Annotated in this window: 68 protein-coding genes, 2 riboswitches and 1 other annotated feature (1 of these 71 cut by a window edge); of the genes, 45 read left to right on the top strand and 23 right to left on the bottom strand. The window is 38.3% G+C overall.

Annotated features, from left to right (window positions below; genetic code table 11):
* The 4 genes in view from recD2 to B1R93_RS03600 are tightly spaced (at most 50 nt apart) and all read left to right on the top strand, a layout consistent with a single transcriptional unit that may run on beyond the window.
* Positions 1-1,450, top strand: the 3' portion of a protein-coding gene (gene recD2, locus B1R93_RS03615) for an SF1B family DNA helicase RecD2 (protein WP_088102599.1). Its footprint begins 854 nt before the window's first position; only the last 1,450 of its 2,304 coding nucleotides appear in the window; its start codon lies off the left edge, out of view; it ends in the stop codon at positions 1,448-1,450.
* A 50-nt stretch (positions 1,451-1,500) separates the two neighbouring features.
* Positions 1,501-1,977 carry a PRC-barrel domain-containing protein gene (locus B1R93_RS03610; RefSeq protein WP_088102598.1) on the top strand — a complete coding sequence of 159 codons (477 nt, stop codon included), beginning with the start codon at positions 1,501-1,503 and terminating at the stop codon, positions 1,975-1,977.
* Between the two features lie 14 nt (positions 1,978-1,991).
* Positions 1,992-2,180, top strand: a complete 189-nt coding sequence (locus B1R93_RS03605) for a hypothetical protein (protein WP_207634112.1) — start codon at positions 1,992-1,994, stop codon at positions 2,178-2,180.
* 28 nt (positions 2,181-2,208) lie between these two features.
* On the top strand, positions 2,209-2,397 hold the full coding sequence (locus B1R93_RS03600; protein ID WP_088102596.1) for a DUF3918 family protein: 189 nt from the start codon (positions 2,209-2,211) through the stop codon (positions 2,395-2,397).
* 59 nt (positions 2,398-2,456) lie between these two features.
* On the opposite strand, the gene B1R93_RS03595 is transcribed toward B1R93_RS03600, so the two are convergent.
* Entirely contained in the window at positions 2,457-3,260 is an 804-nt protein-coding gene (locus tag B1R93_RS03595; protein ID WP_088102595.1) for a DUF2935 domain-containing protein, read from the bottom strand.
* A gap of 279 nt (positions 3,261-3,539) precedes the next feature.
* Between B1R93_RS03595 and B1R93_RS03590 the strand changes: the two genes are divergently transcribed.
* The 11 genes from B1R93_RS03590 to greA all read left to right on the top strand — a co-directional run bounded on the left by B1R93_RS03590 (position 3,540) and on the right by greA (position 14,264).
* Positions 3,540-4,604, top strand: a complete 1,065-nt coding sequence (locus tag B1R93_RS03590; RefSeq protein WP_088102594.1) for an AI-2E family transporter — start codon at positions 3,540-3,542, stop codon at positions 4,602-4,604.
* A gap of 46 nt (positions 4,605-4,650) precedes the next feature.
* Positions 4,651-4,854, top strand: a binding site (T-box leader).
* A gap of 202 nt (positions 4,855-5,056) precedes the next feature.
* Entirely contained in the window at positions 5,057-7,696 is a 2,640-nt protein-coding gene (gene alaS / locus B1R93_RS03585; protein WP_088102593.1) for an alanine--tRNA ligase, read from the top strand.
* Positions 7,697-7,767: 71 nt separating this feature from the next.
* Positions 7,768-8,037: an IreB family regulatory phosphoprotein gene (locus B1R93_RS03580; protein ID WP_088102592.1), complete on the top strand. Its 270-nt coding sequence runs from the start codon at positions 7,768-7,770 to the stop codon at positions 8,035-8,037.
* Positions 8,038-8,457, top strand: coding sequence for a Holliday junction resolvase RuvX (gene ruvX, locus B1R93_RS03575; protein WP_088102591.1), 420 nt, complete (start codon positions 8,038-8,040; stop codon positions 8,455-8,457).
* 18 nt (positions 8,458-8,475) lie between these two features.
* The gene (locus B1R93_RS03570; protein ID WP_088102590.1) at positions 8,476-8,766 is read left to right on the top strand and encodes a DUF1292 domain-containing protein; all 291 of its coding nucleotides are present in this window, start codon (positions 8,476-8,478) and stop codon (positions 8,764-8,766) included.
* 204 nt (positions 8,767-8,970) lie between these two features.
* Positions 8,971-10,113: an endolytic transglycosylase MltG gene (gene mltG / locus B1R93_RS03565; RefSeq protein WP_088102589.1), complete on the top strand. Its 1,143-nt coding sequence runs from the start codon at positions 8,971-8,973 to the stop codon at positions 10,111-10,113.
* A 65-nt stretch (positions 10,114-10,178) separates the two neighbouring features.
* Positions 10,179-10,820, top strand: coding sequence for an O-methyltransferase (locus B1R93_RS03560; RefSeq protein WP_088102588.1), 642 nt, complete (start codon positions 10,179-10,181; stop codon positions 10,818-10,820).
* Between the two features lie 16 nt (positions 10,821-10,836).
* Positions 10,837-11,766 (top strand): peptidase U32 family protein, encoded by a 930-nt coding sequence (locus tag B1R93_RS03555; RefSeq protein ID WP_088102587.1) that lies wholly within the window; start codon positions 10,837-10,839, stop codon positions 11,764-11,766.
* 15 nt (positions 11,767-11,781) lie between these two features.
* Complete coding sequence (locus B1R93_RS03550) at positions 11,782-13,044, top strand: peptidase U32 family protein (RefSeq protein WP_133058597.1); 1,263 nt, start codon at positions 11,782-11,784, stop codon at positions 13,042-13,044.
* The gene (udk, locus tag B1R93_RS03545) at positions 13,044-13,679 is read left to right on the top strand and encodes a uridine kinase (protein ID WP_088102585.1); all 636 of its coding nucleotides are present in this window, start codon (positions 13,044-13,046) and stop codon (positions 13,677-13,679) included. Before B1R93_RS03550 ends, udk begins: the two co-directional genes overlap by 1 nt.
* 108 nt (positions 13,680-13,787) lie before the next feature.
* Positions 13,788-14,264, top strand: a complete 477-nt coding sequence (greA, locus tag B1R93_RS03540; protein WP_088102584.1) for a transcription elongation factor GreA — start codon at positions 13,788-13,790, stop codon at positions 14,262-14,264.
* Positions 14,265-14,340: 76 nt separating this feature from the next.
* Here greA and B1R93_RS03535 read toward each other — a convergent pair whose 3' ends face one another.
* A complete protein-coding gene (locus tag B1R93_RS03535; protein ID WP_088102583.1) occupies positions 14,341-14,544 on the bottom strand; it encodes a zinc ribbon domain-containing protein in 204 nt (67 codons plus the stop codon).
* A gap of 182 nt (positions 14,545-14,726) precedes the next feature.
* Here B1R93_RS03535 and B1R93_RS03530 point away from each other — a divergent pair, with 182 nt between their 5' ends.
* Positions 14,727-15,320: a YrrS family protein gene (locus tag B1R93_RS03530; protein ID WP_088102582.1), complete on the top strand. Its 594-nt coding sequence runs from the start codon at positions 14,727-14,729 to the stop codon at positions 15,318-15,320.
* Positions 15,321-15,346: 26 nt separating this feature from the next.
* Here the strand turns inward: B1R93_RS03530 and B1R93_RS03525 are convergent, their stop codons facing one another.
* Positions 15,347-15,559 (bottom strand): DUF2536 family protein, encoded by a 213-nt coding sequence (locus B1R93_RS03525; protein ID WP_088102581.1) that lies wholly within the window; start codon positions 15,557-15,559, stop codon positions 15,347-15,349.
* Between the two features lie 145 nt (positions 15,560-15,704).
* Here B1R93_RS03525 and mtnN point away from each other — a divergent pair, with 145 nt between their 5' ends.
* The 3 genes from mtnN to B1R93_RS03510 all read left to right on the top strand — a co-directional run bounded on the left by mtnN (position 15,705) and on the right by B1R93_RS03510 (position 18,373).
* Positions 15,705-16,397 (top strand): 5'-methylthioadenosine/S-adenosylhomocysteine nucleosidase, encoded by a 693-nt coding sequence (gene mtnN, locus B1R93_RS03520; protein WP_088102580.1) that lies wholly within the window; start codon positions 15,705-15,707, stop codon positions 16,395-16,397.
* A 90-nt stretch (positions 16,398-16,487) separates the two neighbouring features.
* The gene (locus tag B1R93_RS03515) at positions 16,488-16,733 is read left to right on the top strand and encodes a YrhC family protein (protein ID WP_088102579.1); all 246 of its coding nucleotides are present in this window, start codon (positions 16,488-16,490) and stop codon (positions 16,731-16,733) included.
* Positions 16,734-16,873: 140 nt separating this feature from the next.
* A complete protein-coding gene (locus tag B1R93_RS03510; RefSeq protein ID WP_280949453.1) occupies positions 16,874-18,373 on the top strand; it encodes an MDR family MFS transporter in 1,500 nt (499 codons plus the stop codon).
* Between the two features lie 3 nt (positions 18,374-18,376).
* Here the strand turns inward: B1R93_RS03510 and B1R93_RS03505 are convergent, their stop codons facing one another.
* Complete coding sequence (locus B1R93_RS03505) at positions 18,377-18,991, bottom strand: NUDIX hydrolase (RefSeq protein ID WP_088102578.1); 615 nt, start codon at positions 18,989-18,991, stop codon at positions 18,377-18,379.
* Between the two features lie 76 nt (positions 18,992-19,067).
* Here B1R93_RS03505 and B1R93_RS03500 point away from each other — a divergent pair, with 76 nt between their 5' ends.
* From B1R93_RS03500 to B1R93_RS03465, 8 genes are all read left to right on the top strand, one after another.
* Positions 19,068-19,388: a hypothetical protein gene (locus tag B1R93_RS03500; protein ID WP_088102577.1), complete on the top strand. Its 321-nt coding sequence runs from the start codon at positions 19,068-19,070 to the stop codon at positions 19,386-19,388.
* Positions 19,389-19,709: 321 nt separating this feature from the next.
* Positions 19,710-20,426, top strand: coding sequence for a DUF4397 domain-containing protein (locus B1R93_RS03495; protein ID WP_088102576.1), 717 nt, complete (start codon positions 19,710-19,712; stop codon positions 20,424-20,426).
* A gap of 34 nt (positions 20,427-20,460) precedes the next feature.
* Positions 20,461-20,988 (top strand): class F sortase, encoded by a 528-nt coding sequence (locus tag B1R93_RS03490; protein ID WP_165763713.1) that lies wholly within the window; start codon positions 20,461-20,463, stop codon positions 20,986-20,988.
* 154 nt (positions 20,989-21,142) lie between these two features.
* Entirely contained in the window at positions 21,143-22,300 is a 1,158-nt protein-coding gene (locus B1R93_RS03485) for a M20 family metallopeptidase (RefSeq protein WP_088102574.1), read from the top strand.
* 157 nt (positions 22,301-22,457) lie between these two features.
* The gene (locus tag B1R93_RS03480) at positions 22,458-23,021 is read left to right on the top strand and encodes a polysaccharide deacetylase family protein (protein ID WP_088102573.1); all 564 of its coding nucleotides are present in this window, start codon (positions 22,458-22,460) and stop codon (positions 23,019-23,021) included.
* Between the two features lie 132 nt (positions 23,022-23,153).
* Positions 23,154-23,861 (top strand): RNA polymerase sporulation sigma factor SigK, encoded by a 708-nt coding sequence (sigK, locus tag B1R93_RS03475; protein ID WP_088102572.1) that lies wholly within the window; start codon positions 23,154-23,156, stop codon positions 23,859-23,861.
* Positions 23,862-23,984: 123 nt separating this feature from the next.
* Positions 23,985-24,131, top strand: a riboswitch (cyclic di-AMP (ydaO/yuaA leader).
* An 88-nt stretch (positions 24,132-24,219) separates the two neighbouring features.
* Positions 24,220-24,885 carry a potassium channel family protein gene (locus B1R93_RS03470; RefSeq protein WP_088102571.1) on the top strand — a complete coding sequence of 222 codons (666 nt, stop codon included), beginning with the start codon at positions 24,220-24,222 and terminating at the stop codon, positions 24,883-24,885.
* Between the two features lie 2 nt (positions 24,886-24,887).
* A complete protein-coding gene (locus B1R93_RS03465) occupies positions 24,888-26,231 on the top strand; it encodes a TrkH family potassium uptake protein (protein WP_088102570.1) in 1,344 nt (447 codons plus the stop codon).
* A gap of 217 nt (positions 26,232-26,448) precedes the next feature.
* Here the strand turns inward: B1R93_RS03465 and B1R93_RS22890 are convergent, their stop codons facing one another.
* Positions 26,449-26,595 carry a hypothetical protein gene (locus B1R93_RS22890; RefSeq protein ID WP_165763712.1) on the bottom strand — a complete coding sequence of 49 codons (147 nt, stop codon included), beginning with the start codon at positions 26,593-26,595 and terminating at the stop codon, positions 26,449-26,451.
* A 157-nt stretch (positions 26,596-26,752) separates the two neighbouring features.
* Here B1R93_RS22890 and B1R93_RS03460 point away from each other — a divergent pair, with 157 nt between their 5' ends.
* Positions 26,753-27,700, top strand: a complete 948-nt coding sequence (locus tag B1R93_RS03460) for a 2-hydroxyacid dehydrogenase (protein WP_088102569.1) — start codon at positions 26,753-26,755, stop codon at positions 27,698-27,700.
* 50 nt (positions 27,701-27,750) lie between these two features.
* On the opposite strand, the gene B1R93_RS03455 is transcribed toward B1R93_RS03460, so the two are convergent.
* The 7 genes from B1R93_RS03455 to pssA form a co-directional block, all read right to left on the bottom strand.
* The gene (locus tag B1R93_RS03455; protein ID WP_088102568.1) at positions 27,751-28,761 is read right to left on the bottom strand and encodes an ABC transporter substrate-binding protein; all 1,011 of its coding nucleotides are present in this window, start codon (positions 28,759-28,761) and stop codon (positions 27,751-27,753) included.
* Positions 28,758-29,510, bottom strand: coding sequence for an ABC transporter permease (locus tag B1R93_RS03450; protein WP_088102567.1), 753 nt, complete (start codon positions 29,508-29,510; stop codon positions 28,758-28,760). The genes B1R93_RS03455 and B1R93_RS03450 overlap by 4 nt, the downstream gene beginning before the upstream one ends.
* Entirely contained in the window at positions 29,507-30,259 is a 753-nt protein-coding gene (locus tag B1R93_RS03445; protein WP_088102566.1) for an ABC transporter ATP-binding protein, read from the bottom strand. The genes B1R93_RS03450 and B1R93_RS03445 overlap by 4 nt, the downstream gene beginning before the upstream one ends.
* Positions 30,252-30,926, bottom strand: coding sequence for a thiaminase II (gene tenA / locus B1R93_RS03440; RefSeq protein ID WP_088102565.1), 675 nt, complete (start codon positions 30,924-30,926; stop codon positions 30,252-30,254). Before tenA ends, B1R93_RS03445 begins: the two co-directional genes overlap by 8 nt.
* A 1-nt stretch (position 30,927) precedes the next feature.
* Positions 30,928-32,202: an acetylornithine deacetylase gene (locus B1R93_RS03435; RefSeq protein ID WP_088102564.1), complete on the bottom strand. Its 1,275-nt coding sequence runs from the start codon at positions 32,200-32,202 to the stop codon at positions 30,928-30,930.
* A gap of 106 nt (positions 32,203-32,308) precedes the next feature.
* Positions 32,309-32,412: riboswitch (TPP riboswitch) on the bottom strand.
* A gap of 156 nt (positions 32,413-32,568) precedes the next feature.
* Positions 32,569-32,841: an HU family DNA-binding protein gene (locus tag B1R93_RS03430; RefSeq protein ID WP_088102563.1), complete on the bottom strand. Its 273-nt coding sequence runs from the start codon at positions 32,839-32,841 to the stop codon at positions 32,569-32,571.
* 291 nt (positions 32,842-33,132) lie between these two features.
* A complete protein-coding gene (pssA, locus tag B1R93_RS03425; protein WP_088102562.1) occupies positions 33,133-33,672 on the bottom strand; it encodes a CDP-diacylglycerol--serine O-phosphatidyltransferase in 540 nt (179 codons plus the stop codon).
* Between the two features lie 121 nt (positions 33,673-33,793).
* Here pssA and B1R93_RS03420 point away from each other — a divergent pair, with 121 nt between their 5' ends.
* The gene (locus B1R93_RS03420) at positions 33,794-34,573 is read left to right on the top strand and encodes a phosphatidylserine decarboxylase (protein WP_088103391.1); all 780 of its coding nucleotides are present in this window, start codon (positions 33,794-33,796) and stop codon (positions 34,571-34,573) included.
* Positions 34,574-34,625: 52 nt separating this feature from the next.
* On the opposite strand, the gene mnhG is transcribed toward B1R93_RS03420, so the two are convergent.
* Genes mnhG through B1R93_RS03385 form a run of 7 tightly spaced genes read right to left on the bottom strand, consistent with a single transcriptional unit; the run spans position 34,626 to position 40,392 of the window.
* Positions 34,626-34,997 carry a monovalent cation/H(+) antiporter subunit G gene (gene mnhG, locus B1R93_RS03415; RefSeq protein WP_088102561.1) on the bottom strand — a complete coding sequence of 124 codons (372 nt, stop codon included), beginning with the start codon at positions 34,995-34,997 and terminating at the stop codon, positions 34,626-34,628.
* Positions 34,975-35,274, bottom strand: a complete 300-nt coding sequence (locus B1R93_RS03410) for a Na(+)/H(+) antiporter subunit F1 (protein WP_088102560.1) — start codon at positions 35,272-35,274, stop codon at positions 34,975-34,977. The genes mnhG and B1R93_RS03410 overlap by 23 nt, the downstream gene beginning before the upstream one ends.
* Positions 35,274-35,750, bottom strand: a complete 477-nt coding sequence (locus tag B1R93_RS03405) for a Na+/H+ antiporter subunit E (RefSeq protein ID WP_088102559.1) — start codon at positions 35,748-35,750, stop codon at positions 35,274-35,276. Before B1R93_RS03405 ends, B1R93_RS03410 begins: the two co-directional genes overlap by 1 nt.
* 5 nt (positions 35,751-35,755) lie before the next feature.
* On the bottom strand, positions 35,756-37,240 hold the full coding sequence (locus B1R93_RS03400) for a Na+/H+ antiporter subunit D (RefSeq protein WP_088102558.1): 1,485 nt from the start codon (positions 37,238-37,240) through the stop codon (positions 35,756-35,758).
* Positions 37,233-37,571 (bottom strand): Na(+)/H(+) antiporter subunit C, encoded by a 339-nt coding sequence (locus B1R93_RS03395; protein ID WP_088102557.1) that lies wholly within the window; start codon positions 37,569-37,571, stop codon positions 37,233-37,235. The genes B1R93_RS03400 and B1R93_RS03395 overlap by 8 nt, the downstream gene beginning before the upstream one ends.
* Entirely contained in the window at positions 37,571-37,993 is a 423-nt protein-coding gene (locus B1R93_RS03390; protein WP_088102556.1) for a Na(+)/H(+) antiporter subunit B, read from the bottom strand. Before B1R93_RS03390 ends, B1R93_RS03395 begins: the two co-directional genes overlap by 1 nt.
* On the bottom strand, positions 37,993-40,392 hold the full coding sequence (locus B1R93_RS03385; protein WP_088102555.1) for a Na+/H+ antiporter subunit A: 2,400 nt from the start codon (positions 40,390-40,392) through the stop codon (positions 37,993-37,995). Before B1R93_RS03385 ends, B1R93_RS03390 begins: the two co-directional genes overlap by 1 nt.
* Positions 40,393-40,722: 330 nt before the next feature.
* Between B1R93_RS03385 and B1R93_RS03380 the strand changes: the two genes are divergently transcribed.
* Positions 40,723-40,950, top strand: coding sequence for a hypothetical protein (locus B1R93_RS03380; RefSeq protein ID WP_088102554.1), 228 nt, complete (start codon positions 40,723-40,725; stop codon positions 40,948-40,950).
* A 52-nt stretch (positions 40,951-41,002) separates the two neighbouring features.
* On the opposite strand, the gene sda is transcribed toward B1R93_RS03380, so the two are convergent.
* Entirely contained in the window at positions 41,003-41,143 is a 141-nt protein-coding gene (sda, locus tag B1R93_RS03375) for a sporulation histidine kinase inhibitor Sda (RefSeq protein ID WP_088102553.1), read from the bottom strand.
* Between the two features lie 424 nt (positions 41,144-41,567).
* Here sda and B1R93_RS03370 point away from each other — a divergent pair, with 424 nt between their 5' ends.
* The 9 genes from B1R93_RS03370 to B1R93_RS03330 are packed head-to-tail and all read left to right on the top strand — an operon-like array spanning position 41,568 to position 47,449.
* On the top strand, positions 41,568-42,083 hold the full coding sequence (locus tag B1R93_RS03370; RefSeq protein ID WP_088102552.1) for a YqeG family HAD IIIA-type phosphatase: 516 nt from the start codon (positions 41,568-41,570) through the stop codon (positions 42,081-42,083).
* Positions 42,084-42,088: 5 nt separating this feature from the next.
* Entirely contained in the window at positions 42,089-43,198 is a 1,110-nt protein-coding gene (gene yqeH, locus B1R93_RS03365) for a ribosome biogenesis GTPase YqeH (RefSeq protein WP_088102551.1), read from the top strand.
* Between the two features lie 16 nt (positions 43,199-43,214).
* On the top strand, positions 43,215-44,048 hold the full coding sequence (gene aroE / locus B1R93_RS03360; RefSeq protein WP_088102550.1) for a shikimate dehydrogenase: 834 nt from the start codon (positions 43,215-43,217) through the stop codon (positions 44,046-44,048).
* Positions 44,042-44,332, top strand: coding sequence for a ribosome assembly RNA-binding protein YhbY (yhbY, locus tag B1R93_RS03355; protein ID WP_088102549.1), 291 nt, complete (start codon positions 44,042-44,044; stop codon positions 44,330-44,332). The genes aroE and yhbY overlap by 7 nt, the downstream gene beginning before the upstream one ends.
* A 17-nt stretch (positions 44,333-44,349) precedes the next feature.
* Complete coding sequence (locus B1R93_RS03350; protein WP_088102548.1) at positions 44,350-44,946, top strand: nicotinate-nucleotide adenylyltransferase; 597 nt, start codon at positions 44,350-44,352, stop codon at positions 44,944-44,946.
* Positions 44,915-45,487, top strand: a complete 573-nt coding sequence (gene yqeK, locus B1R93_RS03345; protein ID WP_088102547.1) for a bis(5'-nucleosyl)-tetraphosphatase (symmetrical) YqeK — start codon at positions 44,915-44,917, stop codon at positions 45,485-45,487. The genes B1R93_RS03350 and yqeK overlap by 32 nt, the downstream gene beginning before the upstream one ends.
* A gap of 5 nt (positions 45,488-45,492) precedes the next feature.
* The gene (gene rsfS, locus B1R93_RS03340; RefSeq protein WP_088102546.1) at positions 45,493-45,843 is read left to right on the top strand and encodes a ribosome silencing factor; all 351 of its coding nucleotides are present in this window, start codon (positions 45,493-45,495) and stop codon (positions 45,841-45,843) included.
* Positions 45,843-46,697, top strand: a complete 855-nt coding sequence (locus tag B1R93_RS03335) for a CvfB family protein (protein WP_088102545.1) — start codon at positions 45,843-45,845, stop codon at positions 46,695-46,697. Before rsfS ends, B1R93_RS03335 begins: the two co-directional genes overlap by 1 nt.
* Before the next feature lie 2 nt (positions 46,698-46,699).
* Positions 46,700-47,449 carry a class I SAM-dependent DNA methyltransferase gene (locus B1R93_RS03330; RefSeq protein WP_088102544.1) on the top strand — a complete coding sequence of 250 codons (750 nt, stop codon included), beginning with the start codon at positions 46,700-46,702 and terminating at the stop codon, positions 47,447-47,449.
* 200 nt (positions 47,450-47,649) lie between these two features.
* Here B1R93_RS03330 and comER read toward each other — a convergent pair whose 3' ends face one another.
* A complete protein-coding gene (gene comER, locus B1R93_RS03325; protein ID WP_088103390.1) occupies positions 47,650-48,477 on the bottom strand; it encodes a late competence protein ComER in 828 nt (275 codons plus the stop codon).
* Between the two features lie 98 nt (positions 48,478-48,575).
* Positions 48,576-48,827 carry a DUF2533 family protein gene (locus tag B1R93_RS03320; protein ID WP_088102543.1) on the bottom strand — a complete coding sequence of 84 codons (252 nt, stop codon included), beginning with the start codon at positions 48,825-48,827 and terminating at the stop codon, positions 48,576-48,578.
* 45 nt (positions 48,828-48,872) lie between these two features.
* Here B1R93_RS03320 and B1R93_RS03315 point away from each other — a divergent pair, with 45 nt between their 5' ends.
* The 4 genes from B1R93_RS03315 (at position 48,873) to B1R93_RS03300 (ending at position 53,881) form a co-directional block, all read left to right on the top strand.
* Complete coding sequence (locus B1R93_RS03315; RefSeq protein ID WP_088102542.1) at positions 48,873-49,541, top strand: helix-hairpin-helix domain-containing protein; 669 nt, start codon at positions 48,873-48,875, stop codon at positions 49,539-49,541.
* Between the two features lie 83 nt (positions 49,542-49,624).
* On the top strand, positions 49,625-50,911 hold the full coding sequence (locus tag B1R93_RS03310; RefSeq protein WP_088102541.1) for a homocysteine synthase: 1,287 nt from the start codon (positions 49,625-49,627) through the stop codon (positions 50,909-50,911).
* A 98-nt stretch (positions 50,912-51,009) separates the two neighbouring features.
* Positions 51,010-51,594: a ComE operon protein 2 gene (locus B1R93_RS03305; protein WP_088102540.1), complete on the top strand. Its 585-nt coding sequence runs from the start codon at positions 51,010-51,012 to the stop codon at positions 51,592-51,594.
* Entirely contained in the window at positions 51,554-53,881 is a 2,328-nt protein-coding gene (locus tag B1R93_RS03300) for a DNA internalization-related competence protein ComEC/Rec2 (RefSeq protein ID WP_342587496.1), read from the top strand. Before B1R93_RS03305 ends, B1R93_RS03300 begins: the two co-directional genes overlap by 41 nt.
* A 63-nt stretch (positions 53,882-53,944) precedes the next feature.
* Here B1R93_RS03300 and B1R93_RS03295 read toward each other — a convergent pair whose 3' ends face one another.
* The gene (locus B1R93_RS03295) at positions 53,945-54,082 is read right to left on the bottom strand and encodes a YqzM family protein (protein ID WP_088102538.1); all 138 of its coding nucleotides are present in this window, start codon (positions 54,080-54,082) and stop codon (positions 53,945-53,947) included.
* 377 nt (positions 54,083-54,459) lie between these two features.
* Between B1R93_RS03295 and holA the strand changes: the two genes are divergently transcribed.
* Positions 54,460-55,479: a DNA polymerase III subunit delta gene (holA, locus tag B1R93_RS03290; RefSeq protein ID WP_088102537.1), complete on the top strand. Its 1,020-nt coding sequence runs from the start codon at positions 54,460-54,462 to the stop codon at positions 55,477-55,479.
* Between the two features lie 342 nt (positions 55,480-55,821).
* A partial coding sequence (locus B1R93_RS23295; protein ID WP_245308178.1) for a transposase occupies positions 55,822-56,291 on the top strand: 470 nt, incomplete at its 3' end.

Here is a 56,291-nt window from a genome sequence, read left to right as displayed (position 1 = left end):
TGAAGAGGGCACAATCGTCATCGAGGATCAGCGTATTTATATAAAATCATTATATTATGCAGAAAAAGGGATTGTAACAAGCGTTCGACGCTTAATGAGTGAGGAAGTGAAAGAAGAGTTTCCTGAAGCAGAGTTCTTAAAAACGATCGGAGAGCTTGAGGAAACATTTAACATTGAATACGCTACTTCTCAAAAAGAGGCTATCCAAACGGCTTTATCGTCACCATTCATGATTTTAACCGGGGGACCCGGGACAGGGAAAACAACTGTCATTAAAGGAATCGTCGAGGTTTATGCGCGACTTCACGGATTGTCGCTCGATCCAAGAGCTTATACACGAAGTAATCCTTTTCCAATCTTGCTAGTCGCACCGACAGGAAGGGCCGCGAAAAGGATGAGTGAGGCAACAGAGCTTCCCGCGACAACGATACACCGTTTACTTGGGTGGAAGGGTGGAAGTGGTGGATTCGAAAAAAGTGAATATGAGCCATTACAAGGTGAATTACTAATTGTTGATGAAGTATCGATGGTTGATATTTGGTTAGCGAATCAACTATTAAAATCAGTGCCAAAGGGAATGCAGGTCGTTTTTGTAGGGGACCAGCACCAGCTTCCTTCAGTTGGACCAGGCCAAGTGCTCAGAGATTTATTGGACTCTCGTATCATACCGACGGTTCCACTCACAGATATTTATCGACAGGCTGAAGGTTCATCCATTATAGAGCTAGCTCATGAGATGAAGGAAGGAAAGCTCCCAGCTAACTTAACAGAAGCACAAGCAGATAGACGTTTTTTTCCTTGTCAGACAGAACATGTCCAAGAAGTTGTTCGGCAAGTGTGTGAAAATGCGATTAAAAAGGGCTATACGGCAAAAGAGATTCAGGTTTTAGCACCTATGTATAAAGGGAGTGCAGGAATAACTGAACTTAATACGATGCTTCAACAATTGTTTAATCCGAAAAGTGAACAACGACGTGAGTTAACTTTTGGAGACATTACTTATCGAACAGGCGATATTGTATTACAGCTTATGAATAACGCCGAGGAACACGTATATAACGGAGACCGTGGTGAAATTGTTGCGATTTTTTATGCAAAGGAAAACGAGGAACGCCAAGATCAGGTGGTGATTTCCTTTGATGGAACAGAGGTAGTTTATAATAAAAAAGACCTTAATCAAATTACATTAGCCTATTGCTGTTCGATTCACAAATCTCAAGGAAGTGAATTTCCAATAGTAGTTATGCCAGTCGTTCGAAATTATGCAAGGATGTTAAGAAGAAATTTAATTTATACTGGTATAACTAGGGCTAAGCAATTTTTAATTTTATGTGGTGAATTAAAAGCCATTCATACAGCGATTGCAAAGGAAGAAGAGGTTATTCGACATTCCATGCTTTGTGAGAAACTCAAACAACTTGATGAGAATGGAAATGGTCAACTAACATAAAGAGCGAGCTTTTTCACAACCTATAAATGTTCGGAAAGGTGGCGATCACTTTGCGGACATTTTCAACCATTGAAGGTCTTCCTGTTATCGATTTATCATCTGGAAATGAATGTGGGCATGTATTAGACTTACTGTTTTCCGGTCAGGAAGTAATAGGGTTTGTAATTGATCAGAAGGGTTGGTTTAATCATCATCTTTTCCTCCCAATTTCAGCAGTGTCAAGTTTTGGCAATGATGGGGTAATGGTTGAAGAACGTAAGGTATTACACCCATATAAAAAAGAGTATAAGGAAGAAGCCTTTCCTTTAAAGCTCGGAAAACGTAAATTTCAAGGGAAGCCATTATTAACTACTGAAGGAGAAAAAATTGGCTTGGTAGAAGATGTATATTTCTCCGAAGAAGTGGGCACGATTATAGGGTATGAAGTGACGGATGGGTTGCTGGCCGATATCGTTGAAGGACGGAAAGTAGTTAAAAGTAAAGGTCAATTAACGATTGGAGAGGATAGAGCAATCCTGTCGATTTAAAGGAGGCCCTCATCGTGCGTTGTCCAAATTGCCAAAATAAAGACATAGGAAAAATTGGTACAAATCAGTACTACTGTTGGAATTGTTTTGTGGAAATGAGTTTAGTTAAAGGGAAGCTTTCATTACACCAAGTGGAGGAAGATGGTTCACTTAGTTCTCTAGATGATTTATTTGAGGAACAGGACCTACATGTTGAGATGTAAACCCAAATCTATCAGGTGGTGACATCAAATGGGAAGAACAATGACTTCACTATTGGCAATCGGCATTGGTGCGGCTGCTTATTCAATGAGTAATCGTCGTACAAAGCAAAAAATGAACCAAATGATAGAACCGATAATGAAGATGGATTTAAATAAATGGATGAATACGCGTGCGTGGAAAAAAATGCAACGTAACATTACACGCGCTTTTTCTTAATAACTCTAGAGTGTACAAAGGTCTCCAATCCCTTTGTACACTCTTTTTTTGAAGCTTCTTTATTCTGGCCTAGGACTTAATGGATTACATTCTGGTGCATCCATTTCTGACGATTCAGCAAGCTTCATTAAGTAATAGCATTCTTCACGGGCCATATGGTCAGCCATTAATTCGGATAATGTTCCTAACAGTTTATTCGTCATTTCTAATTCTTCTAGCTCATCTAAAAAGGCTTTAAATAAGATAATTTCAAGTTTAACATCCTCGTTAAATCTTGAGAGAGCGGGGAACTGCTCCACATTGGAACGAAGATATCCAGCCATTTCAACTGCTTTTATATAAAATTGCTCAAAGGTTTCAGTAAAATATTCACTTTTTAGATTAAGTTTTTTCTCAACTAAATCTAAGGAGTCACTAATACCCCCAGCATGACCAGCAGCATCTAATAGCCATACTAAATGGTGGTGCAAAGGATGACAGCGAGGTGGGACTGACTGTTCAATTAAATAAGGAAGAATTCGAATATACTCCTCTACTTCATTAACCATGTGATTTATAAAGGTTGGAGACAACTCAATTTTAATATCCCCTACAAGATGATCTTTCACAATATTAAGTTTGTATTCCTTAATGCTGTTGGCTTGCTCATATGAAATTCGGTTTAGTCTATCAAGCTCAGTTCCTGTTGGATTGGAACGTGCCGAAGTAAGAAGTTGGTCAAATATTTCAATAAATTCACTTGCCCGATTAACATAATCCTGTTCATCTGGAGCTAAAGCGTCATGAATCATTCGTGCATGGTCACCAAGCACTTGTAACCAAAATTGGTGTTCAAACCAAGCTGTTTCTTGATAAGATTTCATTTCATTTTCCTCCTTCTTCAATACATAACTTTATGAGGTGAACACCTAATTGGTGCAAATGTATTCTGAAATTTTTAGGGAATTGAAGGAGAATTAAATAAAACCTAAAAAAAACACACAACCTAACTAAATGGATAGCACTGAAATAAGTAAACCTAACCTTTTAAGGACTTTGAGGAGTAGGAGATGGCTAGGCAACCTTGCTTATGTGCATTGTAGGCTACTGAAAAAGCTAAACCGAACTTTTCAGTGTTCCCTAACTATATGGAGGTGGGTGTGTTGGAGAAAAAAGTAGAGCATAAATGGCTAATACGTCTTATTTTGATATTACTTTTATTGCTTAATGTTTTTGTTCTTCTGAAGCTCACACCAATTTTTGTACCTATTTATGAGGTTTTTAAAGCACTTCTTATACCATTAAGTATTGCAGCGTTATTTACATATTTACTACATCCGCTTGTTGAGGACCTGCATAGTCGGGGGCTCTCTCGACCACTCGCGGTAATTTTAGTGTTTATCGGAATTATCTCGTTTTTTTGCTTTGCAGCAATCGTCGGGATTCCAGCATTAATTCAACAAATTCAGCGAGCTTTACTGGAATTACCAGTACAAATTAGAGGAATAGAGGCGTTGCTCGTTCAAGCACAGGAGCAAGTTAAGACGATGCCTTATCCGATTCAAGAACATTTCCAAGGCTGGACGGAGCAAATCGAGGTGTATAGTAAAAAGGCTTTGGATCAAATCGAGTATGTTATGCTCGTATTACTTCAATCAATGGTTGCGTTTATTGTCATCCCGTTTCTAATCTTTTTTATTTTGAAGGATTATGACCAAATAGAAAAAGTAGCTTGGTATTTGACACCACGTAAATGGCGAGAACCTTTAAAGGTTTTTATTAAAGATGTAGATGTCACGTTTGGACGTTATATTCGAGGTCAATTATTAGTAGCATTTTCTGTGGGAATTATTTCGATAACAGGATTATGGTTTCTTGGTGTACCCTATCCCATTGTTTTAGGGTTATTTATAGCTGCAACGGACCTAATTCCTTATTTTGGTGCCTTTTTAGGTGCGGTTCCAGCGGTTATTGTGGCGTTTCTTGAATCATGGCAGCTTGGATTACTAACGGTCTTGCTAATCTTTGTTATTCAGCAGATTGAAGGGAATATACTATCCCCTATTATCGTTGGAAAAACGCTACACCTTCATCCGTTACTTATCATTCTTGCTTTACTCGCTGGTGTTGAAATCGGAGGAATTGTTGGGCTTTTACTTGCGGTACCAACTTTAGCGATAATTAAAGTTATTCTCGTACATGTTCGATATCATGTGATGAAACATTGACAATTGATCTGAGGTTTTTTTATAATAGTAAAGGCAGTTTTAGAAATGAAAAACGAAGACGGAAAGAGTATGTAACAGCCCACTGTTCAGAGAAGTGCTCCCTTGGCTGAAAGGAGCCTAGTGAAGTGTTACAGAAAGCTACTCCTGAGTGCAGGTAAACCCTGCCGTAAGCCGCGTTAAGGCTCCGAAGTGATGGACAACCAGTCCATAATTAGGGTGGTACCGCGTGATTATAGCTCTCGTCCCTTTATTGGGATGGGGGTTTTTTTGTATAGGCGACACGAATGTGGCGCCGGCAGCCGACGTAAGGCGGCTCAAGGTTTAAAAGGCGACACGAACGTGGCGTCGGCAGCCGACGTAAGGCGGCTCAAGGTTTAAAAGGCGACACGAACGCGGCGCCTGTTAGATTAATTACTTTAATAATAATTACTAAGATAAAGGAGAAATGTATCATGAAAAAGCTGACATCAGCTCAAGTGAGACAAATGTATTTAGACTTTTTTAAGGAAAAAGGGCATGATATCGAACCAAGTGCATCGCTTGTTCCGCATGAGGACCCATCACTACTTTGGATAAATAGTGGGGTTGCAACATTAAAAAAATACTTTGATGGTCGTGTAATACCGGAAAATCCAAGAATCACCAATGCACAAAAATCAATTCGAACAAATGATATTGAAAATGTTGGGAAAACAGCACGTCATCATACATTTTTTGAAATGTTAGGGAACTTTTCAATTGGCGACTACTTTAAAGAAGAAGCAATTGAATGGGCGTGGGAATTTTTAACGAGTGAAAAGTGGATTGGCTTTGAAGCGAATAAATTATCAGTTACTGTTCATCCAGAAGATAGTGAAGCGTACGACTATTGGCATCAGAAAATTGGTATTCCTGAAGAACGTATTATTCGTCTTGAAGGGAACTTCTGGGATATTGGGGAAGGCCCAAGTGGACCGAATACCGAAATATTTTATGATCGTGGAGTGGAGTATGGCAATGACCCAAATGACCCTGAGCTTTATCCAGGTGGAGAAAATGAACGCTATTTAGAAGTGTGGAACCTAGTATTTTCACAGTTTAATCATAATCCTGATGGAACGTATACACCGCTTCCAAAGAAGAACATTGATACAGGAATGGGACTAGAGCGAATGGTTTCCGTAATTCAAGATGTCCCAACTAACTTTGAAACAGATTTATTTTTACCAATTATTCAAGCTACAGAAAAGTTAAGCTCTGTAAAGTACGGAGAAGATCCAGAGAAGGACGTAGCGTATAAAGTGATTGCTGATCATGTTCGTACCGTAACATTTGCGGTAACCGATGGTGCACTTCCTTCTAATGAGGGGCGCGGATACGTATTACGACGCCTACTGAGAAGAGCTGTCCGTTACGCGAAACTTATTAATATAGATCGTCCATTTATGTATGAGCTCGTCCCAGTGGTTGGTGAAATTATGGTTGATTTCTACCCAGAGGTTAAAGAAAAAACCGAGTTTGTACAAAAAGTAATGAAAAATGAAGAAGAACGTTTTCATGAAACACTCCATGAGGGGTTAACGATCCTTGGGAAAATATTAGACGATGCAAAAACGAACAATAAGCAGGTTATTGATGGGGCAGATGTGTTCCGTTTGTATGATACGTATGGCTTTCCAGTTGATTTAACAGAAGAGTATGTGGAGGAACAAGGTTTAACAATTGATCGTGAAGGCTTTGAACGTGAAATGGATCGTCAACGTGAGCGTGCTCGTTCAGCTCGACAAGAATCCGGCTCTATGCAGGTTCAAGATGAGTTACTAGGTACATTAACAGTTGAGAGCTCCTTTGTAGGTTATAATCAGCTATCAGCTGAGGGGACGGTTGAAGTCATTATTCGAGATAAACAGCAAGTAGAAGAAGCTCAAGCTGGAGATGAGATTCAAGTTATTTTAAGTGAAACACCGTTTTATGCCGAAAGTGGTGGACAAGTAGCGGACAGAGGAATCATTCGTGGTGAGGGTGTTGTTGTTGAAGTAACAAATGTGAAGAACGCTCCAAATGGACAAAACCTTCATACAGCGATTGTAAAGGAAGGTACGTTTAGAAGTGGAATGATTGTCTCGTCTATTGTTGAGGAGACGGGACGTATCGGAATTGTAAAAAATCATACAGCGACTCACCTTCTCCATCAAGCACTTAAGGATGTACTAGGGGAACATGTAAATCAAGCTGGTTCTCTTGTTTCAGGGGAGCGCCTTCGTTTTGACTTCTCGCATTTTGGTCAAGTAACACAAGAAGAGTTAGCAAAAGTTGAAGCGATTGTGAATGAAAAGGTTTGGAATGCTTTAGCTGTAGATATTTCCTTGAAAAAGCTTGATGAAGCAAAAGCAATGGGTGCAATGGCATTATTCGGTGAAAAATATGGCGAAACCGTACGTGTTGTTAAAGTAGGTGAGTATAGTCTAGAGCTATGCGGTGGTTGCCACGTTAATAATACAGCGGAAATCGGGCTATTTAAGATCGTATCCGAGTCAGGTATTGGGGCAGGTATTCGACGAATTGAAGCTGTAACTGGAAAAGGTGCATATGAATATATGAACAGTCAGCTTGAGCTTCTTAAGGACACTGCAACAATGGTAAAAGCCAAAAATGTAAAGGATGTTCCTGCCCGTATTGAAGGATTACAGCAACAAATTCGAGAACTTCAACGAGAAAATGAATCTTTAGCTGCAAAAATGGGTAACATGGAAGCTGGAAATCTAATTGATGAAGCCGTTGAATTAAATGGTGTATCTGTATTATCTAAACAAGTACATGCAAATGATATGGATGCATTACGAGCGATAGTTGATAAGCTTAAATTAGAATTAGATTCAGGTATCATCGTACTTGGAGCCGTTTCTGGAGAGAAAGTGAACTTAGTAGCTGGTGTTACAAAGGATTTAGTTGGTCAAGGCTATCATGCCGGGAAATTAGTGAAAGAAGTAGCAACCCGTTGCGGTGGTGGTGGCGGTGGTCGCCCTGATATGGCTCAAGCTGGTGGTAAAAATCCAGATCAACTAGAAGAAGCTTTGGCCTATGTGAAGGAATATGTAAATACAATTTCCTAATCATAGGTTTATGTTGTACAATGGAAGTAGACAAGCCCATTGTTAAAAGATGTAAGAAAGAGGTGTTCGTGATGAGCTCTATGGACAAAACGATGCAATTTAATTTTCACGATGACTCGGTTGATATTGATGTCCATGAGGTATTACTTTCGGTGTATGAGGCTCTTGAAGAGAAAGGCTACAATCCGATTAACCAAATTGTTGGCTATTTATTATCGGGAGACCCTGCGTACATTCCACGTCATAAGGATGCACGTACTTTAATACGAAAGCTGGAGCGCGATGAACTGATTGAACAATTAGTCAAATCATATTTGTCACAGCACCGTAAGGGAGAATAGATGAGGGCATTAGGATTAGATGTAGGTACAAAAACAGTCGGTATCGCCTTAAGTGATGAGTTAGGTTGGACGGCACAAGGGTTAGAGACTTTAAAGAGAAATGAAGATGATCCTTTAAAAGATTATGAATTCATTGCAAAAATCGTCGCTGAGTACGGAGTTGAGACTATAGTCGTTGGACTACCAAAAAATATGAACGGAACAATTGGTCCAAGCGGTGAAAGTTGTCAGGCATTTGCGGATAAACTAAAAGAGTATGTCCCATGTGAAATTAAAATGTGGGATGAACGGTTAACAACAGTTGCAGCAGAGAAAATGCTAATAACAGCTGATGTTAGTCGGAAGAAACGGAAAAAAGTCATTGATAAAATGGCTGCCGTGATGATTCTCCAAGGATATCTTGACCACAAAGGAAACTAAGAAAGAGGTGCAAAACCAATGGCACAAGAAGAAAAAGAACGGATCGTAATCCCTGATGAAAACGGGGATGAACATTTATTTGATGAATTGTTTAAATTTACGGTTGATGAAACTGGAAAGTCCTACATTCTCGTGACACCAGTTGGTGAACAAGAGGGAGAGGACGAGGAAGACGTAGAAGTATTTGCCTTCCGTTATGAAGATCGTGATGATGAAGAAAACGATATTGCACTTTTCCCAGTTGAAACTGATGAAGAATGGGAAATGGTCGAAGAAATGTTAAATACATTCTCTGAAGAAGAAGAATAAACTTTATGCACCAGCTTATTGAAAGCTGGTGTATTTTTTTTATCCAATAAAGAATGAGGCTAAAGATAGTCACTATTTCCATGTAATATATAGGTGGAAACGATGGTAGGACGAATTTCTTTCCATGCAATTTAAATAATTGATAAATTTCCTCTAATAATCTCGTAAAATGTAGTATAATGGTACGGGGTAAGGAGGAGAAAAATGTCTGATTCCAATGAAAAATCACGAAATCAATTACTAGAAGAGCGAGTTTCACAGGCAAAGGTGGTTAGAAAAATCGTCTTTTTTTGTGTAATTGCGATTATTATAATAGGTACAATTGTTTTATTAAGTGGGTATTCCTATATTAAAAAGGCGCTTGGCCCAATCGATGAAGAAAGTACGGAAATGATTGAGGTAACGATCCCGATTGGTTCATCTTCTACTCAAATTGGACGAATTCTTGAAGAGTCAGGGTTAATCAAAAATGGTACACTGTTTCGTTACTACGTACGCTATAAAAATGAATCCGGATTTCAAGCCGGTGATTATGCTTTGTCTCCATCAATGACAATGGATGAAATGATTAGTGAATTAAAGGAAGGAAAGGTCCTGCAGGAAGCTAAATTGATTTTCACCGTTCCAGAAGGAAGATGGCTTGAAGATGTTGTTTCTGTTATTGCCAAAGAAACGAGCCATACCGAAGAACAGATTATGGATGTGCTAACTAATCGCGAATATATCGAAGGTTTAATTGAACAGTTTCCAATGCTGACAGAAGCGATCCTCAATGTACATATTCGCTATCCGTTAGAGGGGTATTTATTCCCTTCGCGTTATGATTTTGTTAATGAAAATCCTTCTATCGAGGAAATCATTGAAGTTATGCTAGAACGTACTCAACTTGTTGTTGATGAATTAGCGCTGGAAATTGAAGAGAGTGGTTATACCGTTCATGAGATTATCACACTTGCTTCTATTATTGAGAGAGAGGCACAAACATCAGAAGATCGCTATTTAATCAGTGGTGTTCTCCATAATCGTTTAGATAGAGGAATGAAGCTTCAAGTCGATCCAACGGTAGCATATGCGATTGGTGAACACCGTTATATGACAACGTATAAGGACTTAGAGTTTGATTCTCCTTATAATACGTATCGTTATGAAGGTATACCAATTGGTCCAATTGCCAATCCTGGAAAAGATTCTGTACAAGCTGCTGTAAAACCTGAAAGAACAAATTATCTCTATTTTTACGCAAGATATAATGGAGAAGTCATTTATAATGAATCGTATGAAGAGCATAATCGAGCTCATCAAATGTACCGTGATGAATGGATTGAAGCAGAACAAAAACAAGAGTAAAAGAGGAGGGGATGTGACGTAGGCACATTCCCTCTCTTTATCGAAAAATATTGGAGGAAACAACCATGCTAGATTCTCACGTAGAAGACTATTTGAAAACACTTGTTCCTGCAAGAGGTGAGCGGATAGAAGAAATGGAACGGTACGCAAAAGAACATGAAGTACCAATCATGGACCTAGTTGGAATGGAAAGCTTACTTCAGCAATTAAGAATAGTTCAACCAAAACGTATTTTAGAAATTGGTGCAGCAATTGGCTATTCAGCCATTCGAATGGCTGTAGCTCTTCCGAATGCAACCGTCGTGACGATTGAGCGTGATGAAGAGCGTTACAAGCTTGCCTTAGAAAATATTAAATTAAATGGATTGCAAGGTCGAATTCACGTGTTATTTGGAGATGCGCTTGAATTAGCTGAAAAACTTGAAGAAGAACCCCCTTTTGATGTATTATTTATTGATGCTGCAAAAGGTCAATACCAGCGATTTTTTGATTTATATAGCAATCGTGTCAACATAGGTGGTATTATTATTTCGGATAATGTGTTATTTCGAGGGCTTGTGGCAGAACAAGAAATTGAGAATAAACGATTGCGGAGCCTTTCTAAAAAGCTTCGAACATATAATAAATGGCTTATGGACCATTCCGATTATGAAACGAGAATTTTACCTGTCGGTGATGGACTAGCAGTTAGTATTAAGAAACGGTAAGGGGGAGGGTGACGAAATGAAAAAACCTGAGCTATTAGTCACACCAAAAGATATTGAAGCAGTAAAGAGATTAAGTGATGCTGGAGCGGATGCGTTTGTTATTGGAGAAGAACGCTATGGGTTACGCTTAGCAGGGGAATTTAATCGTTCTGCACTTCGGGAAGCAGTGGAAATAGCGCATCAACGCGGAAAAAAAGTGTATGTCGCCATGAATGCACTTTTTCATAATCATAAGGTTAACGAGTTAGCAGATTATGTTAGCTTTTTAAGTAGCATTGAGGTTGATGGAATTATGTTTGGGGACCCCGCTGTATTAATGACTGTTCGGGAAGTAGCTCCACAAATGAAGCTGCATTGGAATACAGAAATGACAGCAACAAATTGGTTTACGGCGAATTATTGGGGACGTAAAGGGGCAAAGCGTGCTGTTTTAGCAAGAGAAATTAATATGGATGCAATCGTTGAAATAAAGGAGAATGCTGACGTCGAAGTGGAAGTTCAAGTCCATGGGATGACAAATATGTTCCAATCGAAACGAATGCTAATTGGGAATTATATGCAGTTTCAAGGTAAAAACTTAGAGGTAGAACGGACAAGCCAAGATCGACAGCTCTTTTTATTTGATGCTGAAAGAAATGCAAAGTATCCGATTTTTGAAGATGAAAACGGTACTCACATTATGAGTCCAAATGACATTTGCATTATTGATGAGTTAGAGGATATGGTAGATGCAGGAGTGGATTCATTTAAAATTGAAGGTATTTTAAAAACAACAGAGTATATGGAAAAGGTTGTTGCACTTTACCGTGATGCAATAGATTTATGTGTAGAAGACCGGGATACCTATGAGGAAAATAAAGATAGCTATGTTCGGCAAATAGAAGAGATTCAACCAATCAACCGGAAACTTGATACAGGCTTTTTCTTTAAAGAAACGGTTTACTAAGGGAGGGAAATAACAATGCAATTGATTGCTGAGCGTAATGCTGAGGGAAAACGTGTGATAACGAAGAAGCCTGAACTTCTAGCGCCTGCTGGAAGCCTTGAGAAGCTTAAAGTAGCTGTTCATTATGGGGCGGATGCTGTTTTTATTGGTGGGCGAGAATTTGGTTTACGTTCAAGTGCAGATAACTTCTCCATTGAACAAATGAGAGAAGGTGTAGAATTTGCCACAAAATATGGTGCGAAAATCTATGTTACGACGAATATTTATGCACATAATGAAAACATGGACGGGTTAGAAGAATATTTACAGGCTATTGAGGAAGTTGGCGTAACGGGGATAATTGTTGCAGATCCTCTTATTATTGAAACCTGTAAAAAGGCCGCACCAAAGCTTGAAATCCACTTAAGTACACAACAGTCATTAAGTAACTGGTTAGCGGTAAAGTTTTGGAAAGAAGAAGGACTTCATCGTGTTGTACTAGCTCGTGAGGTTGGGCTTGAAGAAATGCTTGAAATTAAAAAACATGTCGATATTGAAATTGAAGCGTTTATACATGGTGCAATGTGTATCTCTTATTCAGGACGATGCGTATTAAGTAATCACATGACGGCCCGCGATTCTAACCGAGGTGGCTGCTGTCAGTCCTGTCGATGGGAGTATGACCTATTCGAAACAAATGGTGAAGGAGAAAAGGCATTATTTTCTCAAGATGATGCACCTTATACGATGAGTCCTAAGGATTTAAACTTAGTTCAAGGGATTCCAAAGATGATTGAGGCTGGCATTGACAGTTTGAAGGTAGAAGGTAGAATGAAATCGATTCACTATGTTGCAACTGTGACTAGTGTATACCGCAAAGTCATTGATGCCTATTGTGCAGATCCTGATAATTTCCAAATTGATAAAGCGTGGTTAGACGAATTAGAAAAATGTGCAAATCGTGACTTTGCAGCACAGTTCTTTGAAGGAACACCAACCTATGAAGAACAGATGTATGGAAATCACCCAAAACGTACAAAATATGACTTTGCAGGTCTTGTTCTTGATTATGATGAAGAAACAGGGATCGTTACGCTTCAGCAACGTAATCATTTTAAACCAGGTGATGAGGTAGAATTTTTTGGTCCTGAACGGGCAAACTTTATTCAGACGGTAGGAACGATTTGGGATGAAGATGGAAATGAACTTGATGCGGCTCGCCATCCTTTACAAATTGTGAAATTTAAGGTGGCTGAGAAGGTTTATCCGCAAAATATGATGCGTAAAGAGGTTAGATAATGGCAAGAAAACCGGTAATAATCGGTGTTGCTGGAGGTACGGCCTCTGGTAAGACGACTGTTGCAAAAGAAATCTTTGAGGAATTTAGTGAGCAATCCATTGTACTTATTGAACAGGATGCCTATTATAAAGATCAAAGTCACCTGAGCTTTGAAGAACGGTTACAAACGAATTATGATCATCCACTGGCTTTTGATAGTGAATTATTGCTAGAACATTTGCAAATGCTCGCAAATCGTCGCGGAATTGACAAGCCTGTTTATGATTATAAAGAACATACACGATCAAACGAGGTCGTTCGGATTGAACCGAAGGATGTTATCATCTTAGAAGGGATTCTTATTTTGGAAGATGAGCGTCTCCGTGATCTAATGGACATTAAACTCTTTGTAGATACCGATGCGGACATTCGCATTATTCGTAGACTTTCCCGTGACATAAGTGAGAGAGGGCGTTCTATTGAATCGGTCATCGAGCAGTATACGGATGTTGTACGTCCGATGCATCTTCAATTTATTGAACCAACTAAGCGATACGCAGATGTAATTATCCCAGAAGGTGGTAAAAATCGTGTCGCAATTGATTTAATGGTGACAAAAATTCGTACAATTATTGAAGAGAACGCGATTTTGTAATAGCATAAGGAAAGCGAGGTTTTCAAACCTTGCTTCTTTTTCTACATATGTATTGATAATCTCTATACATGGCAATTATTTTGTAGTTATATTTGAGGAGTGAATGACATGGCTGAAGAAAAAAAGCATTATATGACAATGGATGGTAAACACAAGCTTGAGGAAGAACTAGAGTACTTAAAAACTGAACGACGTAAGGAAGTCGTTGAGCGTATAAAAATTGCTCGTAGCTTTGGTGACTTATCTGAGAATTCTGAGTATGATTCAGCAAAAGAAGAGCAGGCCTTTGTAGAAGGTCGTATTGCTCAGCTAGAGAAAATGATCCGAAATGCTGTTCTTATTGAAGAAGAGCAAGGTTCTGCAAACGTTGTCTCCTTAGGAAAAACAGTGAAATTTATTGAGCTACCTGATGGTGATGAGGAAGAATATACAATCGTAGGTAGTGCTGAATCAGATCCGGCAGAAGGGAAAATTTCGAATGATTCTCCGATGGCACAGAGCTTACTTGGACGAGCGGTTAATGACAGAGTAGTTGTTAATACACCAGGTGGCGAAATGGAAATCGAGATTTTAGAAATTCGTTAAAGTTTTATTCCTAAACTTTATAAATAATGTGTACAAGAATAACCCGAAGTTCCACTATGGAGCTTCGGGTTATTTGTTAACCAAAAAAGAAGTCGATGACATTGGAAGCATTTGAGGCATTCTTATTGTAAAGCTCGGAGTAACCACAATTTGTACAATAAACGACTAAAAACTTATTATGTTGAATATCAAACATTTTTGAGAAACCAGTCCCAGTTGTCGCAATTTCCTTCGTTTCCGCTTCGGTATGACCACATTTTATACAACCTTTTTCAGTCATGAAATCCCTCCCTAAATCTTCGGCTCTCTCTATATAACGAAGAGTAAAAACAAAAGTTTCAAAAAAGGGTGAATTTGTAATGAACGTTTAATTTGAAAATGATAAAATAGACTGATTCGCGTTCCTCACAAAGTTTTTGTATAATGTTAGGATAGATAGAGGGAGAAGGGGAGTGGAAAGGAATGCAAGGAACTCGATTTGAACATCGAAAGAAAAAACGAATTAATAGTGTGTTAAATGTAGCTATTGGTGTAGTCGTCATTCTTATTCTATTTTTTGCTGCTCAGATCTTTTTAGGAATGTCTGAATCAGAAGAAGTATCCGTAGAATCAGAGACGGAGGAAACAGAAATAGAGCAAGAAGAACCGAATCAAGCAGTGAATGAAGACGAAAACGACGAGGCTTCTAATGTTGAAGAAGATCTCAACAATGTCGAGGAGGAAGACCCGCAAGAGGAAGAGCAGTTAGAACCGGTTCCAGACGGTGAGTGGCAACCAATTGGTACAGAGCAAACAGGCGAGTTTTCCCATGATTTTACGAAAAATAGTGTCAATTGGAACGAAATGACAAAGGCCATTCAATATGCAACTGGTCTTGGAGACGATATGATTGTTTGGCGTTTAGAAAATGGCGGGAGTGCGACAAGTGCTTTAGGGACTGTAAGTGCACCTGATAAACAAGATACCCCATACCAAGTGAGGTTAGAGTGGATTGATGGGCAAGGATGGTTACCCGTTGAAAAGGTGGAATTAGAATCTAATCCTTATAAAGGATAATGTTAAAAAACGAGCCGCAGTTCAAACTAGGCTCGTTTTGCTTTGAAATGGACAATGGCAGTATAAATCGGGGCGCCGGATTTAGGGTGTTGATAAATTTGATAATCAACGCGGTTTACTTCAAGCATGAGCACTTTATTTACATCAACCTGGTCATTGATTTTTTTCTCGAGAGCTTCCATGCTTGTTTCCTCGTAGCATTCAATCTTGTCCTCGATTCGTTCTAAATGGATAGTCATAATTTCACCTCCAACATCTTAGTATCCATATCGTATAAGAGCCTTTAGTAAAAAACAAGTGAATTAACTTTGTTAGATGTGTATACTAGGAAAGGAAATAAACAGGTACATAGATGAGAAGGAAAGAAGAAAGGATGGAGTTTAAATGAAGATTGGAATTATTGGTGCAATGGATGAAGAAGTAGAACTGTTAAAAGAGAAGCTAGATCATCGTCAAGATACAACGATTGCGGGGTGTGAATTTCATCAAGGCACGATAGATGGAACGGAGGTTATTCTTTTAAAGTCGGGCATTGGAAAGGTGAATGCTGCGATTGGTACAACCTTATTAATCCAATTATTTCAGCCGGATCAGATCATAAATACGGGCTCAGCTGGTGGGTTTCATCAAGACTTACAGGTTGGTGATATCGTGATATCAACAGAGGTCCGTTATAATGATGTGGATGCGACTGTTTTTGGATATGAATTTGGACAAGTACCAAGAATGCCTGCTTGTTATACACCAAATGAAGAGCTTATTCACCTTGCAGAAAAGGCTGCAGAGAAGGTCGGCGTAACTGCAGTAAAAGGTCTTATTCTATCTGGAGATTCCTTTATGAGTGATCACGAACGGGTTGAAAGCTTAAAGCAACAATTTACTAACCCTTATTGCGCTGAGATGGAAGCAGGAGCGATTGCTCAAGTATGTCATCAATTTAATATTCCATTTGTTATCATTCGTTCACTTTCAGATATTGCAGGATCAGATGCGAAAGTATCATATGACCAATTTTTAGAGACCGCGTCTGTCCATTCAGCCAAACAGGTACTTCTCATGCTAGAGGGTCTGAAGTAATTGGAGAGGATTTCCTCTCCTTATAAACATTACATCCTCCTATTTTGTTGAAAGATGATAGAATAAGGTAAGAGAATAGGAGGAAGATTCATGAGAGAGAAACTAGTAGAAGATCTTGAGTCAAAGATTTTAGATTACAAAAGGTTTGCGTTTATTCTTTTGTCGTTAAGTATCTTTCTTTTTATCGGGTTAATTGTTCCGACTACAGCGATTAAAATAGAGCTACAAGGTTTTGTAGTGGCAGGAGTTTTTATTATGCTTGGATTAGCATTCATTTGTCATAGGATGGCGATGAAGATACAACAGCAGATGCATAGTGATGAAAATGAATCATAAATGTTAAAGAGAATGTTAGGCTAAACTAGTCCTGCATTCTCTTTTTGTATATAGGCTCCTAATACATAGTAAAGGTAACTCTTCATTTCTTGTGTTAAAATAAGGAAAGATTGTTGTGAATAGTGGTAGGGGGAACAAAATTGAAAAAACAACGGGAAACGCATCGTCCTTTTGTATTAGTGGCTGTCATTTTAGCGATGTTTATGGCAGCAGTTGAAGCAACGATTGTCGCAACCGCAGTTCCCGGGATTGTTGCTGATTTAGGGGGATTTTCTTTATTTAGCTGGGTGTTCTCCGCGTATTTATTAATGCAGGTCATTATGATACCGATTTATGGAAAGCTTTCTGACTTATTTGGAAGAAAGCTTATTTTCTCCATTGGTATCTTCATATTTTTAATCGGTTCTTTACTTTGTGGGTTTGCCTCAACAATGGAGTTATTAATTGTTTACCGATTCATTCAAGGATTAGGAGCAGGGGCTGTTCAACCGATTGCTACGACAATTGTAGGTGATATGTACACGAAGGAAGAGCGAGCTAAAATACAAGGATATTTGGCTAGTGTATGGGGAATTTCAGCCATTTTAGGTCCTGTACTTGGTGCAGTTTTTATTAAGTATTTGCATTGGGCATGGATTTTTTGGATTAATATCCCTTTTGGGGTACTTGCTATGCTTGGGGTTATCTTCTTTTTAAACGAATCGATTGAAAAACGTAAGCGATATATTGACTATCCAGGTGCATTACTTCTACTTATTGGCGTTTCATCTTTAATGCTTATTCTGATCCAAGGTGGAGTCAGATGGGCCTGGAACTCAGGACCGATCATCCTGTTAGTGCTCACAAGCTTGTTTAGCTTTGTGTTATTCATTTTACAGGAATCAAGGGCTAAGGAACCTATGATGACCTTAAGTTTATGGAAGCAAAAGGGACTCCGCTATGCTAATATTGCCTCATTTACATCGGGCGCTATGTTACTCGCTATTTCGAGTTTCCTTCCGACCTATGTCCAAGGTGTGTTAAACCAATCCCCGCTAATTGCTGGATTAACGCTAACAGCAATTTCAATTGGTTGGCCGGTATCATCAACAATTGCCGGAAAACTGATGCTAAAAATTGGATTTCGAATGACCGCGGTTATTGGTGGGACGGCTCTTTTAGTAGGTTCAATATGTTACTTAATGCTACCTATTATTTTACATCCGGTATGGGCTGGTATGGCTTCTTTCTTTATCGGGGTAGGAATGGGTTTTGCAACAACAACGTTTGTTGTATCGATTCAAACAACAGTTTCCTGGAATGTTAGAGGGGAAGCGACAGCAATGAACATGTTTATGCGCTCACTAGGCGGGGCGGTTGGAGTTGCTTTTCTAGGAGGGTTATTAAACAGTCGTTTACAGCAGTATTTATCACAATTTGAACGAGAACTCTCATTTGCTCCGACCTTAGACGCTGTAAATTCATTACTCGAAACGGGACAAGATCGTACACTTCCAAGTATTGAATTAGAGATTTTACAAGCAGCTCTTTCTAGTGGATTAGGAGCAGTTTTTCTAGGTATATGTTTTTTTGCGATATTAAGCTTTATTTTAGTCTTATTATTGCCTAAAGATAATCTGAAACAAAACCGAGATAACTAATTATTATCTCGGTTTTGTTAATTCTAGAAAATGGTATAAGATTTGTGCAGTTAACCCCCATATAACATAATCGTTATAGTAATAGAAATATTGTGGAATCTGATGAACTCGCTTACTGTACCGTTCTTTATTTGCGATAACGTCCAATGGGAAATTCTCACTAGGCTGAAATTGAAGCTGTATATCATATCGTTCTGGCTTGTTTTCGTATAAATAAGAAAGTGGGACGATAAATACATGGTCGACCTCTTCATGATTTGGTTTTAGATGTGATAAATCATGAATATAGCCGACAAAAGGATAAATAACTCCACGAAATGGTGTTACGAGTACATCAAGAGGAGCAACAATTTCTAGTGCATTTGCCGGAATTCCAATTTCCTCAGTTAATTCACGAATCGCTGCATGCTGAGGTGAACCATCCTTAGCATCAATTCTTCCACCAGGAAAACAAATTTCACCGGGCTGCTTATGTAAAGAATGAGAGCGAACCTCAAATAATATACCTAACTCATCATTATTTAGAACAAGTGGTAGCACAACAGCAGATTGTCGTTGCTCACTCTGTCCAAGAATACCAGGCTCTCGTCCCTTTAATAGGTTGAAAATATGTTCCATACGACACTCCTTTCATCATAATCATAACGTAGTTGTACATACTATATGTAACATTTCCGAAAAGGAAGGGATGGAAATGAACAAAAAACAAGTGGAACATCTCTTATCCCAAATAAACACCATGGAATCTTCATTAACGAAAGAAGTTGCAGAAAAAATAAGAAACGTAAAAGAAATGATAGGTGATTCAGATTTTACAAGTGTGAGTCATTCACATGTCGTTACACATCCAGCTACAGAAAGCGTTCAAACCGAAAATATTGAAACGACATTACTTGCATTATACGAGGACGTTGAAAAATTGGCTAGAGAAACGAAAGATGAACCAATTTCGAATTTAGTAACAACACTTCAGCATGTTTTAGAGATTGAAGAAAAGGATGGATACTTCCCGTAAAATAGACAAAACCCCCCATTCATTTCTTCCATAACCTAATTATTTTGTAAGAAGAATTAACAAAGTTAATGTCATTTAATGATGACTACGTTACATTAGAGACAGGAAAGGTCTTAGACCGAGCTTCCAAAAAAGTTCTCTCTACTCTCCCCCATTGTTGTCGCAGTAGCGACGTTAGCCGAGCATATTGCTTGGCTTTTTTTGTTGGTTTAATTTAAAACAAGGATTTACATCTTCTTACAGCACTCATATTGTATACTTCTTTCTTCCTTATGGGGAAGATAACGAAGAAGAAAGAAATTATTATAAGGAGATGAAAACATGAGAAAAATGCTAAAACTGTTTCTTTGCAGTTTGATGTTGTTAGGATTTGCCGGGTTTGGACATGCAGCAGAAGAAACAGAGAGCCTTGTCCGAATTATTCATGCTTCCCCAGATGCTCCTCCACTAGATGTTTATGCAAATGATGAACGTATCATCCAGGGGTTAGATTATTCAGATGTTAGCGAATATTTTCTCGTTCCTCCATCTACTCATAAGCTAGAAATTAAACCAGCTGATGATGAGAGTACCGTTCTTATTAGTGAGGAGATTCTCGTTGAAGAGGGAACTAATTATACATTAGCTGCTGTCGGTCATCTTGAAACTATCCAGCTAGCAACGATGACAGATGATCAGGAAACGCTAGAAGGAAAAACAAAGATTCGCTTAGCTCATTTCTCCCCTGATGCCTCCGCTCTCGAGCTTGCAACACCGATTGGAAATGAATTATTCCAAGAAGTAACGTTCACCGAAGTAACTGATTATATGGAATTAGATGCAGGGTTACACGATTTTGAATTGCATATTGCGGGTACGGATGACGCCGTTGTTGAGATTTATGATCTGGATATGAAAGAAGGGGCTGTTTTTACTGCTTTTGTTATGGGGTTGGTCAATGGTGTTCCCGAGCTTGAGGTCATTCTTCTTACAGATTATATGCCAATGCCAAACGATATCCCGAAGACTGGTCTTGGTGGGGCATCCCCAGTCCAATAAAAAGATGAGTCGATTCATTTTTGGGATTGTTATCTTGACGTCATTCCTTTCGGTGAATACAGTTAACGCAGAACCGAGTCAAACAGGAGTAGAACCCATTTTATTAAAAATCCCCTCATTAAACATTGAAGCACCGGTGGAGGCTTTAGGAAGACAAGAACTTACCAACATTCCTCCTGATGGAGAAAAAGTATTTTGGTACAAAGATGGAGTGAATCCAGGTGGCAGAGGAAGTGCAGTAATCGCTGGTCATTTTGATGATTATACAGGACCGGCAATCTTTTATTCATTAAAGCACATCAAGCCTGGTGATATGGTTTATATTATCGACCGTCGTTATCAATTGTTAATGTTTCAGGTGGATGAAGTAACTTCCTATCGAAGAGAAGAAGCTCCATTGCAGGAAGTATATCAAGTAACTGGCCCCTCCTCGTTAACGCTCGTAACATGTGAAGGGTACTATAATCGAGAACAACAAACACATACACATCGGCTTGTCGTTAAAGCGAAGCGTGTTGGAAGCTATCATCATTTTGTCCCGTTAACCGAGCGAGTCCAATAGGGCTTGTTCGGTTTTATTTAATAGAAACCGTGTATTGACTTCGAACATAAGATATAATAGGAGTAGAAAATCATCAATTTATGTCGATTGTTCATGAAAAATAGTGTAACATCTAAAACAAGTAAAAATTGTTTGGAAGGTAAGGGGAAGCACGATGGACGTTCAGTCTAAAGAAAAAGATATGTTGATGTTACTTGAGGAACTCGTTAATATTGACAGTGGCTCCTATCAAAAAAAAGGGATTGACAAAGTAGGAAGCATATTACGTAAAAGATTTGAAACTCTTGGCTATGATATAAAAGAAATTGAACAAAGAAAACGGGGCAATCATTTAATTATTAGCCACCCTAAAGTTACGATGCCTTCAATTTTAATTGTTGCGCATATGGATACCGTTTTTCCAGAAGGAACAGCTGAAAAACGGCCATTTAAAATCGAAGGGAATCGGGCATACGGACCAGGAGTCATAGATATGAAAGCAAGTCTTGTGGCCGTTCTTTACGCGCTTGAAACATTAAGAGAGCAAGGTGATTCATCGTACAAGCATGTGAAGGTGTTACTAACAACAGATGAGGAAATTGGTTCAATCACATCTCGCTCATTAATTGAACAGGAAGCAAGAGGAATGTCTTATGTACTTGTCATGGAGCCTGCTAGAAAAGATGGCTCCGTTGTTACAGAACGTCGTGGAAACGGCCGCTTTACGTTAAAGGTAAGGGGACGAGCTGCCCATTCTGGAATTGAACCGGAAAAAGGCCGTAGTGCGATTGAGGAGCTTGCCCATAAAATTGTAAAGCTTTATGAGTTAAATGATCATGAACATGGGGTATCTATTAATGTTGGAATTATTGAAGGTGGTGCCGCTGTCAATACTGTGTCTTCACGAGCGGTAGGGCATATTGATGTTCGTGTCGCAACACAGGAGCAAGCAGAGGAATTAGCTCATAAAATTGAAGAGGTATGCGCATCATCGGATGTAAGAGGGACCATTATAGAATTAACCGGAGACATTAACCGACCACCGATGATTAAAGATGAAAAAATTTCCGAGCTATTTCACATTGTTCAAAATGTTGGAAAAGAGCTTGGCTTAACAATAAAAGATACAAAAACAGGTGGAGGCTCCGATGCGTCATTTACTGCAGCTCTTGGCATCCCAACAATTGATGGGTTAGGACCAGTTGGAGGTAATGCCCACAGTGAAAAAGAGTACTTAGAAATACCATCGTTTACCGAACGAACATTACTTCTGGCTAAAGTGATTCAACGTTTAGTTCAAATTCAAGATAATAAGGCTTACGCAGGGGCGTAAGTCTTTTCTTGTTATCGCAGTACTATATTTTTATTAATGCTTATGAACATTCTTGAATAACATAAACCATAGTTAAAGGAAAGGAGGGGCTAGCGTGACAAGTCCATGAGTAGTACCTAAATGGGAAGTCGAGTTCGATTTCCATGATAATCGGGTAGTGACTCAAACTCCAGCAAATAAACGAGAGGTTGTCTTAACATTCGATGATGGACCTAGTCGCTATTTACCTGAAATCCTTGATATTTTATTAGACGAAAAGGTACCCGCTCATTTTTTTTGGCAGACACGTTTGCTTCATCATAAACGTCCCTGGCAACGGGTACTTGAAGAAGGACATCGAATTGGAACACATTCACATCGTCATCGTAATTTAAAGAATGCCTCTTTCGAAACGCAATATCAAGATATTAGTAAAAGTAAACAATTGATTGAGAGATTAACAAACACTGAAGTATGCTGGTTTCGTCCTCCTTTTGGTCAATATAACGAACATACGCTTGAAGTATGTAAACAATTGAACCTTATCCCTGTACTATGGTCCGTTCATTCCTTTGACTGGGAGAATGAGAGCCAATCTAATGATATTATTAGGCATGTCTTAAAACAACTTCATGATGGAGCCATCATTCTTTTACACGAGCGAAAAGTAACAGTCGATGCATTGTCTTCTCTTATTAAACAAATGAAAGAAAAAGGTTACCAGTTTAAAACGTTATCGTAACCAAACGCGCTTCATCTTCGGTTGAAGCGCGTTTGGTTGTGTAAAAGAATGTAAAATCTTTTTCATATGTACAGACACAGCCAAGCCCAAGCTTACATAAGGATGAATATAGACATATTTGGGGGTGAGATCGTGTCCGGAATCTTAGCAACCATTTCGTATTTAATTAAAGAAGTGATTCTTTTCGTATCATATGTCAAAAACAACGCGTTTCCACAGCCACTTAAGAAAGATGAGGAACGTAAATACTTAAAGCTCATGCAAGAAGGCGACGAAGAGGCACGAAACCGACTAATCGAGCATAACTTACGCCTTGTCGCCCATATTGTTAAGAAATTTGAAAATACAAGAGAAGATACAGAAGACCTAATCTCGATTGGAACAATCGGTTTAATTAAAGCTATCGAAAGCTATTCAGAAGGCAAAGGGACAAAACTGGCAACTTATGCAGCACGTTGTATTGAAAATGAAATTCTTATGCACCTAAGAGCACTTAAAAAGGTTAAAAAGGATGTCTCCCTTCACGATCCGATTGGAACAGATAAGGAAGGAAATGAGATCACACTCATCGATGTACTACAGGAAGAAGCTGATGACATCGTGGATGTTATCCACACAAAAATGGAAAAAAAGCAAATTTACGAGTTTATTCATGTGTTAGATGAGCGTGAAAAGGAAGTCGTTATTGCTCGTTTTGGGCTTGAAAATCTTGAGGAGCGTACACAGCGTGAAATTGCGAAGGAACTTGGAATTTCAAGAAGCTATGTGTCACGAATTGAAAAGCGTGCGCTAATGAAACTGTTTCATGAATTTTACAAACAAAGTCAGGGAAAAAAATAAGAACAAAGAGCAACGGCTTCGATCGTTGCTCTTAACATGTGCTTATCTTCTTGTGAAAATTATGAATAAGGTATTGACACAAGCAATGAAGAGGAGTAAATTCTCTATATCTACTAAATATTTACCTTTAAGTCGCTTAATCAAATTTTGAGCGGGGGAACCAGATTCGACGATTAAACCATCGTCTTGGGGTGAATCTTACTAAGTAAGAGGGGATACTCTCAAATTCCTAATCCGACAGCTAACCTCGTCAGCGTTAAGGGAGAAAGGTCGCATTTGGCCATTCTTTGTGATGGTCATTTTTTATTGAGCGGATTCGGATTGGAAGATGGTTTTCAAATAAAGGAGTGGAAAAAGGATGGCAGATAAAAAGAAACAGTTTGCCGTGATCGGTTTAGGTCGGTTTGGTGGAAGTGTTTGTAGAGAACTATACAACATGGGACATGAAGTGTTAGCCATTGATGTGAGTGATGAAAAGGTGAATGAATTTACAGCCTTTGCAACTCATGCTGTTATTGCAGATGCCACTGATGAGAAGGCGCTACAATCATTAGGTATACGTAATTTTGATTTTGTTATTGTTGCAATTGGTGATAATATTCAGTCGAGTATTTTAACTACCCTAGTATTAAAGGAGATGGAAGTACCCCAAGTGTGGGTAAAGGCACAAAATGCATACCATCATAAAGTGCTCGATAAAATCGGGGCAGACCGAATTATTCACCCAGAACAAGATATGGGAATACGAATTGCACAACATTTAACGTCGGAAAAAATCGTTGATTATATTGAGCTCTCTGATGAGTATAGTATCGTTGAATTGTTAGCAACGAAGAAGGTAGACAACCGTTCATTAATTGACCTCAATGTTCGTGCGAAATATGGCTGTACGATTTTAGCAATTAAACGAGGAGAAGATGTGAACGTCTCTCCAGTTCCTGATGAAATTATTTACCAAAATGATTTACTCATCGTCATCGGTCATAAAAACGACTTAAAGCGTTTTGAAGACGAGGGATTATAATAATGTCAATCGGAAATAAATCATTGCTTCACCGAAGAATTCAAATGTCGCCGCCACAAATTTTAGCATTAAGTTTTCTAATTGCGATTATAATCGGTACGTGTTTATTAAAATTACCGATTGCAGCAACGGTACCGATTCGCTGGCTTGATGCATTATTTACTGCTACATCGGCTACGACTGTAACTGGACTTGTCGTCTTAGATACGGGGACTGACTTAACTATCTTTGGTCAAATTGTGATTATGTGCTTAATGCAAATTGGTGGTTTAGGGTTAATGACGTTCGCGGTTCTAATCGTTCTTGTTCTCGGTAAAAAAATAGGTTTAAAGGAAAGAATGCTCGTACAAGAAGCATTCAATCAAACATCAATTGGCGGTGTTATCCGGCTTGTAAAGATTCTATTAATCTTTACGATTGTCATGGAATCAATTGCAGTAATTATATTATCCTTAAGATGGATCCCAGAGTATGGTTGGGCTTTTGGGATATATACGAGTATTTTTCATTCCATTTCTGCCTTTAATAATGCTGGTTTTTCGTTATGGTCCGATAGTTTAATGGGCTATGTAGGAGATCCTGTGATCAACATCATCATTACTTTTTTATTTATTGTAGGCGGTATCGGCTTTACTGTATTGGCTGATTTATGGAATACGAAAAAGTTCCATCGATTATCACTGCATACGAAATTGATGATTGTTGGAACGCTTATTTTAAACAGTATTGCGATGCTGTTTATTTTTGCTTTAGAGTACACAAATCCTGCTACATTAGCATCATTAAATGTTGGAGATAAGCTTTGGGCTTCCTATTTTCAAGCTGTAACACCACGAACAGCAGGTTTTAATTCTCTCGATATTGGGAGTATGAACCCGGGTTCGATTGTTTTTATGCTCTTATTAATGTTTATAGGAGCTGGGAGTGCCTCAACGGGAAGCGGGATTAAGTTAACAACATTTATAGTTATTGTCATGGCCGTATGGACTTTTTTAAGAGGTAGAACTGAAACGGTTGTGTTTGAACGAACGATTAAACATCATTTAATCGTTAGATCATTAGCGATAGGCGTGATAAGTTTATTATTAGTGTTTATTGGGATTTTTACTTTAACGATAACGGAAAGGAACGCCCCATTTATGATGATTGTATTTGAAGTTTTCTCAGCCTTTGGGACAGTAGGATTATCAATGGGGTTAACAGGAGACTTATCGGATATTGGTAAGGAAATTATTATCGTTTTAATGTTTCTTGGTAGGATTGGACCATTAACGTTTGCGTTTTCTTTAGCGAAAGCACAAAAATCAATGATTCGTTATCCTGAGGGCGAAGTGTTTACAGGCTAAAATAACTTTAAAGTAGGAGGAAAAATCTTTTTCAAAAATTTAAATAATGTCTTTTTAAGTAGTGAAACCGTACGATTTATCGTACGGTTTTTGCATGGAGGTGTCCCAAACGGTAGTTTTTTTACCTTTTGGGACACCTCTTTTTGCGTGCAAGCTTTTTTTAAAATTGAAAAATGATGAATAGCGCCTAATAGCAGGCGCCCTCACATAACAGGGATTACCTATACCGTCTTGCTCCAAAAATAATGAGCAAAATGACAATGATGACAATGAGGGCAAAGAAAAAGCCGCTACCATGTCGACGAGGTACTGGAGGAGGACAATAATAGCCGTATCCACCGTACCAAGGACCGAAGTAACCCATAGTGACACCACCTTTCAAGGAGGTTTACTACAGGATATGCATAGGGATCTGTTGATGGACTAGGTAAGTGCGGAATATGAACGGAATCGAAATTGGATAAAGGATTAACCTTACTAAACTCTCCTGTTATAATAATAAAAAAAGAAGGAGTCGTTTAATGAAAAAAAATATTATTGTTACTGTACCGATTCCAGAAGATGTTCAGACGTATTTACAACAGTATTGTGAGATTAAAAAGCTGCATCCGAGAGCTGAGGACCTTCACCTTCATTTGCCCAAGGCTGAAGGTTTACTCACGAGTGGACTTGCGATAAATGATTCTTTGTTGGATAACGCACCACAATTAAAGGTAGTTAGTAATAAATCAGTTGGCTATAATAATTTCGATATTAACGCGATGAAGAAAAGAGAGGTGATTGGAACGCATACACCTTTCGTGTTGGATAATACTGTTGCTGATTTAGTTTTAGGTTTAATGCTATCTGTTGCAAGGAGAATTCCCGAACTTGATCAGTATGTAAAACAGGGGCTGTGGACGAAAAGCATTGACCAGCAGCTGTTTGGTACTGATGTACATGGAGCAACACTAGGAATGATTGGTATGGGGAGAATTGGTGAGGTGATTGCTAAACGAGCCATCCATGGTTTTAATATGAACACCATTTATTACAATCGCAATCGAAAAGAAGAGGTAGAAAAAGAGTTAGGCGTTAAGTATAGACAATTGGATGAATTACTTCAGTCTGCCGATTTTGTCGTATTAATGACACCATTAACAAAGGATACCTATCAGTTTTTTGGAAAAAAACAGTTTTCCTTAATGAAAGGGTCTGCTTTCTTTATAAATGCCTCAAGAGGGGCGACTGTAGATGAACCAGCACTGATTGAAGCGCTTGAGACAGGTCAAATTCGTGGGGCAGGCTTAGATGTCTTTGAAAAGGAGCCGGTTGATGTAACAAACCCATTACTAAAGATGGAACAAGTTGTGACGTTGCCTCATATCGGGTCGGCTACCTTAAAAACGCGAGAGGAAATGGCGTGGCTTGCTGCTCGTAATCTCGTACATGCTTTAACGGGGAAAGGGAGCGTCTATCGGGTTGTATAAATATGAATAAAAAAAGGAGTAGGTGATATTGATATCACTACTCCCTTTTTTTATTTTGTTTCATCAAGCCATGTTTTTACTTCGTCCCAATGCTCTTGCTCTTGAGAGCCAAAAGCTTCATCTGCAGATTCCATCTTGCTTAGTAAGATTTCAAGACTTTCTTTCTCCACTTCTTCAATGAGTGGGAAGTTTGCTTGGTCTTGATTGGATAGTAGGACATGTAAGCTTTCTTCAGGGTTCGCTTTTGTTTCCTCGTATCCTTTAACAGCAGCACGCCAAAAGGCATCAACAAGGTCGCTATTTTCATTCATCATCGTCTCATTTGTAATTAACACAAGCTCATAATAGGAAGGGACACCGAACTCTTCCGGATTAAAATAAGAGATGTCGTATCCTTCATGTTTAAGTACTGGATACTCGTGGTTGATATAGGCACCGATAATCGCATCAGCACGTTCACTAGTAATGGCAGCTCCAAGTTCAAAGCCAACATCGATCATATCAACTTTTGAGAAATCACCGCCATCTGATTCAACCATTGTTTTTAAAATGGCTTCATTTAACGGAATTCCAGGGTAACCAACCGTTTTACCTTCTAAATCAGCTGGTCGCGTATAGCCTTTCTCCGTTAAAAACATAACATGATTTAACGGGGAGCGAACAATCGGAGCGACACTTGCTAATGGTAATCCTTGCTCTTGAGCTAAAAGAATATCAGGCTGGTAGCTTAAAGCGAAATCATTTGCACCAGATGCAGTAAGATTAATAGGATCAGTTGGATTTGCTGGAAATACTAGCTTCACATCTAGCCCTTCTTCTGCAAAATAACCGTTCTCAATTGCTACATATAAAAAAGTATGGACCGCATTTGGGTACCAATCGAGCATAACCTCGACTTCAGTTAATTCTTGATTTTCATCAACGTTCGGAACTTCAGTTGGTGTATCAGTTGCTTCATCCACATTAGGAGACTGAGTTCCTTCTTCCGCTTCGTTTGAATTACATGCTGCCATAATGAATAACAGCAAGCTTAACAATACCAAACCTTTTAATATTTTCATTTTGTCTTCCTCCATCGTAGTAAATAAATTTCAATTGCTTTTATAAGTAAAAATCCAATGACCCCAATAAGAGATAGCCAAACGATCGGGGCAAACACACCAGGTCCATCATATTGATTCATCATTCGCCGACTAAAGTAGCCAAGACCTGCATTTGCTCCAAGCCATTCTCCAATTGCTGCACCGATTACACTTAATGTAATAGCGACCTTCATCCCTGACAAAAAGGAAGGGAGGGCTGAAGGGATATAAAGCTTTTTAAACGTATCAAATCGATTTGCTTGCATCGTCCGAAATAATTCTCTTAATTCAAGTGGTGTTGCTTTTAATCCATCAAAGGTATTTACCGTAATCGGAAAAAAGGTTATCAAAATCGTTACGACAACTTTACTCCAAATGGAATAGCCGAACCATAGAACAAAAATCGGAGCTAAGGCAATAATCGGAATTGTTTGAGACATTACAAGAATCGGATAAATACTTTGTTCTAGAATGCGACTCTTATGCATGAAAATCGCTAGTAAAACACCTAGAATAGTAGAAAGCCCTAACCCGATAACAATAATTGTAAGTGTCGCAGGTAAATGAACATAAAACAAAATATCATGTAGATCGACCATTTTAAAATAAATCGCAACGGGGCTAGGAAATAAATAAGGCTTTTCGATTAAGCGTGCTATGGCTTCCCAACTAATAAGAAAGCATACACTAAGCAAAAACGGTGCGAAATAAGTTAGTTTTCTCCTCATTGCTTCACCTTATTTCTTAAATGTTCTAAAATTTGCTGCTTTATATCAAACAGCCCACCCGCAATTAATCTAGGTCGTTCATCAGTAATGCTATAAGTGACAAATTCATTTAAGGGTGATTCGTTAAAAAGAAAAATTCGATCAGAAAGTATCAGTGCTTCATCTATATCATGAGTTACAAACAGTATCGTCATATCAAGTCGTTTCCATATCGAGAGTAGCCATTCTTGCATCGACAATCTTGTCATTGCATCTAAGGCACTAAATGGTTCATCAAGCAGTAAAACTTCGCGACCGCTAAGCATCGCTCTTAAAAAGGATACTCGTTGTCTCATTCCCCCAGATAGCTGATGAGGATACTGGTGCTCAGTTCCTGCTAATCCAAAATCAGAAAAATAGGAGAATGCCTTTTCCCGAGCTGCTTTCTTTTTCAATCCATGAAGTTCTAATGGAAGTGCCGCATTTTCAACGACCGTTCTCCAATCTAAGAGAAGATCTTGCTGTGGCATATAGCCAACTGCATTTTTTATATGTTGAAGTGGTGAGCCATTTAACAAAATAGAACCGCTATTAGGCTGTTCTAGCTTTGTTAGCAACCGGAAAATCGTACTTTTTCCTGCTCCACTTGGCGCTAAAATAGAGATGAATTCCCCCTTGTGGACGCTAAAACTTACATTTTTTAAAATAGGTGGTTTTGCTTCTTCATATGTAAAGGTCACACCGTTAAAAGTGACAGCTTGATTATTCATCAAAAGGCCACATCGCTTGGTGATAGGACATATCCCAGAACATATATTCAAAGCGACTGGTGTTAAGGAAAATGTCCTCTAGCTGTTTAAGCTCTTCTTCGGTTTTTCCTTCTGCTAAGGCATCAAGAAGCTCAATTAACCATGTTGCTAGTTCACCAAATTCTTCTGATTGGTACATGGTAACCCATTCACCGTAAAGCTCATGCTCCATAGCCCCAGGGATTTGGCTTAATTCCTTCCCAATTTCATAATAACTCCATGAGCAGGGAAGGACTGCGGCTATAAGCTCAGCAAGTGAACCACGTTGTGCGAGATTAAGCATGTAACTGCTATATGCGAGTGTCGTTGATGCTGGCTGGGTTTCTTCTAATTCTTCCTTTGTAATTCCAAGACGTTCTGCATAAGCTCGGTGTAGAGCCATCTCTTCGTTTAATGTAGCATCTAATAGCTTTGCAAAAGTTGACATTGTTTGTAAATCTGGAGCCTTTAAGCTTCCTAAAGCAAACAATCGTGCAAAATCAATAAGATAAACATAATCTTGGCGCATAAAAAATTTAAATTTCTCCAAATCAAGCGTTCCATTGCCGATACCTTGAACAAAAGGGTGGTTGTGGCTTTTTTCCCATATCGGTTTCGCTTTCTCATGCAATCGTTGTGAAAAGCTCATATTATCCTTCCTCCTTTTTACTATTACACCACTCGTATATGAATTGTACGAGGGTTTTGGTATATGTAATGAGTTCGTCAATAGAGAGTTGTTCATTCACTGCATGGGCATGTTCGAGCTTCCCAGGTCCATAAATGACCGTCGGAATACCAGCATCTCCTAACCAACCTCCATCTGTTACAGTAGAAGACATACTAATTTCTGCACGTTCTTCAAAAACTTCTTCATGAACATGGGTCAGAAGTTGTAAACCAGGCCAATCACGATCAAGCGCTAATGATGGAAACACTTCTCCACGCTCTTCAATCATCGAGGTCCCTCCCCACCGAAATAGAGGTGGATGCTCTCTGAGCCATGGGTCGGCAGTGGCAACAGCAAGTAAATGCTCTTCAATCTCCTTCGTTACGGACTCATACGATTCGTTTGGGTAAAAATGAACCGTAATCCATAGTGAGCATTCATCGGCAATGAAAGCAGCATGCCTGCCACCTTCAATGACAGCAGGGTTAATCGTATTCATCCCAGCAGGAAAACCTGGATATGTCTTCGTAACAGCCCAATGGCGCTCTAGTTCCTGTAAGCCGGTGATCAGCTTTGCCATCTTTTCAATGGCACTTGCCCCATGAATGCCACCACCCGCATGAATCATTTGTCTTCTAGTCCCATCATGATGAGTTTGTGGGCTTTTAACCGTTACCCAACCAGTAATGACACCACCTTGTCCTTGGATGGCACAGTGACTAGTATCAGCAACAATAGCAAAATCAGCTTTATACCCTCGATCACAACATTGCTTTGTACCAGCTTCCCCTACCTCTTCACCGATGACAGATTGAAGAATAACATCTCCTTTCAGTCTAATTCCATTCTCATGAAGAAGTTTTAAAGCAAACAGACATGCAGCCATACCACCCTTCATGTCGGCTACACCACGGCCATATATGGTGTTTTCTTTTACAACAGCCTGAAATGGCGGGGAATTCCAAGGCTCATTTTCTTCAATTGAAGCTACATCGATGTGACCATTTAATATTAAACTGTGGTAATTATCAGAATCAGTACCTTTTAAAGTTCCAACGACATTCGGATCATTTGGATAGACATCCCATTTGTCTACTGTGTAACCAATCTCCTTTAAGTACGAAGCGATATATTCTTGAGCCTCATTTGTATTTCTAGCAGGAGGACTAGGGGTTTGGAATGAAACAAGAGTAGAAAGTAGCTCGACTAGCTCCTTTTCCCTTTCTTCAATACTCTCGAGTAATTTTGGATTCATATTGTAACTCCTTTTAACAAATATAAAACCCACTTCAGAAAGCAGAAGTGGGTAAAAGTGTATAAGATATCGTAAAGGCAAAAAGAAAATGAACTATCTCTTGGTGCTTTTCGTCTATCCACTTCCCTCCGCTAGCATTATCTAGTTCAGGTAATAGGGTTAAGGATTATCATGTCCTCTCTCAGCTATAAAGCACCCCTAGTGGTTAATCATTATGGAATTATGTATCCTTATGTCAAACTACCACAAATCTTACTAGAAATCAATTCAGAAATATAATGTTGCTGCATCGTCAGTTAGTAATGGAAACAATTTAAAAGTTAAAAAGAAGCGATGGGCTTGTCCCTCGCTTCTTACAATGACATCTTAGTTTACAGCGTCTTTCAACTGTTTACCTGGCTTAAATGCAGGGTTTTTTGTTGCAGGAATTTCAATTTCTTGTCCAGTTTGTGGGTTACGACCTTTACGTGCAGAACGCTCGCGAACTTCAAAACTACCAAAACCAACTAGTTGAACTTTACCGCCTTCAACTAATGCGTTTGTAATACTATCAAAAACAGCGTCAACTGCCTTTGAAGCATCTTTTTTAGAGAGGTCAGTTTGCTCAGATACTGCATTGATTAAATCTGTCTTGTTCATGAAAAAAACTCCCTTTCATACCTTGTTTAGAAATTCATCTTCTCTCTGAGAAGATGTTCATTCTCGGATTTTAGTTTTCGTCTTACTAATGACAAGTAAAAATAACCTGCAATTCAAATTTACTCATTAAGCCCAGTCGTGTCAATACTTTCAGGGGAAATTAAAGCATTTTAAGCCAAATTTTTCACGTTTTCCGTCATTTCTTCGTCAAAATTAATGATTTTCCCTCAACATTAGTCAATTTGTGTAAAATATATAATGATGGATGTGAGACATTTATGGGGCAAATCACTACATCTTTTTTATTCGAAATAAGCTGATCATTAATATAGAGAGAAGCATTGTCACAAACATAAAAATATAATTTGGAACATACTCCACCATTAAGATGTTTAAAGTGAGAATACATCCGGCCGCTGTTATCGGTAAACCGATGAAGTAACCGTCGCTCTCTATTACATTAAAACGAGCCAAACGAATTGCGCTACATGAAATGAATAATATTGCAAAAAAGGCGCCTATAAATCCAAACTCAAATAGAACTGCTTGATAGATAATAAGTGCGGGTGCAACCCCAAATGATACAAGGTCACTTAATGAATCTAATTGTTTTCCAAATTCGGAAGAGATATTTAATCGTCTTGCAGCAGCTCCATCGAGTCGATCGCATACCGCTGCAATGGTAATAAAGAATAACCCCATTCGTAACTCATTTTGAATAATAAATATGATTGCAAAAGTCCCTAATGCTAAATTAATGATCGTTAAGGCATTTGCAATTTGTCCTTTCATCTTTTTTACAGTATGATCTAATTGGTGTAAAAGGAACATAATGTTCACTCCTTATCAAATTCGAACTAATTTGGCTACCTTAAATAATAATCATACCATAGGATGAAAAGTTGCACTAGATAAGGATAGCGTCGCAAACTACAATGTTGGAGGTATCATGATTAAGAAACTTTTATTTCGTTCTTTCGTTGAATTAAGCAATCATCGTATTCAGTCTGTACTACTAAAGGCATTTGCTACATCTAAAATAAGTAAACCGCTCATTCCGCTATTTGTGAATACCTTTAAATTGAATGAAGAAGAAATGGGGCGTTCGATTCGTGAATATGGTAGTCTTCACGAACTATTTATACGGCAGCTAAAGCCCGGATGTCGCCCAATAGAAAGTGATACAAACTCATTCATCAGTCCGGTTGATGGGGTGTTGGCTGACTTTGGAAAAATTAAAGATAACGTCCGTTTTAGCGTCAAGGGACAAGAGTACTCTGTTTCAGAGATGTTAGGATCAAAAAGTGCAGCGAAAACATATGAAGAAGGCCTGTTTCTTATCCTGTACTTAAGTCCAAGTCATTATCATCGTATTCATAGCCCAATTTCTGGAGAGGTATTAAAGCAGTGGACGTTAGGAGGGCGCTCCTACCCTGTTAATGAGTTAGGAATGACATTAGGAAGAAGACCCTTATCTCGCAATTATCGGGTCATTACAGAAATGTTGAGTAGGGGGAAAAAGCTGGCAGTTGTTAAGGTAGGAGCGATGAACGTTAATACGATTGAATTAACTCATCAAACGAAAAGCTTAAATAAAGGAGAAGAGATTGGTTATTTCTCCTTCGGTTCTACAGTGGTCCTATTAATAGAAAAAGGATTAGTTTCGCTTGATGAACAAAAGACCCCTCGGGAATTTAAAATGGGGGAAAAGCTTGGAACATTTATTCAATAAAAAGGAGTTAACTGAAAGATGAAAACATCTTTCAAGTTAACTCCTTTTCTTTTTAGCGTTCGGCGCTTCTATTTCGCTTCTCCTTCGAGACGTTCTTTAGATCATCTCGAACACTTTTGTCCCATAGAGGAACATTCGTATAGTAAGCAGCACGGCTAATCAAATGACCTGCTACAGGAGAAGTGATAAAGACAAAGACAATCCCAAGAATTAACCTGGCATCAAGACCAGAATCTTTATAGAAAAATAGTAAAGCACCTAATAAGACGAGCAAAACACCTAATGTGGCACTTTTTGATGCAGCATGGGTACGCGAATAGACATCAGGCAGCCGCAATAGCCCGATTGTTGTTACAAGACTTAGCAGGGAGCCTAAAAGTACAAAAATGCTTACAAATATACTACTGATCTCGGTCTCGGTCAAGAACAACACCCCTTTCAATGAACTTTGCAAAGGCTACAGTTCCAATAAACGCTAATACCCCAACTAAAAGGATAACCTCTAAAAAAGCAGAGGTACGTAGTAAAATGGAAGAAACAGCAACAATTGCAATCATATTAATTCCGACAGTATCTAAAGCAACGATACGGTCAGAAGGGGAGGGGCCTTTAATGATCCGATAAATACTTCCTAATAACGAAATGGCTAAAATCGCAAGAGAGATCAAGAGGATGGTATCAAATAACTGAAATCCGAACATTAGTGGCTCACCTCCATAATTGCACGCTCAAACGTCATTTTTATCGCAGAGATTGATTCCTCAATGTCTTCAATGTTCATTGCATGGATATATAATGTTTTTTGATCATCAGACACATCGACTACAAGAGTACCAGGCGTTAGCGTAATGAGACTTGCTAAAAGGGTAATTTCCCAATCTGTCTTCAGCTCAGTTTCCAATGCAAAGATCCCTGGTTTAATATCAAGCTTTGGACTTAAAACATGTTTGATAACCGTAATGTTTGATAAAATTAATTCCTTTAAAAAGAGAAGAATTAATTTTACAATCGCATACACTTTAATTAAATAAAGAGGCTCATGAAAAAAGCGTCTTACTAAAACGAGAATAATCATCCCAACAAAGAAACCGATGATAAACGTTGGTAAATCCCAAGAACTATAGAGAAACATCCAAACAAATGAAATGATAAAGTTTATAACTAATTGAAAGGCCATACCATCTACTCCTTTAAAACCGCTTCAATATAAATGTCAGGGTTTAACAGTGTTGTTGTTGCATCAGCAACATACGGATAGACCCATTCAGCACCCATTCCCATAATAAAGGATAAGAAAAGAAGAATGATGCTAGGATAGAGAAGGCCTTTTATGTTCGGGCGTTCCTTTAACGTAGGTAGTTTCTCTTCACCTAGGATAACAGAAAAGAAGATTTTCATAACCGAATAGAGAACAAGTAAGCTTGAAAGTAAAAGAATCCCTACTGTCCAATATTGCTCAGCATAAAATCCGCCTTGAATTAACATCAGTTTCCCAAAGAACCCGCTGAATGGAGGAACACCTGCTAAAGAGAGAGCTGCAGCTAGAAAAGCCCATCCAAGCAATGGATAATGCTTGATTAGTCCACTTGCTTCATTCATCTTTGGTGTGCGTGTTATCACGATAATTGCACCAACAAGTAAAAACAATGCAGCTTTTATAAGCATGTCATGGACTAAATAAAAGATACCACCAAACAAACCAGGTTCATTGAAGGAAGATAACCCGAAAATAATATAACCTACACCTGCAACAACATTATAGACAAGAATTTTTTGTAAATTTTGATAGGCAACTGCGCCAATTACGCCGACAATCATTGTAATTGCAGCTAACCCACCTAAGATTTGATGAGTAATGTCCGGATGGTGATAGAAAATAATCGTAAATATACGAATAATCGCGTAAATTCCAACCTTTGTCAAAAGTCCAGCAAATAAAGCAGAAATGACTGGTGGTGGAGCTGAATAAGATCCTGGTAACCAGAAATAGAGTGGGAAAATTGCGGCTTTCATCCCGAAGACAACTAAGAACAAAAGCGCAATGACAGTCACTAATCCAGGTTGGCCGATTTCCGCAATACGATTTGATAAATCAGCCATGTTTAATGTACCGGTTACAGAATACAAATAGGCAACACCTGTTACAAATAGCGCAGATGAAATCACATTAACTAAGACATATTTTAAAGACTCTCGAAGTTGGCCCTTTTCCCCACCTAATACGATAAGGGCATAGGAACTCATTAGTAAGACTTCAAAAAATACAAAAAGGTTAAATATATCTCCTGTTAAAAATGCACCAACAACACCTGTAATTAAAAACTGCAACAATGGATAGAAAAAGTAAGCTTTACGCTCTTGATCTAAACCACGAATAGAAAATAACAAACAGGCTAACGCAACAATTGCTGTAAATAAAACGAGTAGAACAGCTAGTGAATCAGCTACTAAAACGATTCCGAAAGGAGGTTGCCATCCTCCTAATTGATAAGTCTGAACTCCATGTTCTAATACACTAAATAAAAGGAGTACAGTAGCTACTAGCATGGCAGTAAGAGATAATACACTAATTACTTTTTGGGTTTTTACGTTATGTCTTAAAAACAAAAGGACAATTCCTACAATTAATGGAATTAGAAGTGGTGCAATAATGAGATGATTAATCATGATCGATTCCCCTCAACTTTTCCATGTCATCCGTTCCGTGCACTTTATACGTTCGATACGCCAAAACTAGAAAAAATGACGTAACCCCGAAACTAATAACAATCGCTGTTAATATTAATGCTTGTGGTAATGGATCTGTATAAAAAGGTGCTTCCTGACCAAGAAGTGGAGCGGCCCCTTTTTTTAATCCACCCATCGTTAGAAGTAGTAAATGAACTCCATGACTTAAAACACCGGTTCCGATAATGATACGGGTCATGTTTTTAGATAAAATGAGATACGTTCCAACTGTAAAAAGTATGCCTACAACGATGGAGATAATAATTTCCATTAGCTATCCTCCCCTATCGTAAAAATAATCGTTAACGTAACACCAATAACAACAAAATAAACCCCAATATCAAATAGCAAGGCCGTAGCTAATTCCGTTTTTCCTAATAAAGGAAGATAAAAGTAATCATAAGTATGTGTTAAAAAGGTGGCATCAAAGATAAAAGCGCCAATACCTGTTAACACAGCAATTAATAGCCCAGTCGCTGTTAAAAGCTTAAAGTCAAATGGTAGGATTCGTCTAACAGTCTTAATATCGAATGCAATTCCTATTAAGATAATCGCAGCAGCCGTCATTAAACCTCCGATAAACCCCCCACCAGGATTGTGATGTCCTTGGAGGAATACATAAATTGAAAAAATAATGATAATAAATGTCACGAGCTGTGTAGCAGTTTTTAATACTACATCATTTGTACGCATTATGATCCCTCCTTCTGAAGACGTAACTTAATCATGGAGTAAATTCCAACAGCTGCAATTCCTAAAACGAGAATTTCAAATAACGTATCAAATCCACGGAAATCTACTAATATGACGTTAACCATATTCTTACCGCCTGCTTCTTTGTAGCTTGCATCGACGAAAAAGCTAGCTAACGATTCAAAGCTTTTTGAATAATGAGCAGAAATCGCGAAAATAGTGACTAATGCCCCTACTCCGATACTTACAACAAGATTCGTGAGACGGAATGGGACCTTTTCAAATTTTTCTTTAAATACAGGTAAATGGTAAAAGCAAAGCAAGAACAGAACAGTAGATACGGTTTCGATAACCATTTGTGTTAATGCTAAATCCGGTGCTCTAAATAGAACAAAGAACAGTGCCAAAGAATACCCTACTGCTCCTAAACTAATAATGGCCGTTAATCTTGTACGGGCAAATGCAACAGTAATTGCTGCAATACACATAATTAGCGCTAACGTTGTTTCATGGAAGGTGATTGGAGCACTACCTTCTCCAGTGAATGTGATAGCATTTAGTTTGAAAAGCATATAGCCGATAAAGAGAACCATAAATGAGAAAATGTAAATAAGATATTGACGAATACTTCCACGCATGAATGATGCAGTGATAGTATGACTTCCACTAGCAAGTAGAACTAACGATCCATCATATACTTTATTTAAAGGATCACGTTCACGTAAATAAATCTCAAGTTTTGCCCATTTTTTCATCATTAAATAGATAAAGGTTCCAAACAATATAACACCGATAGTCATAAAGAGTTCCGTATTAAAGCCATGCCAATGATAAATGTTTACATAAAACTGTTCGTCAGGTCCTAACACCGTTGGTAAGATTGCATTCATGGCCGGCTCAATCAACGTGTAGGATAATAGGTTTGGAAAGAAACCAAAAACAACAACAAGTGACCCAAGAACAATTGGACTAATGAGCATACCAAATGGGGCCTCATGCACATGCTTATCGTAGTTTTCCTTTTTGAACTCACCTGTAAAGGTTTTAAAGAAAAGAATCATACAATAAACAAACGTAAAGATACTTGCTACCCATGCTAATACAGGGAAAAGAAGACCAAATGTTTTCATATTAAAAATTTCTAATTCGGTTGCATTTAGGACACCTGTAAAGAACATTTCCTTACTTAAAAACCCGTTAAAGGGCGGAAGTCCAGCCATTGACGCTGTCCCGATTAATGAAATCGTAAAGGTAACTGGCATAATCGTCATAAGACCACCAAGTTTACGGATATCACGAGTACCCGTTTCATGATCGATAATCCCAGCAGTCATAAACAAACTACCCTTAAAGGTTGCATGGTTGATTAAGTGGAAAACAGCTGCAAGTGTTGCTGTAGTATACATTGTCGTATCGGTTCCAGCACCAAAATAAAGGGATGCTGAGCCTAAACCCAATAAACACATAATTAACCCTAATTGGCTAACTGTTGAGAAGGCAAGAATACTTTTTAAGTCTTTTTGGCGAACTGCTGAGAGAGAGCCCCAAAATAATGTCACGATTCCAAAACCAGAAAGGAGCCAAAACCATTCTGGTACTCCTCCGAATACAGGAGTAAGGCGAGCTACTAAATAAATTCCCGCTTTAACCATTGTCGCTGAGTGTAAGTACGCACTAACAGGTGTTGGGGCTTCCATGGCATCAGGTAGCCAAATATGGAATGGAAATTGTGCTGATTTAGTAAAGGCACCTAGTAACACTAATAACATCGCAGGAATAAACAAACTGGACGTCGTATCAACATTGCCGATAATTTCTCTGATACTAAACGTACCTGTCATTACATAAAGAAGTGAAAATCCACCAAGCATCGCAAATCCACCGAATACAGTAATGAGCATCGACTTTTGCGCTCCGTATGTAGATTTCTTACGATGATACCAATAACTAATAAGTAATGATGATGCTAAACTTGTTAGCTCCCAGAAAGCGTACAAGACAATAAGGTTATCTGAAAGAACAACCCCTAGCATTGCACCCATAAACATTAATAAATAAACATAAAAGTTGTGTAGTTGCTCTTTTGTTTTAGATAGATAATAGATCGAGTAAAGAACGACTAAGGAACCGATTCCTGTAATAAGCAATGCAAATAATAAGCTTAACCCATCTATAAATACTGTGAAATTAATGTCAAGTGATGGAACCCAATTAACCGTTTGTTCAATCACACCACCATCTGATGTTTCTGGAAGAAAACGAATAAAATAAAAGAATAAAACAAGTGGTAAAGCTAAAACGAACCAACCTGTATGTACAGACCTTAAGTACTTATACAAAAATGGTATTAAAATCGCTAATAATAGAGGCGAAATAGTAGCCCAATGTAATAAAGTCAAAACACATACCTCCTCATATAGTTCTAAATTGAATTTGGGCCTAGAAATCAATCCTTCATCTCATGTGTATATGGTATACGAAACACAAGTCAAATTATAACCTAATTTCTATGGGTATGCATCCATGAGGGGCTTAGTCTTCCCATCACTGAAAGTATTTATTAAATATGAAGAAAGGTGATAATAAAGATAGAAAAAAAATTTGTGAATTTTCTTTGACGAAAGGAAAAGTAGTTTCTGATGTAAGTTTTTGCTAAAAAAGTGTATAAATCATCTAAGAAGAGGCAACCTATGCTCATAACACTCACCATTAGAGTAGAGGTGGTCTAGATGAATAAAAAACAAAAAATTCTTGCAAGCATTAGTTTGTTCCTTGTCCTATTTTCGGGGGCTTGGTATGCAAATGATTATAATCAACGAACGATTCATAGTAAGGGCTATGATGAAATAGATAATATGCGAATCCTTCAAACAGATGATCATAATATTCCAGTTACAACACCATTTAAGCCGAGGGAATACATTCGTATCGGGAATCGAACCATACCAGCAAAATAAGAAAAACGAGAAGAGTTAAACCCTTCTCGTTTTTTGCTTTGTGTATTATGTTTTACGAAGATAATTTAATTTTATCAGTTAATGAGCGACGATTTATCTCTACGCGAATAAGCTCAATGAAGTCATGATTAAGATTTAATTCCACAGCTTTATAGTATGTTTCGATAAGAAGATCATCAGATAGTTTCTCCATTTTACCCTGTCGTATTGACAGGTTCACCTCCTAAAAAATAAAAATATTTTTTTATATGGTCTATTTAAATTGCGTTTTTCATAATCTATTAAGTTATAAATTGTTCTTAATTCATATCCTATCATGACACGAGAAAGAGAACAACCGTTCGATTTATCCACATTTTCCAGTGGATAACCTGTGGGTTACTTGTTTATTATGTAAAGAAGTGTAAATAAACCAACGTGTAAAACGTGTATAACGTTATCCACAACTGTTGATCAGTGTGTCATTTTGTCGAAAAAAAACTTTAAAATTTTCCTGTACTTTCGAATTCCACCATTTATTAATAAAAATATCCATTATGAATTGAAAAAAAACATAGTTAAAGGTATAGTTAAAGTTTGGATTAGACAATAAAGATAACTGGCGTGGGGTGTGTTACGTGCTCAAAAATCTATTACCGGATCAATATGTGAAAAGTATATATGATATTGATTTTGAAGATTTGAAAAAGAAGGGTATTAAAGCAATTATTACCGATCTAGATAATACGCTAGTCGAATGGGATAGACCAAGTGCAACACCCGAGGTTCGTGAATGGGTGAAAAAGGTCAAAGAATTGGGCATGAAGCTTACGATCGTGTCTAATAATAATATCAAGCGGGTAAAGGCTTTTGCAGAACCCGAAGGTATAATCTATATTCATAGTGCCAATAAACCAATGAGACGAGCATTTAATCAAGCGTGCAGGGATATGAACGTTCTTTCTAGTGAGGCGATTGTCATTGGGGACCAAATATTTACCGATATTCTCGGAGGAAATAGAGCTGGTATATATACACTTTTGGTTGTACCAGTAGCAAAAACAGATGGTATTACTACAAAATTAAATAGGAAAATGGAGCGGTTCATTTTAAGCTGGATGAGAAAAAAAGGAATGATTAAATGGGAGGATTAAATAATATGGAAGAAAGGCAAGTCATTTGTGCAGGTTGTGGAGTATCAATTCAAACAGAAAACAAGGATACACTTGGGTATGCACCTAAGTCATCATTATCTCGAGAGGTAATCATATGTCAACGTTGTTTTAGATTAAAACATTATAACGAAGTTCAAGACGTTTCTTTAACAGACGATGATTTCTTAAAAATTCTACATACGTTAGGGCAAAAGGAAGCACTTATCGTAAAAATCGTTGATATCTTTGATTTTACAGGAAGTTGGCTTCCAGGTCTACATCGATTTGTTGGGAAAAATGATGTTTTGCTTGTTGGGAATAAAGTTGATCTCCTACCAAAATCATTAAATAAAAATCGCCTTATTAACTGGATGAAAAAATCAGCAAAAGAATTAGGTTTAAAGCCGATAGATGTATTACTTATGAGTGCAGGGAAAGCAGAAGGAGTTATGGATGTAGCAGCAGAAATTGATCGGCTTCGGAATGGAAAGGATGTTTATGTAGTTGGTAGTACAAATGTTGGTAAGTCAACGTTTATTAATCAACTTATTAAAGAGTTTGAAGGTGACACGGAGCAATTGATAACAACTTCCCATTTTCCGGGAACGACTCTTGACATGATTGATATTCCTTTAGACGACGGACAGGCTCTCTACGATACACCGGGAATTATTAACCATCATCAAATGGCGCATTATGTTGATAAAAAAGAGCTTAAAGTCATTACGCCTAAAAAAGAAATTAAGCCAATGGTTTTTCAACTAAATGAAGGTCAGACTCTTTTCTTTGGTGGGTTAGCTCGTTTTGATTTTGTAAAGGGAGAGCGTACGTCTTTTGTTTGTTATGTCTCTAATGAATTGATGATTCACCGAACGAAAATGGAGAAAGCAGATGATCTTTACGAAAATCATCTAGGAGAGTTACTTACACCACCAGGGGAAGAAACGAAAGACCAGTTACCGTCATTAGAAAAGCATGAATTTTATATTAAAACAACCAAGAGTGATATTGTCTTTTCAGGATTAGGTTGGGTAACAGTCAATGGAGAGAATATTAAAGTAGAAGCTTATGCACCAAAAGGTGTAGGTGTTTCAATTCGAGAGTCAATTATATAGAAAGAAGGGAAAAAGAGTGGAGAAACTGTTTGGTTTATTCGGGCATCCGGTTCAGCATTCAATGTCACCGATGATGCATAATGATGCCTTTGCTCAACTGGGGATAAATGCAAGTTACCGTTTATTTAATGTAGAGCCAAAGTTTTTAAAAGATGCTGTTTCGGGAATTAGAGGATTAAATATAGCTGGATGTAATGTCACGATTCCTCATAAGGTTTCAGTAATGGATTATTTAGATGAAATCGATGAAGAGGCAAAAACTATTGGTGCCGTAAATACGATTGTAAACGATGATGGTAAATTAATTGGCTATAATACAGATGGTCGAGGCTATTTTGAGTCGTTACTATCTGTTTTATCAAGACCATTAGAACAGCATAAGGTGCTTGTTATTGGTGCTGGAGGTGCTGCAAGAGCCATTGTTACAGTACTTGCAAAAGAAAAGGCTGAAGAGATTGTTATTGCTAATCGGACGGTAGAAAAGGCTGAAGAATTGGCAAACGTAATCGAAGGGGTTAAGGCGACTTCAATTAAGAACGCTGAACAAACATTGGATGCATTTGATATTGTAATTAACACAACATCAGTTGGGATGAGCCCTAATATAGAGGAAATCCCTCTCTCTCTTGAGAAGTTGAGACAAGATTCGGTTGTAAGCGATCTTATTTATAATCCTATCAATACTCGATTATTACAAGAAGCTGCTCAAAAAGGAGCAAATACTTTAAATGGGGTTGGAATGTTTGTAAATCAAGGGGCCTTATCCTTTGAATATTGGACGGGGCAAAAGCCGAATAGAGAGAGAATGGCACAATTAGTATATGAAAAACTTGGAGGGAAATCATGCTAACAGGAAAACAAAAACGATTTTTACGAGCAAAAGCACACCACTTAAATCCAATCTTTCAGGTAGGAAAGGGTGGCGTCAATGAAAATATGATCAAACAAGTTTCGGATGCATTAGAGGCAAGGGAGCTTATGAAAATAACTGTTTTACAAAATTGTGAGTATGATAAACAAGAGGTTGCCAAGGAGCTAGCTCATGGTACGCGGGCTGAACTTGTCCAAATTATTGGTAACATTATTGTTCTTTATAAGGAATCAAGAGAAAAGAAGACCCTTGAGTTACCGTAAGGAGAAAGGATAACTTTATGAAAAGAATTGGGCTATTTGGTGGAACCTTTGATCCTCCTCACTTAGGTCACATGTTAATTGCACAGGAAGTATTATACGAGCTTGAAATGGACGAAATTTGGTTCGTTCCAGTGCATGTACCACCACATAAGCAGAGACAATCCTTAACCTCAGGTTCAGACCGTATAGGAATGCTACATGTAGCGACAAAAGATGAACCGCGTTTTAAAGTATCCACTATTGAAATAGATAGGGATGGGAAATCTTATACAGTTGATACCGTTAAATTACTTAAAGAAAAGTATCCGGAACATCGATTTTTCTTTCTAATAGGCGGAGATATGATTGATTATTTACCTAAATGGGAAAGAATTGACGAGCTAATGACACTTGTCACATTTATCGGTGCGAAAAGACCTGGTGCCATTTCTAAGTCGGAGTATTCCAAATGGATTGAGTATGTGGATGTCGTCCAGGTGGACTTTTCTTCAACAATGATTAGAGAGAGGGTTCGTCAAGGACAACCTATTCGCTTTATGGTACCGAGAGAGGTTGAAGCCTATATTAAGGAGAGGGGCCTGTATGGAGAGGAACGAAGCGTTAGAAATTGTTAAGCCGCACCTTACTAAGCATCGCTATGAACATACACTTGGCGTAATGGAAACAGCGATTCGTTTAGCTGAACGATTTGGTGCAGATAAGAAAAAAACAGAACTGGCTGCTATTTTCCATGATTATGCAAAATTTAGAGACAAAGAGGAAATGCGGCTTCTTGTACAGAACGTATTATCTGACAGGTTAATTTTGGAATACGGAACTGAATTATTACATGCCCCTTGTGGAGCATACTATGTAGAACATGAAGTAGGAATTAACGATTCTGAGATTCTTGATGCAATTCGGTTCCATACAACAGGAAGACCAGGTATGACCCTATTAGATAAAATCATTTTTTTAGCGGATTACATTGAGCCTGGCCGAACGTTTCCAGGGGTCGAGCACGTTCGAGAACTTGCAGAAAATGATTTAGACGCTGCAGTAGTGCAAGCTATAGAAAATACAATTGCTTTTTTAATGAAGAGAAGGCAGTTGATTTTTCCTGAAACAGTTGCAACATTTAATTCATTAGTAAAAGATAAAAAAAGGGAGAAGTGATGTGAGTGGAATCAAAGATTTTAGAATTAGCTATAAAGGTTGTTGATGATAAGCGTGCCGATAACATTGTAGCTTTAAATATGAAGGGTATTTCATTAATTGCAGATTATTTTGTTATTTGTAGTGGGAATTCAGAGAAGCAAGTTCAGGCAATTGCTTATGAACTAAAAAAAGTAGTTCAGGAAGAAGGACTCGACATTAAACGATTAGAAGGGTACGACCAAGCACGCTGGGTTTTGGTTGACTTAGGCGATGTTGTTGTCCACGTTTTTCATAAGGATGAGCGTTTGTACTATAATCTGGAGAAGCTTTGGGGAGATGCAAAAACAGTTGAAATCGAAGGAGTTCTAGGCTAATGGAACTAAAACCAGGCTATACTGTGACATTACCTGTTGCACGAAAAGCAAGCTTTGGCTACTTTCTGAACGATGGTGAAACGGATGTGTTGCTTCATCAACGTGAAGCAACAGGCGATTTAGAAATTGGCGAAAAGGTAAATGTATTTTTATACCATGATCACCAAGGTCGTCTTGCCGCAACGATGGATACCCCTCTATTAAAGGTAGGAGAGGTGGCTTGGTTAGAAACAGTTTCGGTTAAAACGGGCCATGGTGTTTTTCTTCACAATGGAATTTCGCGTGATTTATTTTTATCAATGGATGAGCTTCCTTTTAACCGAGAGCTTTGGCCACAGCCTGGAGATAAACTTCCTGTATCTATAACGTGGGATAAAAGAGGGAGAATGATGGCGAAGTTGGTTAAGGGTGCACCGATTGAAGAACATTCAAAGCCTGCGAATCAACAATTAAAGAATAAAGAAATTCAAGGTTATCTCTATCATTATTTGGACGAAGGTGGACTCCTATTAAGTGATGAAGGGTATATCGCCTTTCTTCATGAAGATGAAATGACTCGCAAACCTCGATATGGAGAGCATGTAACAGTTCGTGTTATTTACATTCGGGAGGATGGCAGAGTAAATGTAACAATGCAACCATTACGTTCTGAGCAACAAGAGGATGACGCCAGTAAACTCTTTGAATATTTAAAAGGACGCGGTGGTTCGATGCCATATTGGGACAAAACTCCACCCGAGGACATTAAACAACGTTTTTCAATGAGTAAAGCTTCCTTCAAACGTGCCTTAGGAAAGCTCATGAAAGAGGGAAAGATTGAACAACGAGATGGGTGGACATATGCAAAGGAGTAACGATGAATTATTTAGCATTTGCAACATTATATGATTCATTAATGGAAGAAGCGCCCTATGATGAGTGGAAACGCTTTGTTATAAACTCAGTAGGGCCTCACCGAATGAAAGAACTTTCCCTTTTAGATGTTGGATGTGGTACTGGTGAATTAGTACTTAAGTTATTAGATGAAGGAGTAACTGTAACGGGTGTTGATTTATCTGCTGATATGCTTGTTGTCGCTAAGGAAAAATGTGAACGTGCCGGTTACACTCCTCTTCTCATCCAACAAAATATGAGTAAGATGCCGCGACTTGGAGAATTTGATGTTGTCACGGTTTTTTGTGATTCATTAAATTATTTAACGACAGAAGATGAGGTGAAAAGAGCATTTCATTGCTTTGCTGAGCAGTTAAGTAAAGATGGGCTTCTCCTTTTTGATGTACACTCGATATCAAAAATCAATGATGGATTTATTGGGCAAACTTTTGCAGATGATCGAGGGGATATTGCATATATATGGACTTCATTTGAAGGAGAGTTCCCTAATAGCGTTGAGCATGAGCTTCGATTTTTTGTACAAAATGATTCAGGACTTTACGATCGATATGATGAGTTACATAAACAACGGACGTTTCCGGTTAGTTCATATGAATCGTGGTTAGAAGATGCTGGATTTGTAATTGAAAATATTTCAGCCGATTTTACGGAACAACCACCTCATGATGAGAGTGAACGAATTTTTATAAAAGCAAGAAAAAAGAATAAATAAGATTGAAAAAAGTAAAAAAATGTTAGAAAATATAAAAAGAGGGTGTCCGAAAGGCTGTTTATGACCTTTTGAGACACCCTCGAAGCAATGAGCAGAATTCTATATCTTTGAATGCCTTACGATGATTGGGTTTTTCATCGCAAGGGGCTAACGAAGGGAACCATTGCCTAGCATTCTTTTTGCTTTTGGGATAGCCCCTTTCATGGTTGTTTCATTAAGTGTTGTAGAATTTTTACTCGCTCATGCTCGTATTTCGCATGCGTTTGCTGAAAGAGGTGATCGAACATTAAACCAACTTCTTCCTCAAGTACTTTTATTCCCTCACCTGTAATTCCTCCAGGAACACAAACACGCTCTTGTAAAGTAGGTAATGTATAATGTCCTTTTTCTAATAGTTTACCCATACCAATCATCATGTTTGTTGCTAGAAAGGTTGCTTCTTCATTAGTAATTTTCGTTTGGCGCACAGCTCCATCGATAAATTGCTGAATGAGATAGCTAAAAAAGGCCGGACCACAACTAACAATATCAGACGAAACGCGAGTGATGTTCTCTTCAATGACTAACGGCTCTGAAATGGAAGACATTAAGGATGTCAGTAATTCACGGTCCGCTTTTGAACAACGTTCTCCAAAGCTTAGGAGCGATGAACCAGCATGCGCTCGGTTTAATATACTTGGAATCGCCCTTGCAACTTTACAATCAACCTGGTCTTCAATTTGCTGAACAGCAATCGGGCTTGTGATTGAAACAATCATTTTGTCAGCTGAACAAACGGGAGCAATTTGGTCAATGACCTCTGGAAACTGCAAAGGTTTCACACAAAGAAAGGCGATGTTTGTTTTTTGAATCACATCAATAGGATTTTCCTCAATATTAATTGTTGGAAATCGTTCTTGAAGCTTGCGTGCTTTCTCATAGGTTCGATTTGTAACGAACACTTGGTTTTCTTGGATAGCTCCGGAATCAATAAAGGATTCAAGTAAAATCGTGCCCATACTCCCCGTACCAATTATCCCGATTTTCACAGGCTCTCCCTCCTTCTTCATACTATAACTCCTTATTAAAACATCACTGTGACTATACGTATGAATCAAAGAGGAAGAATATGTATAGAAATGTCGGATTATTTTTTCGCGAAGGAAAGAACCATTTCTTTTGTTACTTCTTTTCGAAGTGGAAATTGAAACTTTGAAGCAATTTGATTCATTTGCTTCGTTACAGCATTCAATTGCTGGACGGAGATATCCTCAGACACGCTAGCCTGTTGTAGCAATTGGTCAATGATTTGTTCTCGTACAGCATCTAATTTAAGAAACTCTTTTTGTGCTTGGCGATGATTTTTTACTTGTTCTGCGATTTGTAAATGGACACTCATAGGTGAAGTCCCCTTTCTTATTTGAAAATATTGGAGTGAGTCAAAATGAACTATTCGAAACGAGAACGCATTCTCGTGACTCTGTTAGGGATTAGTGTACTCCTAGTTAGTGTAGTGTTGTTTCTGAGTTTTGGCAACTACTCAAAGAAAGAAAGCGAGGAACAAGCTTTACTGTTTTTAGAGGAAGTTGAACAGGAGGGAATGGAAGAGAGAAACGCTTTTGAAGAAACCCAAGAAACTCAAGAAACTCAAGAAACCCAAGAAACCCAAGAAACCCAAGAAACCTTGCTTGTTGTTGATATTAAAGGAGCTGTAAAAAAACCAGGAGTTTATTATTTATCTCCCGGAAGTCGTGTATTTGAAGCAGTGGAGGAGGCTGGTGGCTTTTTAGAGGAGGCGGATGAATTACAAATAAATTTAGCAAGTGTGTTAGTAGACGAAATGTTGATTTATGTTCCAAAGATAGGTGAGGAAAAAACGGTCATTTCAACAATTGAGTCGAAACAAGAAACGGGAGATGCGAAAATCTCTTTAAATAAAGCAACTCAAAGCGAATTAGAAACGCTACCCGGAATAGGCCCGTCGAAGGCCGCTGCAATTATCTCACATCGACAAGAACATGGAGATTTTAAGGGAGTGGAGGAGCTCTTACAAGTATCAGGGATTGGCCCAAAGTCCTTTGAACAATTAAAAGATAAAATCAAAGTGAATTAACTGTAAAATATAATGTAAAGATTCCGAAAATTCTGTTATGATATAAAATGTTATAAACTACAATATTTGGAGTGTGGTGTAAATTGTCGGAGAAGAAATGGGCATTAGAAACGATAGCGGTTCATGGTGGACAAGAAGCAGATCAAACAACGCAAGCACGGGCTGTCCCAATTTATCAAACAACATCCTATGAATTTAAAAATACGGAGCATGCTGCAAATCTTTTTGGTTTAAAAGAATTTGGGAATATTTACACAAGAATTATGAATCCAACACAGGATGTTTTTGAAAAAAGAATGGCTGAACTTGAAGGTGGGATTGCGGCTTTAGCGACAGCGAGTGGAAGTTCAGCCATTCATTTAGCTATCTTGAACATTTGTGAGCATGGTGATGAGGTAGTAGCTTCAAGTGCGTTGTATGGAGGTACATATAATTTATTTGTCCATACATTTAAAAAGCTTGGAATTAAGGTTCACTTAGTGGATGGTACGAACCCGCAAGCGTTCGAAGCTGCTATAAACGAAAAGACGAAACTTCTTTTTGCTGAAATCATCGGTAACCCTAATGGTGATGTACTTGATATTAAAGCAGTTAGTGATATAGCCCATTTACATGGTCTTCCACTAATGGTTGATGCTACTCTCGTTACCCCAGCTCTTTGCCGTCCGATTGAACATGGAGCAGATATTGTTGTTCATTCAGCGACGAAATTCATTGGAGGTCATGGTACATCAATAGGTGGTATCATTATTGATAGTGGTAATTTTGATTGGACTAACGGGAAATTTCCAGGTTTAACTGAACCAGATCCGAGCTATCATGGTCTTGTTTATACAGAGGCAGTTGGTCCGCTTGCATATATTATTAAGGCAAGAGTCCAATTATTACGAGACTTAGGTCCAGCGATAGCCCCATTTAATTCGTTTTTACTTTTACAAGGGCTTGAAACCCTTCACTTGCGAATGGAACGACATTGTGAAAATGCTAAGCTGGTGGCTGAGTATTTAAGTAAGCATGAATTAGTCGATTGGGTTTCTTATTCAGGTCTCCCGTCTCACCGTTCTTATAAACTAGCGCAAACCTACTTACAAGATGGACAAGGGGCTATTTTGACTTTTGGAATAAAAGGAGGACTAGAAGAAGGAAAACGATTTATCGATGCGTTAACATTGTTTTCTCATGTCGCTAATGTCGGAGATGCCAAATCTTTAGTTATACACCCTGCAAGTACGACACATCAGCAGCTCTCGGAGGAAGAACAACGCTCAGCTGGTGTAACACCAGACTTAATACGCTTATCAATAGGTATTGAAAATATACAGGATATTATTACCGATTTAGAGCAAGCGTTGTTAAAGAGTCAAAAATAATAAGCAACTATTTTTCAATTAGAAACAATTCATTGACCTAGCTTGCCCTCATTATCTAAACTAGAGTTAAAAGTAATAAGAATTGAGGATGAAAAGAAATGGATCGTATATCTTGGAATCAATATTTTATGGCGCAGAGCCATCTTCTATCCCTTCGTAGTACTTGTACTCGTTTAATGGTCGGGGCAACGATTGTAAGAGATAAAAGAATTATCGCGGGAGGCTATAACGGTTCGGTATCAGGAGGGGACCATTGCATTGATGAAGGCTGTTATGTAGTCGATAATCATTGTATACGGACAATCCATGCTGAAGTTAATGCTTTATTGCAATGCGCAAAGTTTGGAGTCCCGACAGACGGTGCGGAAATATATGTTACCCATTTTCCGTGTTTGAATTGTGCAAAAGCGATTATTCAAAGTGGTATCAAGCAGGTCTTCTATGCGAAGGATTATAAGAATCATCCATATGCGATTGAATTATTTCAAAAGGCAAACATTGCAGTAGTACAAGTTGAACTAGAAGCGCTGATGTTTGAACAGCAAGATAAGGAAAAGAAAGAGTTTACGAAGGTTTTATTAAATCACTTAGAAGAGGCCGGTGTAAGTAAAGAAACAGTAGATTTACTTGCTGAGAAAGCTCGTGCACTATACTCTTTACCGGAAAATAAAGAACGTGTTTAATTATGGTCCGTATCTTGTTGTTTCAGCGATACTCGGTATTTCCTTCTCGATTAGGGGTCCGAGTATCCCGTTTTTTCTAGCTTTTTTCTGTCTCCTTCTCATCAGCCTTCTTAACCGAATCCACTATCGCACCATTTTACTAATTATCTTTTGTACCTTCTCCTTCTATTTTGTAATCGGTTGTTTAACGGAATTTTATAACCAGACTTCCTTGAATGAGGGTGAACAAAATATAGCTGGAACCATTGTGTCTATTCCAAAAATTGACGGAGACTCGTTTTCAGCTAAATTTATAACTAGAACAGGCGAATATGTACAAGTTCACTCATTTATAGAAACGCAAAAAGACCAAGAGCTTTTACGTGCTCTAGAACCTGGAGCGTTTTGCAACATAAAAGGCTCACTCCAATCACCTACTCCCCCTACCAATTTTTATCAATTCGATTATGAGCGTTATTTATATGAGCAAAAAATCCATTGGATATTAACTCCGCAAACCTCTTCATTCCCTTGTGTAACCCATAAAACAAATGTTTATAGCTTAGAACAGTGGAGAAAGCAACAGTTAGAACGTTTAGATGAGCGGGTTGACAATACGTTATCAGGCTTGATGAACGCTTTGCTCTTTGGTGAAAGAGGCTATATAGAACAAGAAGTGCTACATGCATATCAACAACTCGGGGTTATCCATTTACTAGCAATATCTGGTCTTCATGTAGGTATGATTGTGGCAGCTAGCTATTATGTATGTATTCGCATCGGTTTAACGAGGGAGCGAGCGATGGATGTTTTAATCATTCTTTTACCTCTATATGCGATGATTACCGGTGGTTCCCCTTCTGTTATTCGTGCAGTTTCTATGAGTATTGTCGTGCTTATTTGTCTACGCTTTCGTTTGAGTATTTCGCCGTTAACAGGGATTTACACAGTGTTTTTGGTGTATGTAGCTATTTCTCCATACGCTCTTTTTCAACTAGGATTTCAGCTTTCCTTTTTAATATCATTTGGATTATTAGTGTCTTCAGCAAAAATACAAAAGTGTTACACAACACCGTTTGTGAAGTTAGTTGCTGTAACCTTCATCGCCCAAATCCTGTCTTTCCCATTATTGTTATTTCATTTTTATGAATGGTCACTAGTAAGTCTACCTTTAAACTTGATATATATCCCCTTTATTAGCCTTTTGATTCTTCCCCTCTGCTTTCTTTCTCTAATGTTTTCCTTTTTCGCGGAGTTTAATCCACCTTTATGGGTGCTGTCAAACATTATTCCAATTGTACATAAAGGACTGTTACTCATTGAACATAAGTCATCTAGTATCGTATTGGGAAAGCCGTCACTTATACAAATGATTGGTTATTATTTGGCAATTGGATGGGGGTTCTTTTGTTGGGAGAGTGGTAAGAAAGGCTGGTGGATAAAAGGAAGTTCAATTTTTCTAGTTGTTTTATTTATGCAATGTATCACTCCTTATTTTCAGCAACAGGCTATTATTACGATGTTAGACGTTGGCCAAGGAGATAGCTTTGTGATCGAGCTACCTCACAGAAGACACGTATATATTATTGATACCGGGGGGATTGTCCGATTTGAAGAGGATAAATGGCGCCAGAAAAAAAACAGGTTTGAAGTTGGAGAAGATGTGGTACTTCCATATTTGAAAGCTCGCGGCATTCGTAAAGTTGACAAATTGATTTTAACCCATGGACATTACGACCATATTGGTGGGGCTTCAGCCTTAGTAGATGAGGTTGAAGTAAAACAAATTCTTTACGCTACGGGGGCAGTAGAGGGGGAAGTTGAAAAAGCTCTCCTCAAGTCGTTTTACTTAACAGGTACCGATATCTCTTTCGTTAGAAAAGGGGACTCATGGACCGTAGGAAATAATCATTTTGCAATTTTAGCTCCTCAAGGTCAAGAGCAAGGGTTAAATAATCGTTCTATCGTTGTGTTTGCAGAAATTGAGGGGATTAATTGGTTATTTACTGGCGACTTGGAAGAAGAAGGAGAGAAAAAGCTCATGCTAAATTATCCGAGTCTTAAAGTTGACGTATTAAAAGCAGGTCATCATGGTAGTCGGACTTCATCAAACGATTGGTTTATCGATTCTCTTGAGCCGCAACTGACCCTTATTTCAGCTGGGAGGAACAACCGTTTTGGTCATCCACACCCAGAAGTTATTCATGAACTTGAAGAAAGAGGGATAGTGATTTTGCGGACAGACAAAGTAGGAGCCGTACAATTAAAACTAAAAAAGAAGCGATTAAAGATCTACTCAACTAAGTAGCAGAAAAAGCAGGATGAACGATAAACGCTCATCCTGCTTTTATACCTAAAGTCTTTCAATTGGTTACATGCTTCCAAATACGTCAACTAATGAAGCGATGATGAAAATAAAGGCAAAAAAACCAAAAGAAACGACAAAGGCAACACCAGAATCGATGGCGTCATTTCGTTTGCATTGCACATCTTTTTCGTAATGATTCATCTGGCACCCCTCCTTAACAATCTTTAGTATACGTGATGCGTTTTGAAAAAGCTAGACGATTTAACAAGCCAGTCCTGTCATTTTTTCGTTTGTTCAAAAAATTGTAATGGGTTAAAAAGTTCTTGACACCATTGTAAAGAGTTGTCACCTATAGTTCAAACATGCATAGGATACTATAACTAATACATGGCGGTCATGGTTATCGTTATGAACGGGAATACCCGGGGTCTCGTTTCATGACGTTTATCATAAATGGGGGTCTGGTATATTTCTGGTGACTAGGCCCCTTTCTCCAATTCATTCTTGTCAGATGGCTATTATTTAACTAAGCTATACTTGAGTGATAAAAAGACAAACGTATGGATGTGGAGATTAATATGAGTTATTTACAAGTGAAAAAGAGAATACAGGCAGGGAATATTGAACCTGTTTATTTTATATATGGTACTCAGACCTTTCTGATGGAGGATCTAGTCCAATCGATTACTAAAAAAACGATGACAAGTGAAGAAGCAGAAGTAAACTTGAATGTATTTAGTCTTATGGAAACGCCTCTTGAAGTCATAACTGAAGAAGCAGAAACATTACCTTTTTTTGGAGGGAATAAAATAGTCATTATTAAGGACTTTTTTTTAGTTACAAGTCAAAGGAACGAGAGTAAAATTGAGCATGATTCAACTTCCTTTGAACGTTATATAGATAATCCTCTTCCTGAATCAGTTGTTATTATTTTGGCTCCTTATGAAAAGTTAGACGAAAGAAAAAAATTAACAAAGCAATTAAAGAAGCAAACCGTTGTGGTTGAAGCAAATCCTTTTGATGAAAAGATGACAGAAGCTTGGATTGAGGAGCAAGCTAATTTAAAGCAGATACGTTTCACAGAAGCAGGAAAGGAGCGTTTACTAGAAAGGCAAGGAACCAATTTACTTTTACTTTCTTCTGAAATTGATAAGCTCTCACTTTATGCAGGCGAGGGTGGCGTTGTGGATGAAACCATGGTCGAGCTACTCGTATCAAAAACGTTGGAGCAAGATGTTTTTGAACTAATTAATTTGGTCGTGAAGAAAAAATTAGACAAAGCCTTAGTTATTTATCATGATTTATTAAAGCAAAAGGAAGACCCTCTTAAAATTTTGGCTTTATTGGCTCGCCAATTTAGGATTTATTATCAGGTTAAAGAAATGACGAGAAGGGCCTATTCACAAAAACAAATGGCAGCTCAGTTGAAGTTGCATCCATATGTGGTGAAGTTGGCAAGTGCACAGATTCAACATTTTGATGAGAAAAGATTACTATACATACTTAATCAAGCAGCTGAGACGGACTATGCCATAAAGAGGGGGACAATGGATAAGGTCCTTGCCGTTGAGCTCTTTTTGATGAGGTTATCAACATAAAAACGACTCCTATGAAGGAGTCGTTCAGCCTGTCGACAAAGTCTCGCGTCGACAGGCTTTTTTGTGATTAGAGAGGGGGTTGCCATGATTAGTCGCTTCGAATCCGCTCCCGGGATGGGGGGCACGCTTTCCGCAGGCGGGCGTGGAACTAACCGGCTCCGCCGATGGATTTCCACCTGCCCTTCCTCCTGCAGGAGTCGGCCCTCCCATCCCGTCCGCTTTTTTAGAGGAGACATGAGAATCCCCTTACTCTTCAACCATCCTTCATACGAAGCAAATAGGAGACAGTTTACAGATTTTTTTCTATAATATGAATGAAAACAAGACTGGGGTGAATGGGGAATGATGTCAAAAAAGTTGGAAGATAAGCGGATGCAAATGGAGATGGTTTGGATTGAAAAGCTAGTTCCAGAAGACCATCTTGTTCGTAAATTGGATCACTCTATGGAATTTGATTTCATCTATGATTTGGTGAAAGATCTTTATTCTTCCGACAAAGGACGTCCTAGTATCGATCCAGTTGTTTTAGTGAAAATGGTCTTTATTCAATATATCTTTGGCATTCGGTCGATGCGTCAGACCATCAAAGAGATTGAAACTAATGTGGCTTATCGATGGTTTTTAGGATTTGGATTCGAGGATAAAATCCCTCACTTTTCTACGTTCGGAAAGAATTATGCTCGCAGATTCCGGGAAAGTGATGTGTTTGAACAGATCTTTTACCGCATTCTTCGGAATGCAATGGACAAGGGATTCGTTAATCCAGAGATTGCCTTCATTGATTCAACGCACGTCAAGGCCAATGCAAATAA

Origin of the sequence: Halalkalibacter urbisdiaboli, from assembly GCF_002156385.1 — a bacterium.
Classification (GTDB): Bacteria; Bacillota; Bacilli; order Bacillales; family Bacillaceae_D; genus Halalkalibacter_A; species Halalkalibacter_A urbisdiaboli.
The sequence above is the reverse complement of the archived record's forward strand: the minus strand, read 5'-3'. Positions and strand labels throughout refer to the sequence as shown.

What these genes read in the sequence shown, in the direction of transcription:
- pssA (WP_088102562.1), bottom strand. Translation starts at nt 33,672, where the DNA reads ATGTTCCTTTTACACCAATTAGATCATACTGTAAAAAAGATGAAAGGA.
- B1R93_RS03580 (WP_088102592.1), top strand. Translation starts at nt 7,768, where the DNA reads ATGAGCTCTATGGACAAAACGATGCAATTTAATTTTCACGATGACTCG.
- B1R93_RS03410 (WP_088102560.1), bottom strand. Translation starts at nt 35,274, where the DNA reads ATGTTCGGATTTCAGTTATTTGATACCATCCTCTTGATCTCTCTTGCG.
- B1R93_RS03495 (WP_088102576.1), top strand. Translation starts at nt 19,710, where the DNA reads ATGAGAAAAATGCTAAAACTGTTTCTTTGCAGTTTGATGTTGTTAGGA.
- B1R93_RS03535 (WP_088102583.1), bottom strand. Translation starts at nt 14,544, where the DNA reads ATGACTGAAAAAGGTTGTATAAAATGTGGTCATACCGAAGCGGAAACG.
- holA (WP_088102537.1), top strand. Translation starts at nt 54,460, where the DNA reads ATGAGTTATTTACAAGTGAAAAAGAGAATACAGGCAGGGAATATTGAA.
- udk (WP_088102585.1), top strand. Translation starts at nt 13,044, where the DNA reads ATGGCAAGAAAACCGGTAATAATCGGTGTTGCTGGAGGTACGGCCTCT.
- B1R93_RS03305 (WP_088102540.1), top strand. Translation starts at nt 51,010, where the DNA reads ATGGATCGTATATCTTGGAATCAATATTTTATGGCGCAGAGCCATCTT.
- mltG (WP_088102589.1), top strand. Translation starts at nt 8,971, where the DNA reads ATGTCTGATTCCAATGAAAAATCACGAAATCAATTACTAGAAGAGCGA.
- B1R93_RS03530 (WP_088102582.1), top strand. Translation starts at nt 14,727, where the DNA reads ATGCAAGGAACTCGATTTGAACATCGAAAGAAAAAACGAATTAATAGT.
- ruvX (WP_088102591.1), top strand. Translation starts at nt 8,038, where the DNA reads ATGAGGGCATTAGGATTAGATGTAGGTACAAAAACAGTCGGTATCGCC.
- B1R93_RS03390 (WP_088102556.1), bottom strand. Translation starts at nt 37,993, where the DNA reads ATGCGTACAAATGATGTAGTATTAAAAACTGCTACACAGCTCGTGACA.
- B1R93_RS03500 (WP_088102577.1), top strand. Translation starts at nt 19,068, where the DNA reads ATGAACAAAAAACAAGTGGAACATCTCTTATCCCAAATAAACACCATG.
- B1R93_RS03445 (WP_088102566.1), bottom strand. Translation starts at nt 30,259, where the DNA reads ATGAATAATCAAGCTGTCACTTTTAACGGTGTGACCTTTACATATGAA.
- B1R93_RS03435 (WP_088102564.1), bottom strand. Translation starts at nt 32,202, where the DNA reads ATGAATCCAAAATTACTCGAGAGTATTGAAGAAAGGGAAAAGGAGCTA.
- B1R93_RS03470 (WP_088102571.1), top strand. Translation starts at nt 24,220, where the DNA reads ATGGCAGATAAAAAGAAACAGTTTGCCGTGATCGGTTTAGGTCGGTTT.
- B1R93_RS03555 (WP_088102587.1), top strand. Translation starts at nt 10,837, where the DNA reads ATGAAAAAACCTGAGCTATTAGTCACACCAAAAGATATTGAAGCAGTA.
- tenA (WP_088102565.1), bottom strand. Translation starts at nt 30,926, where the DNA reads ATGAGCTTTTCACAACGATTGCATGAGAAAGCGAAACCGATATGGGAA.
- B1R93_RS03380 (WP_088102554.1), top strand. Translation starts at nt 40,723, where the DNA reads ATGAATAAAAAACAAAAAATTCTTGCAAGCATTAGTTTGTTCCTTGTC.
- B1R93_RS03405 (WP_088102559.1), bottom strand. Translation starts at nt 35,750, where the DNA reads ATGGCCTTTCAATTAGTTATAAACTTTATCATTTCATTTGTTTGGATG.
- B1R93_RS03295 (WP_088102538.1), bottom strand. Translation starts at nt 54,082, where the DNA reads ATGAATCATTACGAAAAAGATGTGCAATGCAAACGAAATGACGCCATC.
- B1R93_RS03350 (WP_088102548.1), top strand. Translation starts at nt 44,350, where the DNA reads ATGAAAAGAATTGGGCTATTTGGTGGAACCTTTGATCCTCCTCACTTA.
- B1R93_RS03550 (WP_133058597.1), top strand. Translation starts at nt 11,782, where the DNA reads ATGCAATTGATTGCTGAGCGTAATGCTGAGGGAAAACGTGTGATAACG.
- B1R93_RS03450 (WP_088102567.1), bottom strand. Translation starts at nt 29,510, where the DNA reads ATGAGGAGAAAACTAACTTATTTCGCACCGTTTTTGCTTAGTGTATGC.
- B1R93_RS03315 (WP_088102542.1), top strand. Translation starts at nt 48,873, where the DNA reads ATGAACTATTCGAAACGAGAACGCATTCTCGTGACTCTGTTAGGGATT.
- B1R93_RS22890 (WP_165763712.1), bottom strand. Translation starts at nt 26,595, where the DNA reads ATGGGTTACTTCGGTCCTTGGTACGGTGGATACGGCTATTATTGTCCT.
- B1R93_RS03395 (WP_088102557.1), bottom strand. Translation starts at nt 37,571, where the DNA reads ATGGAAATTATTATCTCCATCGTTGTAGGCATACTTTTTACAGTTGGA.
- yhbY (WP_088102549.1), top strand. Translation starts at nt 44,042, where the DNA reads ATGCTAACAGGAAAACAAAAACGATTTTTACGAGCAAAAGCACACCAC.
- mtnN (WP_088102580.1), top strand. Translation starts at nt 15,705, where the DNA reads ATGAAGATTGGAATTATTGGTGCAATGGATGAAGAAGTAGAACTGTTA.
- B1R93_RS03460 (WP_088102569.1), top strand. Translation starts at nt 26,753, where the DNA reads ATGAAAAAAAATATTATTGTTACTGTACCGATTCCAGAAGATGTTCAG.
- B1R93_RS03485 (WP_088102574.1), top strand. Translation starts at nt 21,143, where the DNA reads ATGGACGTTCAGTCTAAAGAAAAAGATATGTTGATGTTACTTGAGGAA.
- B1R93_RS03515 (WP_088102579.1), top strand. Translation starts at nt 16,488, where the DNA reads ATGAGAGAGAAACTAGTAGAAGATCTTGAGTCAAAGATTTTAGATTAC.
- B1R93_RS03570 (WP_088102590.1), top strand. Translation starts at nt 8,476, where the DNA reads ATGGCACAAGAAGAAAAAGAACGGATCGTAATCCCTGATGAAAACGGG.
- B1R93_RS03465 (WP_088102570.1), top strand. Translation starts at nt 24,888, where the DNA reads ATGTCAATCGGAAATAAATCATTGCTTCACCGAAGAATTCAAATGTCG.
- B1R93_RS03455 (WP_088102568.1), bottom strand. Translation starts at nt 28,761, where the DNA reads ATGAAAATATTAAAAGGTTTGGTATTGTTAAGCTTGCTGTTATTCATT.
- B1R93_RS03600 (WP_088102596.1), top strand. Translation starts at nt 2,209, where the DNA reads ATGGGAAGAACAATGACTTCACTATTGGCAATCGGCATTGGTGCGGCT.
- B1R93_RS03335 (WP_088102545.1), top strand. Translation starts at nt 45,843, where the DNA reads ATGGAACTAAAACCAGGCTATACTGTGACATTACCTGTTGCACGAAAA.
- sda (WP_088102553.1), bottom strand. Translation starts at nt 41,143, where the DNA reads ATGGAGAAACTATCTGATGATCTTCTTATCGAAACATACTATAAAGCT.
- B1R93_RS03320 (WP_088102543.1), bottom strand. Translation starts at nt 48,827, where the DNA reads ATGAGTGTCCATTTACAAATCGCAGAACAAGTAAAAAATCATCGCCAA.
- greA (WP_088102584.1), top strand. Translation starts at nt 13,788, where the DNA reads ATGGCTGAAGAAAAAAAGCATTATATGACAATGGATGGTAAACACAAG.
- B1R93_RS03560 (WP_088102588.1), top strand. Translation starts at nt 10,179, where the DNA reads ATGCTAGATTCTCACGTAGAAGACTATTTGAAAACACTTGTTCCTGCA.
- alaS (WP_088102593.1), top strand. Translation starts at nt 5,057, where the DNA reads ATGAAAAAGCTGACATCAGCTCAAGTGAGACAAATGTATTTAGACTTT.
- B1R93_RS03430 (WP_088102563.1), bottom strand. Translation starts at nt 32,841, where the DNA reads ATGAACAAGACAGATTTAATCAATGCAGTATCTGAGCAAACTGACCTC.
- B1R93_RS03525 (WP_088102581.1), bottom strand. Translation starts at nt 15,559, where the DNA reads ATGACTATCCATTTAGAACGAATCGAGGACAAGATTGAATGCTACGAG.
- B1R93_RS03400 (WP_088102558.1), bottom strand. Translation starts at nt 37,240, where the DNA reads ATGATTAATCATCTCATTATTGCACCACTTCTAATTCCATTAATTGTA.
- B1R93_RS03330 (WP_088102544.1), top strand. Translation starts at nt 46,700, where the DNA reads ATGAATTATTTAGCATTTGCAACATTATATGATTCATTAATGGAAGAA.
- B1R93_RS03595 (WP_088102595.1), bottom strand. Translation starts at nt 3,260, where the DNA reads ATGAAATCTTATCAAGAAACAGCTTGGTTTGAACACCAATTTTGGTTA.
- yqeK (WP_088102547.1), top strand. Translation starts at nt 44,915, where the DNA reads ATGGAGAGGAACGAAGCGTTAGAAATTGTTAAGCCGCACCTTACTAAG.
- yqeH (WP_088102551.1), top strand. Translation starts at nt 42,089, where the DNA reads ATGGAAGAAAGGCAAGTCATTTGTGCAGGTTGTGGAGTATCAATTCAA.
- B1R93_RS03505 (WP_088102578.1), bottom strand. Translation starts at nt 18,991, where the DNA reads ATGGAACATATTTTCAACCTATTAAAGGGACGAGAGCCTGGTATTCTT.